At 64.9% G+C, this 57,671-nt stretch carries 51 protein-coding genes (1 of these 51 running past the window's edge); 25 read left to right on the top strand and 26 right to left on the bottom strand.

Features of this window, described 5'->3' with window-relative positions; genetic code table 11:
• From ABWO90_RS19160 to ABWO90_RS19150, 3 genes are all read right to left on the bottom strand, one after another.
• Positions 1 to 1,154: the 5' portion of a M61 family metallopeptidase gene (locus ABWO90_RS19160; RefSeq protein ID WP_353192813.1), read on the bottom strand. Its footprint begins 661 nt before the window's first position; only the first 1,154 of its 1,815 coding nucleotides appear in the window; it begins with the start codon at positions 1,152 to 1,154; its stop codon lies beyond the left edge, outside the window.
• A gap of 82 nt (positions 1,155 to 1,236) precedes the next feature.
• Positions 1,237 to 2,001: a DsbC family protein gene (locus ABWO90_RS19155; protein WP_353192812.1), complete on the bottom strand. Its 765-nt coding sequence runs from the start codon at positions 1,999 to 2,001 to the stop codon at positions 1,237 to 1,239.
• A gap of 85 nt (positions 2,002 to 2,086) precedes the next feature.
• Complete coding sequence (locus ABWO90_RS19150; RefSeq protein ID WP_353192811.1) at positions 2,087 to 3,274, bottom strand: UbiH/UbiF family hydroxylase; 1,188 nt, start codon at positions 3,272 to 3,274, stop codon at positions 2,087 to 2,089.
• 187 nt (positions 3,275 to 3,461) lie between these two features.
• Here ABWO90_RS19150 and ypfJ point away from each other — a divergent pair, with 187 nt between their 5' ends.
• Together ypfJ and ychF are read left to right on the top strand one after the other, a co-directional pair.
• Positions 3,462 to 4,331, top strand: a complete 870-nt coding sequence (gene ypfJ, locus ABWO90_RS19145) for a KPN_02809 family neutral zinc metallopeptidase (protein WP_353192810.1) — start codon at positions 3,462 to 3,464, stop codon at positions 4,329 to 4,331.
• Positions 4,332 to 4,468: 137 nt separating this feature from the next.
• Positions 4,469 to 5,563, top strand: a complete 1,095-nt coding sequence (ychF, locus tag ABWO90_RS19140) for a redox-regulated ATPase YchF (RefSeq protein ID WP_353192809.1) — start codon at positions 4,469 to 4,471, stop codon at positions 5,561 to 5,563.
• Between the two features lie 101 nt (positions 5,564 to 5,664).
• On the opposite strand, the gene ABWO90_RS19135 is transcribed toward ychF, so the two are convergent.
• Positions 5,665 to 6,087, bottom strand: coding sequence for a GNAT family N-acetyltransferase (locus ABWO90_RS19135; protein ID WP_353192808.1), 423 nt, complete (start codon positions 6,085 to 6,087; stop codon positions 5,665 to 5,667).
• An 11-nt stretch (positions 6,088 to 6,098) separates the two neighbouring features.
• Positions 6,099 to 6,755 (bottom strand): GntR family transcriptional regulator, encoded by a 657-nt coding sequence (locus ABWO90_RS19130; protein WP_353192807.1) that lies wholly within the window; start codon positions 6,753 to 6,755, stop codon positions 6,099 to 6,101.
• 70 nt (positions 6,756 to 6,825) lie between these two features.
• On the opposite strand from ABWO90_RS19130, the gene ABWO90_RS19125 reads away from it, so the two are divergent.
• The 4 genes from ABWO90_RS19125 (at position 6,826) to ABWO90_RS19110 (ending at position 14,009) form a co-directional block, all read left to right on the top strand.
• Positions 6,826 to 8,382, top strand: a complete 1,557-nt coding sequence (locus ABWO90_RS19125; protein ID WP_353192806.1) for an SLC13 family permease — start codon at positions 6,826 to 6,828, stop codon at positions 8,380 to 8,382.
• Between the two features lie 483 nt (positions 8,383 to 8,865).
• Positions 8,866 to 10,188 (top strand): glycosyltransferase family 87 protein, encoded by a 1,323-nt coding sequence (locus ABWO90_RS19120; RefSeq protein WP_353192805.1) that lies wholly within the window; start codon positions 8,866 to 8,868, stop codon positions 10,186 to 10,188.
• Between the two features lie 41 nt (positions 10,189 to 10,229).
• Positions 10,230 to 11,315, top strand: a complete 1,086-nt coding sequence (locus tag ABWO90_RS19115; protein ID WP_502922663.1) for a glycosyltransferase family 2 protein — start codon at positions 10,230 to 10,232, stop codon at positions 11,313 to 11,315.
• 258 nt (positions 11,316 to 11,573) lie between these two features.
• On the top strand, positions 11,574 to 14,009 hold the full coding sequence (locus ABWO90_RS19110; RefSeq protein ID WP_353192803.1) for a penicillin acylase family protein: 2,436 nt from the start codon (positions 11,574 to 11,576) through the stop codon (positions 14,007 to 14,009).
• 133 nt (positions 14,010 to 14,142) lie between these two features.
• Here the strand turns inward: ABWO90_RS19110 and ABWO90_RS19105 are convergent, their stop codons facing one another.
• On the bottom strand, positions 14,143 to 15,642 hold the full coding sequence (locus ABWO90_RS19105) for an MDR family MFS transporter (protein WP_353192802.1): 1,500 nt from the start codon (positions 15,640 to 15,642) through the stop codon (positions 14,143 to 14,145).
• Positions 15,643 to 15,916: 274 nt separating this feature from the next.
• Positions 15,917 to 16,171 carry a GlsB/YeaQ/YmgE family stress response membrane protein gene (locus tag ABWO90_RS19100; protein ID WP_353192801.1) on the bottom strand — a complete coding sequence of 85 codons (255 nt, stop codon included), beginning with the start codon at positions 16,169 to 16,171 and terminating at the stop codon, positions 15,917 to 15,919.
• 307 nt (positions 16,172 to 16,478) lie between these two features.
• Here ABWO90_RS19100 and hemA point away from each other — a divergent pair, with 307 nt between their 5' ends.
• The 5 genes from hemA (at position 16,479) to ABWO90_RS19075 (ending at position 20,718) form a co-directional block, all read left to right on the top strand.
• The gene (gene hemA, locus ABWO90_RS19095) at positions 16,479 to 17,759 is read left to right on the top strand and encodes a glutamyl-tRNA reductase (RefSeq protein ID WP_353192800.1); all 1,281 of its coding nucleotides are present in this window, start codon (positions 16,479 to 16,481) and stop codon (positions 17,757 to 17,759) included.
• A complete protein-coding gene (gene prfA, locus ABWO90_RS19090; RefSeq protein WP_353192799.1) occupies positions 17,760 to 18,842 on the top strand; it encodes a peptide chain release factor 1 in 1,083 nt (360 codons plus the stop codon). It abuts the gene before it with no gap.
• Complete coding sequence (gene prmC, locus ABWO90_RS19085; RefSeq protein ID WP_353192798.1) at positions 18,842 to 19,693, top strand: peptide chain release factor N(5)-glutamine methyltransferase; 852 nt, start codon at positions 18,842 to 18,844, stop codon at positions 19,691 to 19,693. The genes prfA and prmC overlap by 1 nt, the downstream gene beginning before the upstream one ends.
• A gap of 79 nt (positions 19,694 to 19,772) precedes the next feature.
• A complete protein-coding gene (grxD, locus tag ABWO90_RS19080) occupies positions 19,773 to 20,087 on the top strand; it encodes a Grx4 family monothiol glutaredoxin (protein ID WP_353192797.1) in 315 nt (104 codons plus the stop codon).
• A 10-nt stretch (positions 20,088 to 20,097) separates the two neighbouring features.
• Entirely contained in the window at positions 20,098 to 20,718 is a 621-nt protein-coding gene (locus tag ABWO90_RS19075; protein WP_353192796.1) for a UbiX family flavin prenyltransferase, read from the top strand.
• Between the two features lie 28 nt (positions 20,719 to 20,746).
• Here ABWO90_RS19075 and ABWO90_RS19070 read toward each other — a convergent pair whose 3' ends face one another.
• On the bottom strand, positions 20,747 to 21,271 hold the full coding sequence (locus tag ABWO90_RS19070) for a VOC family protein (protein WP_353192795.1): 525 nt from the start codon (positions 21,269 to 21,271) through the stop codon (positions 20,747 to 20,749).
• A gap of 218 nt (positions 21,272 to 21,489) precedes the next feature.
• On the opposite strand from ABWO90_RS19070, the gene ABWO90_RS19065 reads away from it, so the two are divergent.
• The 6 genes from ABWO90_RS19065 to ABWO90_RS19040 all read left to right on the top strand — a co-directional run bounded on the left by ABWO90_RS19065 (position 21,490) and on the right by ABWO90_RS19040 (position 28,264).
• Positions 21,490 to 21,783 carry a hypothetical protein gene (locus ABWO90_RS19065; RefSeq protein ID WP_353192794.1) on the top strand — a complete coding sequence of 98 codons (294 nt, stop codon included), beginning with the start codon at positions 21,490 to 21,492 and terminating at the stop codon, positions 21,781 to 21,783.
• 248 nt (positions 21,784 to 22,031) lie between these two features.
• Positions 22,032 to 22,346 (top strand): hypothetical protein, encoded by a 315-nt coding sequence (locus ABWO90_RS19060; RefSeq protein ID WP_353192793.1) that lies wholly within the window; start codon positions 22,032 to 22,034, stop codon positions 22,344 to 22,346.
• Between the two features lie 1,019 nt (positions 22,347 to 23,365).
• Positions 23,366 to 25,063, top strand: coding sequence for a methyl-accepting chemotaxis protein (locus tag ABWO90_RS19055; RefSeq protein WP_353192792.1), 1,698 nt, complete (start codon positions 23,366 to 23,368; stop codon positions 25,061 to 25,063).
• Positions 25,064 to 25,129: 66 nt separating this feature from the next.
• Positions 25,130 to 25,981 (top strand): CheR family methyltransferase, encoded by an 852-nt coding sequence (locus ABWO90_RS19050; protein WP_353192791.1) that lies wholly within the window; start codon positions 25,130 to 25,132, stop codon positions 25,979 to 25,981.
• Positions 25,965 to 26,492 (top strand): chemotaxis protein CheD, encoded by a 528-nt coding sequence (locus ABWO90_RS19045; protein ID WP_353192790.1) that lies wholly within the window; start codon positions 25,965 to 25,967, stop codon positions 26,490 to 26,492. Before ABWO90_RS19050 ends, ABWO90_RS19045 begins: the two co-directional genes overlap by 17 nt.
• Positions 26,489 to 28,264, top strand: coding sequence for a chemotaxis protein CheW (locus tag ABWO90_RS19040; protein WP_353192789.1), 1,776 nt, complete (start codon positions 26,489 to 26,491; stop codon positions 28,262 to 28,264). The genes ABWO90_RS19045 and ABWO90_RS19040 overlap by 4 nt, the downstream gene beginning before the upstream one ends.
• A gap of 157 nt (positions 28,265 to 28,421) precedes the next feature.
• On the opposite strand, the gene ABWO90_RS19035 is transcribed toward ABWO90_RS19040, so the two are convergent.
• The 4 genes from ABWO90_RS19035 to ABWO90_RS19020 all read right to left on the bottom strand — a co-directional run bounded on the left by ABWO90_RS19035 (position 28,422) and on the right by ABWO90_RS19020 (position 32,660).
• Positions 28,422 to 29,603: a DUF3734 domain-containing protein gene (locus tag ABWO90_RS19035; RefSeq protein WP_353192788.1), complete on the bottom strand. Its 1,182-nt coding sequence runs from the start codon at positions 29,601 to 29,603 to the stop codon at positions 28,422 to 28,424.
• Positions 29,604 to 29,689: 86 nt separating this feature from the next.
• The gene (locus ABWO90_RS19030) at positions 29,690 to 30,475 is read right to left on the bottom strand and encodes a 3-hydroxybutyrate dehydrogenase (protein ID WP_353192842.1); all 786 of its coding nucleotides are present in this window, start codon (positions 30,473 to 30,475) and stop codon (positions 29,690 to 29,692) included.
• Positions 30,476 to 30,645: 170 nt separating this feature from the next.
• Positions 30,646 to 32,313 (bottom strand): energy-dependent translational throttle protein EttA, encoded by a 1,668-nt coding sequence (gene ettA, locus ABWO90_RS19025; RefSeq protein ID WP_353192787.1) that lies wholly within the window; start codon positions 32,311 to 32,313, stop codon positions 30,646 to 30,648.
• Between the two features lie 65 nt (positions 32,314 to 32,378).
• Positions 32,379 to 32,660, bottom strand: coding sequence for a 2Fe-2S iron-sulfur cluster-binding protein (locus ABWO90_RS19020; protein WP_353192841.1), 282 nt, complete (start codon positions 32,658 to 32,660; stop codon positions 32,379 to 32,381).
• 273 nt (positions 32,661 to 32,933) lie between these two features.
• Here ABWO90_RS19020 and ABWO90_RS19015 point away from each other — a divergent pair, with 273 nt between their 5' ends.
• The 4 genes from ABWO90_RS19015 to ABWO90_RS19000 all read left to right on the top strand — a co-directional run bounded on the left by ABWO90_RS19015 (position 32,934) and on the right by ABWO90_RS19000 (position 35,477).
• Positions 32,934 to 33,323, top strand: a complete 390-nt coding sequence (locus tag ABWO90_RS19015) for a nucleotide pyrophosphohydrolase (RefSeq protein WP_353192786.1) — start codon at positions 32,934 to 32,936, stop codon at positions 33,321 to 33,323.
• 251 nt (positions 33,324 to 33,574) lie between these two features.
• Complete coding sequence (locus ABWO90_RS19010; RefSeq protein ID WP_353192840.1) at positions 33,575 to 34,687, top strand: metallophosphoesterase; 1,113 nt, start codon at positions 33,575 to 33,577, stop codon at positions 34,685 to 34,687.
• A 33-nt stretch (positions 34,688 to 34,720) separates the two neighbouring features.
• The gene (locus ABWO90_RS19005) at positions 34,721 to 35,017 is read left to right on the top strand and encodes an acylphosphatase (RefSeq protein ID WP_353192785.1); all 297 of its coding nucleotides are present in this window, start codon (positions 34,721 to 34,723) and stop codon (positions 35,015 to 35,017) included.
• A gap of 1 nt (position 35,018) precedes the next feature.
• A complete protein-coding gene (locus ABWO90_RS19000; protein WP_353192784.1) occupies positions 35,019 to 35,477 on the top strand; it encodes a GNAT family N-acetyltransferase in 459 nt (152 codons plus the stop codon).
• Here ABWO90_RS19000 and infA read toward each other — a convergent pair.
• Positions 35,474 to 35,695, bottom strand: a complete 222-nt coding sequence (gene infA / locus ABWO90_RS18995; RefSeq protein WP_039393473.1) for a translation initiation factor IF-1 — start codon at positions 35,693 to 35,695, stop codon at positions 35,474 to 35,476. The genes ABWO90_RS19000 and infA overlap by 4 nt on opposite strands.
• Before the next feature lie 627 nt (positions 35,696 to 36,322).
• Between infA and ABWO90_RS18990 the strand changes: the two genes are divergently transcribed.
• Both ABWO90_RS18990 and ABWO90_RS18985 read left to right on the top strand, forming a co-directional pair.
• Positions 36,323 to 36,799, top strand: a complete 477-nt coding sequence (locus ABWO90_RS18990) for a CBS domain-containing protein (protein WP_353192783.1) — start codon at positions 36,323 to 36,325, stop codon at positions 36,797 to 36,799.
• A gap of 314 nt (positions 36,800 to 37,113) precedes the next feature.
• On the top strand, positions 37,114 to 37,752 hold the full coding sequence (locus ABWO90_RS18985) for a hypothetical protein (RefSeq protein WP_353192782.1): 639 nt from the start codon (positions 37,114 to 37,116) through the stop codon (positions 37,750 to 37,752).
• Between the two features lie 115 nt (positions 37,753 to 37,867).
• Here the strand turns inward: ABWO90_RS18985 and ABWO90_RS18980 are convergent, their stop codons facing one another.
• Complete coding sequence (locus ABWO90_RS18980) at positions 37,868 to 39,343, bottom strand: MFS transporter (RefSeq protein WP_353192781.1); 1,476 nt, start codon at positions 39,341 to 39,343, stop codon at positions 37,868 to 37,870.
• 478 nt (positions 39,344 to 39,821) lie between these two features.
• Between ABWO90_RS18980 and ABWO90_RS18975 the strand changes: the two genes are divergently transcribed.
• Complete coding sequence (locus ABWO90_RS18975; RefSeq protein WP_353192780.1) at positions 39,822 to 40,334, top strand: outer membrane lipoprotein; 513 nt, start codon at positions 39,822 to 39,824, stop codon at positions 40,332 to 40,334.
• 122 nt (positions 40,335 to 40,456) lie between these two features.
• On the opposite strand, the gene ABWO90_RS18970 is transcribed toward ABWO90_RS18975, so the two are convergent.
• Entirely contained in the window at positions 40,457 to 40,960 is a 504-nt protein-coding gene (locus ABWO90_RS18970; protein WP_353192839.1) for a M48 metallopeptidase family protein, read from the bottom strand.
• A 121-nt stretch (positions 40,961 to 41,081) separates the two neighbouring features.
• Positions 41,082 to 41,306: a hypothetical protein gene (locus tag ABWO90_RS18965; protein WP_039393487.1), complete on the bottom strand. Its 225-nt coding sequence runs from the start codon at positions 41,304 to 41,306 to the stop codon at positions 41,082 to 41,084.
• Between the two features lie 326 nt (positions 41,307 to 41,632).
• Here ABWO90_RS18965 and ABWO90_RS18960 point away from each other — a divergent pair, with 326 nt between their 5' ends.
• Complete coding sequence (locus ABWO90_RS18960) at positions 41,633 to 42,628, top strand: DUF4434 domain-containing protein (RefSeq protein WP_353192779.1); 996 nt, start codon at positions 41,633 to 41,635, stop codon at positions 42,626 to 42,628.
• A gap of 72 nt (positions 42,629 to 42,700) precedes the next feature.
• On the opposite strand, the gene ABWO90_RS18955 is transcribed toward ABWO90_RS18960, so the two are convergent.
• The 10 genes from ABWO90_RS18955 to wecB all read right to left on the bottom strand — a co-directional run bounded on the left by ABWO90_RS18955 (position 42,701) and on the right by wecB (position 56,988).
• Entirely contained in the window at positions 42,701 to 43,381 is a 681-nt protein-coding gene (locus tag ABWO90_RS18955) for an alginate O-acetyltransferase AlgF (protein WP_353192778.1), read from the bottom strand.
• The gene (locus ABWO90_RS18950) at positions 43,378 to 44,865 is read right to left on the bottom strand and encodes an AMP-binding protein (protein WP_353192777.1); all 1,488 of its coding nucleotides are present in this window, start codon (positions 44,863 to 44,865) and stop codon (positions 43,378 to 43,380) included. Before ABWO90_RS18950 ends, ABWO90_RS18955 begins: the two co-directional genes overlap by 4 nt.
• 30 nt (positions 44,866 to 44,895) lie before the next feature.
• Positions 44,896 to 45,135, bottom strand: a complete 240-nt coding sequence (locus ABWO90_RS18945; protein ID WP_353192776.1) for an acyl carrier protein — start codon at positions 45,133 to 45,135, stop codon at positions 44,896 to 44,898.
• Between the two features lie 27 nt (positions 45,136 to 45,162).
• Entirely contained in the window at positions 45,163 to 46,740 is a 1,578-nt protein-coding gene (locus ABWO90_RS18940; RefSeq protein ID WP_353192775.1) for an MBOAT family O-acyltransferase, read from the bottom strand.
• Positions 46,741 to 46,814: 74 nt separating this feature from the next.
• On the bottom strand, positions 46,815 to 47,915 hold the full coding sequence (locus ABWO90_RS18935; RefSeq protein ID WP_353192774.1) for an alginate O-acetyltransferase AlgX-related protein: 1,101 nt from the start codon (positions 47,913 to 47,915) through the stop codon (positions 46,815 to 46,817).
• Between the two features lie 4 nt (positions 47,916 to 47,919).
• A complete protein-coding gene (locus tag ABWO90_RS18930) occupies positions 47,920 to 48,930 on the bottom strand; it encodes an alginate O-acetyltransferase AlgX-related protein (RefSeq protein ID WP_502922659.1) in 1,011 nt (336 codons plus the stop codon).
• A gap of 45 nt (positions 48,931 to 48,975) precedes the next feature.
• Complete coding sequence (locus tag ABWO90_RS18925) at positions 48,976 to 51,705, bottom strand: NfrA family protein (protein WP_353192773.1); 2,730 nt, start codon at positions 51,703 to 51,705, stop codon at positions 48,976 to 48,978.
• The gene (locus ABWO90_RS18920; RefSeq protein WP_353192772.1) at positions 51,702 to 53,426 is read right to left on the bottom strand and encodes a glycosyl transferase family protein; all 1,725 of its coding nucleotides are present in this window, start codon (positions 53,424 to 53,426) and stop codon (positions 51,702 to 51,704) included. The genes ABWO90_RS18925 and ABWO90_RS18920 overlap by 4 nt, the downstream gene beginning before the upstream one ends.
• Positions 53,427 to 53,445: 19 nt before the next feature.
• Positions 53,446 to 55,581, bottom strand: coding sequence for a hypothetical protein (locus ABWO90_RS18915; RefSeq protein WP_502922662.1), 2,136 nt, complete (start codon positions 55,579 to 55,581; stop codon positions 53,446 to 53,448).
• 246 nt (positions 55,582 to 55,827) lie between these two features.
• Positions 55,828 to 56,988, bottom strand: a complete 1,161-nt coding sequence (wecB, locus tag ABWO90_RS18910) for a non-hydrolyzing UDP-N-acetylglucosamine 2-epimerase (RefSeq protein ID WP_353192770.1) — start codon at positions 56,986 to 56,988, stop codon at positions 55,828 to 55,830.
• Positions 56,989 to 57,671: the final 683 nt, after the last annotated feature.

The raw sequence follows: 57,671 nt of genomic DNA, 5'->3' as shown, positions 1-57,671 counted from the left end.
TGACGGTAATACTTGGTCCACGCGTCGAACGAACTCTCGGCCACGGTCTGCTTGAGTCGACCGCTGCCGCGCATGACGTTCGCCACCGTCTTGGCGACCAGTTCGTAGTACGCCGACGATTCGATCACGCCGCTGCGCACGAGCATCAGATCGTCGTAGTACGACGTGAAGCCTTCGAACAGCCACAGCAAGCGCGTGTAGCTTTCCTGATCCAGCGTGTACGGCGCGAACACGGCCGGCTTGATCCGCTTGACGTTCCACGTGTGGAAGTATTCGTGACTCACGAGGCCGAGGAAGCCGCGATACGCGTCGCTCATGCGCGCCTGGCCCTGCACGGGCAGGTCGTTGCGGCTCGCCAGCAACGCGGTCGACGCGCGGTGCTCCAGACCGCCGTAGCCATCGCCCACCGTCATGAGCAGGAAGACGTAGCGCGACATCGGCACCCGCGAGCGCGAACTGGCGCCCGGCTCGAACAGGCGGATCTGCGACTCGCAGATCTTCTTCATGTCGCGCAGCAGACGATCGAGGTCGAGGTTCGGCACCGGCCCGGTGATCGCGACCTCATGCGTTACGCCGCACGCCTTGAACGTGCCGTGAACGAACGTACCCATTTCGACCGGCGAGTCGATCAGCTCGTCGTAGTCGACGGCCAGATAGCGCCCGAAGTCGAGCGCCGCCGTGCCTTCGGCCGGTTCCAGCGCGGTGGCGACGCGCCACGCCTTGAACGCAGCACCACGCGGACGCAGCACATCCACTTCGCACGGCGCGTGCGCCTGCCCTTCCACCTTCAGGAACACGCTCGTGCCGTTGAAGAAGCCGTGGGTGTCGTCGAGATGCGCGGCGCGCACCGACAGATCCCATGCGTACACCTCGTACGTCACGATCAGCGTTCCCTTGCACGGCGCAGCCTGCCACGTGTGCTTGTCGAGCTTGTCGAACGCGACCTTGCGGCCACGGCATGTCGCGCCGATGGTCACGATGTTGCGGGCGAACTCGCGCACCATGTAGCTGCCGGGAATCCAGGCCGGCAGCGTGAAGCGCTGACCTTCGGGGGCAGGGTTCGAGACCGTGACGGTCACTTCGAACAGGTGAGCGGCGGGAGATTTCGGAACGATCGCGTACCGAATGGCGGGAGCAGCGGACAGAGCTTTCATGACGTAGCGGCTTCTTGTTGTCGGGGGGAATGCCGGGCGCGGATGAGCGCGCCCGGACGCAGGTCGCGCGCGGGTCGGAGGGTCACTTGACCGTGGAGAGCGCCTTTTCCAGTTCTTCGGCAGGCACGGCGCCCGGCAGACGACGGCCGTCGGTCAGGATGATCGTGGGGGTGCCGGTGATGTTGAGCTGGTGACCCAGCACAACGTTCTGCTTGACGGCGCCGTCGTCGCACTTGGCGTTCGGTGCGGGCGGCTCCTTCTTGTCGAGCATCCAGTCATGCCAGGCCTTGAGCGGGTCCGGCGCGCACCAGATCGCCTTCGACTTGGTGTCCGAGTTCGGTCCGAGCACCGGATACAGGAAGGTGTAGACAGTGACGTTGTCGATCTTCGACGACTTCAGCGTCTCTTCGAAGCGCTTGCAGTATGGGCAGTTCGGATCGGAGAACACGGCGATCTTGCGGCTGCCGTTGCCCTTCACGTACTTGAAGGCACGGTCGAGCGGCAGCTTGGAGAAGTCGATCTTGTTGAGTTCCGATTGGCGCGCTTCGGTCAGGTTCTGACGCGTTTTGGTATCGACGAGGTTCCCGCCGAGGATCACGTATTGCGCCTTCTCGTCGGCATAGAGGATCTCACCGCCGATGGACACTTCGTAGAGCCCCGGGATCGGCGTGCGCGCCACCGACTTGATCGGCGCGTCGGCGCCGAGCGTCTTTTGCACGGCGGACTTCACACGATCGAGCGTCGCGTCGGCCTTGCCTTGCGCCAGCGCGGACGTCGTGAAAGTTGCGGCGCAGACTGCCGTCAGACCGAACGCTGCGAGCGCCGCGGCGCGAGTACGTTGCAACATCGAAAATCTCCAGAAGTGTGTCGAGCGAGAGCGCGTGCGGCGAAGGCCGAAACGTGCGCCCGATGGATCGGATGGGTCGGATGGGTCAGCCCAGGGCGCGGCCGATCAGGAATTTCTTCACGAACGGCAGCATGTTCACGCTGTCGAGACCGGCATTGCGCACGAACTTCGCGAGCGGGCTGCTCGTCGAGAACAGCTTGTGCAGGCCATCGGTCGTGAACGCCATGCTGCCGATGTCTTCCTTGCGCGCGCGCTCGTAACGGCGCAGCACGGCGGCGTCGCCGCAATCGCGGAACGACTCGCGCCCTGCGAGCGCGTCGCCGAGCGCCGCCACGTCGCGCAGCCCGAGATTCATGCCTTGCCCCGCAAGCGGATGCACCACGTGGGCCGCATCCCCGATCAATGCGACGCGCGGCGCAATCAGCCGCTTCGCCTGCGAAAGCACCAACGGGAAGCCCTGAGCGCGCACTGAGACCGGCGTCAGGCGGCCGAGTTCACTGTGAGAATACGTCTCGATGCGTTCGGCGAGCGCTTTGGGATCGAGCGCAAGCAGGTGATTCGCGTGATCGTCGGCGGCCGACCAGACCAGCGAGACATGTTGGTCGGGCAACGGCAGCAACGCGATGATCTCGCCGTCGTGGAACCATTGGAACGCCGTATCGCGATGCGGACGTTCCGCGCGGAAGTTGCACACCACGCCGAGTTGCTCGTAGGGACGCACGGAGCCGTCGAGACCCGCGGTGCGGCGCACCCACGAATGGGCGCCATCGGCACCGACCACGAGCGCGGCGCGCAGCGTCTTGCCATCCGACAGGCGCACGGATGCGGCGTCGGCGTCGACTTCAAGCGCATCGGCGCGGGCATCGAGCCATTGCACCTGCGGGGAGAAACGCAGGGCGGCATCGAGCGCGCGTTCCAGATTCGACGATTCGGCGATCCAGGCGAGTTGCGGCACGGCGGCCTGATACGCGGAAAAGTGCAGACTACCGCGTTCGTCGCCGAAGACTTCCATGTCGTAGACGGGATTCACGCGCGCGGGATCGACCGCCTGCCAGACACGCATGCGCTCGAACAGCGCTTGCGAGCTAGACGACAGCGAGTAGATGCGGGCGTCCCACATGTCGCCCGGGGCGGGCGCTGCGGCGGCCGGCTGGGCGAGCAGTGCGACGGACAGGCGTGCCTGCGAGAGCAGCAAGGCGGCGGCCTTGCCGACCAGACCGCCACCGACGACGACCACGTCGTGCGTTTGGCTGGAAGTGTGCGTTTGGGACATGCGGCGAATGCAGCGCCAGCGCATGAATCGCGCGAGCCGGCTGGTTCAGAAAACGAGATGGCGTATTGTCGCACGCCTTGTGCGGCAGCGATGGCCCGGCGCCCCGGCACGGCTGGGACACAGCGTCGCATGTCGAATCCCGGCGCTATACTGGCGCGCATAGTGAATATCGAAAGGGACTCCTGCCATGCGCCTCGACAACGAATCCGAAAGCCAGAACGTCGAAGATCGGCGGGGCGGCGGCTTTGGCGGACGCGCCACCATCGGCATCGGCACGATCGTCGTGGCGCTGGCCGCGTCCTACTTCTTCGGCATCGACCCGCGCGTCATCATTCAGGGCTCGCAGATGATCCAGGGGCAGACGCAGTCGCAGCCCCAGTCGAACCCGAATGCCGCCCCGGCCAACGACCCGCAGACCGTCTTCACGCGCAAGGTGCTCGGCAACATCGAGCGCACGTGGACAACCGTCTTCCCGCAGCAGTTGAACCGTCAATATGTGGCGCCGAAGCTCGTGCTGTTCAGTGGCGCAACCCCGACCGCGTGCGGCACCGGGCAGACGGCGATGGGCCCGTTCTACTGCCCGGGCGACAGCAAGGTCTACATCGATCTGGCCTTCTACGACGAACTGCGGCAGCGCTTCGGTGCAGGCGGCGACTTCGCGCAGGCTTACGTGATCGCTCATGAGGTCGGCCATCACGTCCAGAATCTGCTGGGTATCTCCGGGAAGTTCGACGAATTGCGCGGCCGCATGAGCGAAGCGCAGGCGAACGCCCTGTCGGTGCGGCTGGAGTTGCAGGCCGACTGCTTTGCCGGGGTCTGGGCGAACAATGCGGCCAAGGCCAACGACCAGTTGCTGGAGCCGGGCGACATCGAGCAGGGCCTGAAGACGGCGGCCGCGATCGGCGACGATCGTTTGCAGCAGCAGTCGCAGGGCCGCGTGGTGCCGGAATCGTTCACGCACGGCACGAGTGCGCAGCGCGTCTACTGGCTGCGTCAGGGCCTGCAATACGGCGATGTGCGCAAGTGCGACACGTTCTCGGCCAAACAGTTGAGCTGACGGCGCCGGCCAGCCGAAGTGGGCGGCGATGACGGCAGAACGGGTACAATAGCGGACTTTCCGCGACGCAATGACGGCGCGTTCACAGGCACCATCGCCGGCGCAATCGACGCCGCTTCGGATACACAGGATTTAGCATGAGCCTCAAATGCGGCATCGTCGGCTTGCCCAACGTCGGCAAATCGACCCTTTTCAACGCGCTGACCAAAGCCGGCATCGCTGCCGAGAACTATCCGTTCTGCACCATCGAGCCGAACGTCGGCGTGGTGGAAGTGCCGGATCCGCGTCTGGCCAAGCTGGCCGAGATCGTCAAGCCGGAGCGCATTCTGCCGGCAACGGTGGAGTTCGTGGACATCGCCGGCCTGGTCGCAGGCGCCTCGAAGGGTGAAGGGCTGGGCAACCAGTTCCTCGCGAACATCCGCGAAACCGACGCCATCACGCACGTGGTGCGCTGCTTCGAAGACGAAAACGTCATTCACGTCGCGGGCAAGGTGAATCCGATTTCGGACATCGAAGTCATCAACACCGAACTGGCGCTGGCCGATCTGGGCACCGTCGAGAAAGCGCTGCAGCGTTACACGAAGGCAGCCAGGTCGGGTAACGACAAGGAAGCGGCGAAGCTCGTGGCAGTGCTCGAGAAGGTCGTGCCAGTGCTCAACGAGGCACGTCCGGTGCGCTCGCTCAAGCTCTCGGAAGACGAACTGGCGCTGATCAAGCCGTTCTGCCTCATCACGGCCAAGCCGACGATGTATGTCGCCAACGTGAAGGACGACGGCTTCAAGAACAACCCCCATCTGGACGCCGTGCGCAAGTACGCCGAAGGCGAAAACGCACCGGTGGTCGCCGTGTGCGCGGCCATCGAAGCGGAAATCGCCGACATGGAAGACGCCGACAAAGCGGAATTCCTGGCCGACATGGGCATGGAAGAACCGGGCCTGGATCGCGTGATCCGCGCCGGCTTCAAGCTGCTGGGTCTGCAGACTTACTTCACGGCAGGTGTGAAGGAAGTGCGCGCCTGGACGATCCACGTGGGCGACACGGCCCCGCAGGCCGCCGGCGTGATTCACACGGACTTCGAGCGTGGCTTCATCCGCGCGCAAACCATCGCGTTCGATGACTACATCCAGTACAAGGGCGAACAAGGCGCGAAGGAAGCCGGCAAGATGCGCGCCGAAGGCAAGGAATACGTCGTGCACGACGGCGATGTGATGAACTTCCTGTTCAACGTCTGATATCGACGTTCGGCATCGGCAGTCGCCAGACAAGCCAACACCCCGGTCATCGTGCCGGGGTGTTTTGTTTTGGGGAGCCGGAGACGTGTGTGCAGCGATAACTATTTCACCGCCATTTCAACGAACTCGCCTTCGTCCGACACGCCATGCCCCGTCACGCAAAAGCCATGACGTTCGTAAAAGGCCCTGGCGCGCAGATTCCTGACCAGGCATTTGAGACGGTAGCTGTGTGTGGGCCAATCAGGCAGTGCTTCTAACAACCGCGTGCCCACACCTTGACCTTGCGCGCCCGGCTTCACATAGAGCATATGGATGAAACCGTCGGCGGACCAGACCGAGATGAAACCGAGGATGTCGCCGTCACGAGATTTCGCGACGCGCATTTCCTCCCCCGCAGAATGGGCCGCGAAATCGCTTTCCGCGAATGCCGACGCCGGGAGCCACGTCATCGTCGCGATGCGCACTTCATAGTAGATGTGCGCCAGCGTCGGCAAGTCTGCCGTCGTCGCCGCCTCGACCACCACGCCGGATGCCCTCACCCGTCCCACCCTTCCCGAATGATCCGCGCGATCCGCTCGCCGGTCTGGCGGTTGTGGGCCTCCACCAGCGCGACGGCCCCCGCGTCGTCACCCGCCTGACACAAGCGCAGCAACTCGCGGTGATCGGCATGTGAGCGTTCCGCGTTGCCCGCCGTCTGCCACGACAGGAACAGATAGCGGCCGAGATTCAGCCGCGCCGTTGCCACTTGTTGCTGAAAGTACGGACGCTCCGCCTTCGCGTACAGCATCGCGTGAAACGCCGCATTGCGTGCCACGATGTCCGCGAGTTCGGTCGCCGCCTCCAGCGCGTCGAGCGCCGCCGACGCGCGTGCGATATCCGCGCGAGACAGGTTCGGCATCGCGAGCGCCATCAGCCGTCCCTCCAGGACCGCCCGGAAGTCCGCCAACTCCAGGGCATCGCCCTCCGTCAGCGCCGTCACTACCGTGCCGCGATTGACCCGGCTTGTCGCCAGACCGTCGGCCGCCAGCATCGTCAACGCCTCCCGCACCGGCACATGACTCACGCCCAGCGCCGCCGCCAGATGGTCCTGACGCAACGCCTCGCCCGGCCGCAACTCGCCGCGACCGATCTGCTCGCGCAGCGCCTCGTACGCCCGCTCGACCGCCGTTCCCGTGCCCGATTCCTGAGGCATCGCCCATCCCTCTCGGTTAACTATATACAATCACGATAAATTATATATTATTTAACGACAGGCGACGCCCATGACCCGCCCCCCATCCGCAGCTTCCCGTCCCACGGCGTCGCATGTCGGCGTCGCCGTGGCAGCCGACGCACCACTCGCCGCATCTTCCGCCCGCCCTTCTGCTCCCCCATCTGCCCGCGAGACAGCGCCGCCCAATGCCGCGTCCGCCGACGCATTCGCGCCTCGCCATCTCTGGCGGCATGCCTTGCTCGGCAGCCTCGCAGCCATCGCCGCATTCGCGCTGTCCGCCATCGGGTTGCATGGCAATGTGCTCGCAGTGGCCGTCATCGTGTCGCTCTGCCTGAGCTACTGGGCGACCGGATGGCTGCCGGACTTCCTTGTCTCGCTGCTGTTGATGTTCCTGCTGGCAACCGGCACGTCGCTCGGTGCGAACGTCGTGTTCTCGGGCTTCACCTCCAGCGCATTCTGGCTCGTCTTCAGCGGGGCCGTCATCGGCATGGCGCTCAACGTGACCGGACTGGGCGAACGGGTCGCCTCTCGGCTGGCCGAACATTGCGGCCACGCCTACGGTGCCGCCCTCGCCGGCTTCGTCGCCATCGCCTTTCTGCTCGGCATCGCCATGCCGTCGACGCTCGGACGCATCGCCATCCTCACACCGATCGTCTTGAGCTTTTGCGACCGTGTCGGCCTCGCACCGGGTCGCCCGGGACGCACCGGTCTGCTGCTCGCCACCGCCCTTGCCAGTTGCGAACTCTCGACCGCGATCCTGCCCGCCAACCTGCCCAATCTCGTCATGGCCGGTACCGCCGAAACCGTGCTCGGTCTACGGCTCGGTTACGGTGAATACGCCATCGCCCTCGTGCCGACGCTCGCGCTCGTGCGCGGCGTCGTGCTGGTCGTTGTCGCGATGCGTCTCTTTCCCGATCAACTCAGTCCCGCCGCTCTCGCGAACGCCGACAATGCCGTCTCGCCGCCGATCAGCACGTCCCTGCATTCGAGCGAATGGCGTCTGCTCGCGGCGCTGGCTGCGATGCTCGGTCTCTGGTTGACGGAGCCGTGGCATCACGTGGCGGCAGGCTGGGTCGGGCTCGGCGTGGCGCTTGCCTGCCTCGGCCCACTGCGCCTGGTGAATCCGGACGCCTTCCTCAAGCAGGTCAAGCTCGCACCGCTGTGGTTCGTGGCCGCGATCATCGGATTGACGGCGGCCGTCGATCACGCCGGACTGGCCAACGTGTTGCAGCCCGCGCTGGCCCGGCTCGATCTCGCTCAGATGCCGACCCTGACGGCCTATCTGGTCCTCGTCGCGCTGTCGATTGCCCTGACGTTTCTCGTCACGTCGAACGCCGCCCCCGCGCTCTACACGCCGATGATCCCCATGCTCGCCGCCGGTGCGCCACTGGCCGTGAAGGCAATTCTGCTCACGCAGGCCGTCGGCATATCCACGATCGCACTGCCTTATCAGGCGCCGCCTCTGATCCTTGCGATGGCGCTGGCCGGCATCGGCATTCGCGACGCCACGAAATTCTGTGTCGCCACCGCGCTGTTCTCGCTCGTCACGGTCGTGCCGCTCACCGCACTCTGGTGGCATGGCATCGGCTTCGCCGCGATGTTCTGAGCACGATTTCGCATTTCGTATTTCGCAGATCCACCGCGCAGTCACCGATCCAGCCGCGCACGAATCAAGCGGCCACTCCATCCGCGCGAGGCGACGCAGGGCACACCGCGCCGCGCTGAGACTCGAGTTTTCCTTTCAAACGCCGGTTTGCCACAGCCGTCGCCCGAATCAATGCAAACGCGTCCGTCCCTCGCGCGATTTGATCTTTTCGCAGACCGACTCGTCTAATATGGAAGGCATCGGTCGCGCCGCAAACAAGACGGACAAGAACGTTCGACGTTCAACACAATGCGCGGCCTGCCAGACGGGCACATCTCCTTGCCATGCGCCATTCCGGGAATGCCCGGCTTGAGATGCGCACTCGCGTCCCGCGACAATCGCCGCAACGACAAGACGTCGCACACATCACGTCGCATCACGCCGCATCCATCGCAGTCACCGTAGTCGAGCAACGTCGTTTCATGCAGCCAGGGAGGTTCTTGCATGGCATCGAAGTCGTCGGCCGTTGTGGAATTGGCATCGCGCGAGCGTCGGCATTGGACCGACGATCGTGCCCGCATCCGCCTCTACAGCGGCACGGCGGTATTCGTCGCGCTCGCCCTGATCGGCGTGTGGCTCCATCACCGCTATCTCGTCACCCCACCGAATATCGGCCCCATCGGCCTCGACTTCCTGCCGTTCTGGGGCGCGTCGCATTTCGTCCTCCAGGGCCACGCGCTCGACGCCTACAACATCGAAGTCATGAACCGCGCGCAACTGGCAGCCGAGCCGTGGGCGAAGCAGATGGGCGGCGTCATGCCGTGGCTGTACCCGCCGATCATGATGCTGCTGCTCGCGCCCATCGCCCTGCTGCCGTTCTCATACGCCTACGCGGCCTACGCGCTCGTCGGCTTCGCCCTTTACTACACCGCGCTGCGCCGCACCGCCCCGTGGCGCGATGCGCGTCTGGCCATCGTGGGTTTCCCGGGCGTGCTGCTCGTGATCGTGGCGGGACAGATCGCGCTCTACACCACCGCCCTCGCCGGTTTTTCGCTGGCCTTGCTGCGCAAACGTCCGGTGCTGGCGGGTGTGATCGCCGGCCTGCTCTTCGTCAAACCGCACATCGCAGTGCTCTTTCCGCTCGCCTTCCTCTGCGCCCGCGCATGGCGCGCACTGGCCGCCTGCATCGTGACGGTCATCGCGACCACATTGCTGGCCGCCGCCGTCTTCGGCCTCGAGGTCTACCCGACGTTCCTTCACGCCACGACGTTCGCACGCCAGAGCATCGTCGACGGCACGGCGCAACTCTCGCGCGTGCCTACCGTCTTCGTCATGACCCGCATGCTCGGCGCCTCGCTCACCGTGGCCACGATCGCGCATGGCGCGATCGCGCTGGGTGCCGTGGCATTGATGATCGACTTCTGGCGGCGTGCGACAGCCTTTGCCTTGCGCGCGGCCATGCTCATGTGCGCGACGGTGCTCGTCAGCCCGTACCTCTACGACTACGATCTCGCCGTGCTGGCGCTCGTCGTCGCCTGGTATGTGCGCGACGGCATGGCGCGCGGCTGGCTGCGCGGCGAGCGCGAGTGGCTCGTGGTGGTGTGGCTCTCGCCGTCGTTCGGCCTGCTCGGCGTGCTGCACATCGGTTTCCAGTTCATGCCGTTCGTCCCGCTGATCACGCTCGCCATGCTGTGGCGGCGTCGGCGCCGTCTTGCGCAAGTGCCGGACGCGCCGGACGCGCCTAACGGTCCGCCCTCGCCCGACACCGTCGTCGCGCTGCGCCGCCGCGCCGGTGCGTCCGCCATCACGCCTGCGTTCATGAGGTAATCGCCATGCCCCGCGCCGCCGATGCCACCGATCGCCCCCCGCTGCCGTCCACGCTACGCACGTCGCTGATTTCGCTCGTGGTCCCTTGCCACAACGAAGCCCCGGCGCTTGCCCGGTTCCATCGCACGCTGACACAGGCCCTCGACACCGTGCCCGACGCGCGCTTCGAGATTGTCTTCGTGAACGACGGCAGCACCGACGACACCCTGAGCACACTGCTCGCGCTACGCCGGGCCGACGCACGCATTCGCATCATCGACTTCACGCGCAACTTCGGGAAGGAAGCCGCATTGAGCGCCGGTATCGACGAAGCCCGGGGCGAGGCCGTCATTCCCATCGACGCGGATCTGCAGGACCCGCCCGCGCTCATTCCCGTGATGATCGAGCGCTGGCGCAACGGTGCGGAAGTGGTGCTCGCCAAACGCACGAATCGCGCGAGCGACAGCTTCGCCAAACGCGTGGCCGCAGGTTTGTATTACCGCGTGCACAACCGTCTGTCGGAAGTGAAACTGCCGGAGAACGTCGGCGATTTCCGGTTGATGGACCGGCGTGTGGTGACGGCCTTGCGCCGTCTGCCCGAGCGCCGCCGCTTCATGAAGGGCCTGTTCGCGTGGGTCGGATTCCCTACCGAAGTCGTGGAATACGTGCGCGATCCGCGCGCCGCCGGCGAATCGAAATTCTCCGGCTGGCGGCTGTGGAATTTCGCGCTCGAAGGCATTACCAGTTTCAGTACCGTGCCGCTGCGGTGCTGGACATACATCGGCGTCTCGCTGGCCTTCCTCTCACTCGCCTACGGCAGCTACATCACACTGCGCACGATCATCCACGGTGTCGACGTGCCCGGCTATGCGTCGCTGCTCGTCGGCATCCTGTTCCTCGGTGGCATCCAGTTGGTCGGCATTGGTGTGATCGGCGAATACGTCGGCCGGATCTATTACGAAGCCAAGGGACGTCCGCTGTATCTCGTGCGTCGACGCTATCAATCGAGTGTCAAGGTCAGCCACTTGCCGGCGCGCGCGCCGCTGCATGCCAGCGACGTCAGACCGGCAACGCCGCGAAAGGCGCTGCGTTCGCACGCCTCCGGCCGGTCGCTCGCGTCGCGCACCCATCGGTTCATCATGCGGTGACGACGCCCGTTGCCATCGCCTTTGCGCGGGGTGAGCGGCAATCTCCGACACGTCATTTCCGGTTTATCTGACGATACCGACATCCGTGTGCCTGCACGCGATTTCGCGACTGCCTGCACCTCGTCGCGAGCCGCTTTGCGAAGATGTTAAGAAATTTCTTCCGCACCCCGGAATAGGGCTTGCATGCCTGCGTGATGCGTCTAGGATTGCGTGGTACTCCGCAACAACAAGACCCGCTACAACGACAGGAGGAAGACAATGCAACGCCCCAATGCCATCCACGCCGCGAGTGTCCTGGCCTTTGCCGTCACGACGTGGAGCGCGTCACTGCATGCCGCCGAGACGGCGGCCCCGCCGTCGCAGACGCTCACCGTCGCCGGTCTCTCGCAACCGGCCGACATTCTGATCGACCACAACGGCGTACCGCACATCTTCGCGGCGAACGAGCGCGACGGATTCTTCGTGCAGGGCTTCAACGCCGCGCGCGACCGGTTGTTCCAGATCGACCTCTGGCGCCGTCGCGGGCTCGGGCAGCTATCCGAAGTGTTCGGACGCGCCTACGTCGCGCAGGACGACGCCGCACGCCGCTTCGTCTACCGTGGCGACATGGCCACCGAGTGGCGCCGCTACGGCCCCGACGCACACCCCGCTGCCGAGGCGTTCGCCGCCGGGGTGAATGCCTTCATCGACTGGCTCGCCGCGCATCCCGATCAAATGCCGTACGAATTCCGCAAGGTCGGTTACTGGCCCGCGAAGTGGTCGGCCGAAGACATCGTGCGCATTCGCAGCCACGGCCTCACGCGCAACCTGAAGAGTGAAGTCGCCCGCGCGCGCGTGGTGTGCAAGGCATCGCTCGACGCCGACAGCGTGCGCGTCGGCCTGCAACCGGCGTGGAAGCCGCAAATGCCCGACGGCCTCGATCCGTGCCTGCCGGAAGATCTCCTGAAGGTCTTCGATCTCGCCACGCAGGGTGTGAAGATCACGCGCGATTCGCTGCAACGCGCCGACGCCGATGTCGTGCAGCTCGCGGAGAACGGCCCCTACGACGTGTCGACCGAGTCGGCCGAAGGCAGCAATAACTGGGTGATCTCGCCGCAGAAGTCGGCCACGGGCCGCGCCATCATGGCGAACGACCCGCACCGCGCCTACGCCGCCCCGAGCCTGCGCTACATCGTGCAAGTGAGCACGCCCACGCTCAACCTGATCGGCGCGGGCGAACCGGCGATCCCCGGCGTGGCCATCGGTCATAACGGCACGATCGCCTTCGGCCTCACGATCTTCAACATCGATCAGGAAGACCTCTACGTCTACGAGCTGAACCCCGCCAATCACGACCAGTACCGCTATCGCGGCAAATGGGTGCCGATGCGCACCGTTCACGAGACCATCGACGTGCGCGACGGGGCACCGGTACAGACCGACCTCAAGTTCACGAAGCACGGTCCGGTGATCTATGTTGACGACGCGAAGCATCGCGCCTATGCGGTGCGCACGGCATGGCTCGAGCCCGGCATGTCGCCGTACTTCGACGCCATGCGCTACATGCGCGCGAAGACCTACGCGCAGTTCCAGACCGCGCTCGACACCTGGGGCGCGCCGACCGTCAATCAGGTCTACGCCGACACGGCGGGCAACATCGGCTGGGTGCCGAGCGGCATGGCGCCGATCCGCCCGAACTGGGACGGCCTCATGTCCGTGCCCGGCGACGGCCGCTATGAGTGGGCCGGATTCTGGCGTCGCGATCAGTTGCCGTCGGCATACAACCCGTCGACCGGCTACTTCACCACGTCCAACGAAATGAACATGCCGGCGGGGTACCCGTATGCCGAACGCAAACTCGGCTTCGAGTGGACCAACGGTTCGCGGCACGCGCGCATCGACGAAGTGCTCAAGGCCAAGGACAAGGTCTCGCTCGAAGATTCGGAGCGTTTGCAGAACGACATCGTGTCGATTCCGGCGCGACGTCTGATGGCACTGCTCGCACCGCTCTCCAGCGACGACGCGAACACGGCCGCAGCACTGAAGCTGCTCAAGGGATGGGACGCCCACATGGGCGCAGACTCGGCTCAAGCGGCGCTCGAGGAAGTCTGGTTCAGCCGTCACCTGGGACGCGCGTACAAGAACGCCGTCCTGTCGAAGGACGCTGCCGCAAGCTTCGGCGCACCCGATCCGGCCGCCATGCTCGACGCGCTCGAACAACCTGCGGCCCGCTTCGGCGAGAACGCCGGTGCCAAACGCGACACGGTGCTGCTCTCGAGCCTGGGCGAGGCATGGGATGAGATGGTCAAGCTCCAGGGCGCCGATCCGGGGGCCTGGCAATGGGGCAAGCTCCAGACCAACCTGAACGCACACCCGCTGGCCGACGCCGTCGACGCCGACATGCGCGCAAAGCTCAACGTCGGCCCGCTGCCCAAGGGCGGCAGCCCCTTCACGCCGAACCAGTCGACGTATCGCGTAAGCGACTTCCGCCAGACCAACGGCCCGTCGTTCCGGATCGTGGTCGATGTGGGCAACTGGGACAACACGCGCGCGATGAATCTGCCGGGCGAATCGGGTAACCCCGACAGCCCGCACTATCGCGATCTGGCGCAGAAATGGCTCGACGGCGAGTACTTCAAGCTGCCGTACTCGCGTGCGGCCGTCGAAGCGGCGACGGAGTCGCGCCTGCATCTGGTGCCCGAGGCGTCGCGTTGATGAAACGGCGGACAGCTGTCCGCCAGTCGTCCGGGCGATGAAAGCCCGTCGCAAACAAAACAGCCGGTGAGGTGTCCCACCGGCTGTTTTGTTTTGCCATGTCGCGCTCGAAAGGCGTCAACGGGCGCGCCGATCAATGCCCGCCGGGCACGAACTCCGGCTTCTCGCGCCGGCCGTCACGCGAACGGTCGACGGCGTTCGTCGGCACGAGCAGGAACAGCAGCACCACGCCGATGGAAATAGCGAGGATCGACAGGAATGTCAGGTGCAGCGAGTGTTGCAGCACGGCGCGAATCGCCTGATCGGCCAGCGTCGCCACGCCGCGGTCCTCCAGCACGTGACGCAATTGGTCCGACGTCACCGGCCCCAGTCCGCTCGAATGCGTCAGGCCGAAGTTGAGCACGGCGCCGAAGAGCGTCGCGCCCAGCGTGCTGCCGAGATTGCGCGAAAAGATATTCGACGCCGTGGCACTGCCGCGCTGCGACGGATCGACCAGTTCCTGAATCAGCACGAGCGCACTCACGCTGCCGGTGCCCATCGAGAAGCCCATCAGCAACGAGCCGAAGCCGGCGAGCAGCGGCGAGCTGCTGGGCCCCAGCAATGCAAAGACGATGCCGCCGACCGGCATGAGCAGACTGCCCCCCACGAGAATGCGGCGCAGTCCGTAGCGCGTAAATGTCTTGGCGGCCACCGTCGAACCGATGGGCCAGCCGACCATGATCATGGTCAGCGCCATGCCTGCGACGACCGGCGTCTGGCGCAGCACCCCCTGCGCGTACATCGGCAGGAACGTGGTCAGCCCCATGAGCACCATGCCCGACAGCAGCGTGGCCGCATTGGCCGCCGCGATCGGACGGCGGCTCCACAGCGCGAACGAGATCATCGGGTCCTTCGCGCGGCGCTCCTGCCAGACGAACAGCAGCGAGGCCACCGCAGACACGAGCACACCGGCCCAGACGTGGGTATCGGTGAGGGCATTGGCGTCGGTGAGCGCGATCATGAGGGCCGCCACGGCCACGGTGAAGAACGCCGCGCCCAGCACGTCGATGCTCGGGCGCTGGCGCGGGGCCTCTTCATGCAGGTGGACGATGAAGCCCAGCGCCGCCAGCAACCCGATCGGAATGTTGATCCAGAAGATCCATGCCCACGACAGGTCGCGAATGATGATGCCGCCGAGCATCGGGCCGAGCACGGCCGAAATGGCCCACACGCTCGCCAGATAGCCCTGCACCTTGCCGCGCTCGCTGATCGGGTAGTAGTCGGCGATGATCGTCAGGCTGACCGGCTGGATACAGGCGGCGCCTACGCCCTGCAGCAGCCGGAAGGCGATCATGGCGGGCATCGACCACGCCAGCCCGCCCCCGATCGAGGCGATCAGGAAAACCGCGATGCCCACGAGAATGACCGGCTTGCGTCCGTAGAGATCGGCCAGCTTGCCGAACACTACGGTCATGGCCGTCTGCGCGAGCAGAAACGCGGAAAAGACCCAGCTATAAAGATTCAGGCCGCCGAGCTGGGCGACGATTTGCGGCATTGCCGTCGAGATGATCGTGGCCTCGATGGCGACCATGGACGTGGCCGCCATGACGGACGCCACGATGAACGGCCGCACGGAGTTGCGTGTCGCAGACATGTGATTTTTGATTTTGGGGGATCGGGCGAAACAACTTGCGAGGAGCGACGTCGCGCCCCTGTCAGGCGCAGCCGTCACGCCGAACGGCGGAAGACGGGGATCGAACGCAGCGGCAATATGCCGCACACGTCATCAAGACGACTTGGGCCAGGCGATGCCGACAAGCATAGCCGAATGCGGGATTACGCGTATGGCGTCGACGCGGCGTCCCGATTTCCGAACGTCCGATGCGGCCTATCGTCGCACCGGACGTCCCGAAAAAGTGCGCGCGACGTCAGGCGGTACGGCTGCGCTTGATGGCGCCGTAGATCACCAGCAGGACGATGGCACCGATGATCGAGGCGATCCAGCCGGCCGCCTGCCCTTCGGTGTAGATATGGAGGAACTGCCCGACATATCGGGCGAGCAGCGCGCCCGCAATGCCGAGGATGATGGTCATGATGATGCCCATGCTGTCCCGCCCGGGATGCAGGGCGCGTGCAATGAGGCCAACGATCAGACCGACGACGATAGTGCCGATGATGCCCATGACGTGACTCCAAAGACGGGAACCCGAACGCAGTATAGCCCTGAAATCCCGTCGCGCACCGGCGACATCCAAGCCGTGTCGCCAGCCGCCGACACCGGCGGCAACCCACTGATATATCAACAATTTCTCGCGACGGCCCATGCGGCAACCGGTGGGTGCTATGCCCGGTATAAGGGCCGCCCATTTGTCAAAAGCGGACGTCTGCGCGATGATGGGGCACGCTGTCCCAGTGCGCGCGTGCGGGATGCCGGCGAAACCGGCATCGCGTCGACGCGCTATAATCAGGGGCTATCAGATACCCCACACCATGCAACTGCTCGCTCTCGGCCTGAACCACCACACGGCGCCCGTCTCGCTGCGCGAACGGGTGGCGTTTCCGTTCGAGCGGATCGAGCCGGCGCTGGCAGGCCTCAAGGACCTGTGGACCGGGCGATCGAGTGTCCCCGAAGCGGCCATCCTGTCGACGTGCAACCGCACGGAAATCTACTGCGTGACCGACGACGCTGCCGCCCGCGAGCGCGCGGTGCACTGGCTCTCGCAGTTCCACAACATTCCCGCCGGCGATCTCGCACCGCACCTGTACGCCCTGCCCCAGTCCGACGCCGTGCGTCACGCGTTTCGCGTGGCCAGCGGCCTGGATTCGATGGTGCTCGGCGAGACGCAGATCCTCGGCCAGTTGAAGGACGCCGTGCGCACGGCCGCCGAAGCCGGCGCCCTGGGCACGTATCTGAACCAGCTTTTCCAGCGCACGTTCGCGGTGGCCAAGGAAGTTCGCGGCCAGACCGAGATCGGTGCGCATTCGGTATCGATGGCCGCAGCGGCGGTGCGTCTGGCCCAGCGCATTTTCGAGAGCATCAGCACGCAGAAAGTGCTGTTCATCGGCGCGGGCGAAATGATCGACCTGTGCGCAACACACTTCGCCGCGCAGAATCCGAAAGCGCTGTACATCGCCAACCGGACGGCCGAGCGCGGCGAGAAGCTCGCCGAGCGTCTGGGCGGCACGGCCATCCGCCTGTCGGAGTTGCCGCAACGCCTGCACGAGTTCGACATCGTCGTGTCCTGCACGGCGAGCACGCTGCCGCTGATCGGCCTGGGCGCCGTGGAGCGCGCGATCAAGGCACGCAAGCACAAGCCCATGTTCATGGTCGATCTGGCCGTGCCGCGCGACATCGAACCGGAAGTCGGCCGTCTCGCCGACGTTTTCCTGTACACGGTCGACGACCTCGGCGCCGTGGTACGCGAAGGCAATGCGCTGCGTCAGGCTGCGGTCGCGCAGGCCGAAGCGATCATCGACACGCGCGTACAACACTTCATGCAATGGCTCGACGCGCGCAGCGTCGTGCCGGTCATCCGCGACATCCACGGCAGCGCCGAGGCGATGCGCGTGGCCGAACTCGAGCGTGCCCAGCGCATGCTCGCGCGTGGCGACGATCCTGCCGCCGTGCTCGAAGCCCTGTCCCAGTCCCTCACCAAGAAATTCCTGCACGGCCCGACGCACGCGCTGAACACGGCGCGCGGCGATTCGCGCGAGCAAATCATTCACCTCATTCCCGAACTGTTCCGCACCTCGGGATCCGCCGACAAATAGATGAAAGCGAGCATGCAAGCCAAGCTCGACCAGTTGACGCAACGTCTGGTCGAGCTTGATGGCCTATTGAGCCAGGGCGACGTTACCCGCGATCTGGACAACTACCGCAAGCTCACGCGCGAACACGCCGAGCTGGCCCCGGTGGTCGAGCAATACCAGCATTACCGCCAGGCGCTGAACGACGTTGCGGCAGCGCAGGAAATGGCCGCCGACCCCGAGATGCGCGAATTCGCGGAAGACGAAGCCGCGAATGCCCGCGCTCGCATGGAGGATCTGGAAGCCACGCTGCAACGCATGCTGCTGCCGCGCGATCCGAACGACGACCGCAACATCTATCTGGAAATTCGCGCCGGTACCGGCGGCGACGAGTCGGCGCTCTTCGCAGGCGACCTGCTGCGCATGTACTCGCGCTATGCCGAACGCCAGCGCTGGCAGGTCGAGATCATGTCGGCGAGCGAATCGGACCTGGGCGGCTACAAGGAAGTGATCGTGCGCCTGATTGGCCAGGGGGCCTACTCGCGCCTGAAGTTCGAATCGGGCGGCCATCGCGTGCAGCGCGTGCCCGCCACCGAGACGCAGGGCCGTATCCACACGTCCGCCTGCACGGTCGCCGTCATGCCGGAGGCCGACGACGTGGCCGACGTCGAGATCAATCCGGCCGACATCCGGATCGACACGTTCCGCGCGTCGGGCGCTGGCGGCCAGCACGTGAACAAGACCGATTCGGCCGTGCGCATCACGCACTTGCCCACGGGCATCGTCGTCGAGTGTCAGGACGATCGCTCGCAGCACCGTAACAAGGACAAGGCGCTCAAGGTACTTGCCGCGCGCATCAAGGACGCGCAATTGCGTGCCCAGCAGGCGAAGGAAGCCGCCACCCGCAAGAGCCTGATCGGCTCGGGCGACCGCTCGGAGCGCATTCGCACGTACAACTTCCCGCAGGGGCGGATGACGGACCACCGCATCAACCTCACGCTCTACAAGCTCGAGTACATCATGGACGGCGATCTCGACGAGATGATCAACGCCCTCGTGACCGAGCACCAGGCCGAACTGCTGGCGTCGCTGGGCGAGGCTGCCTGATGACGCAGGGCGCCGAGGGCACGGCCGGCGCGACGGTGGCGTCGCTGCTGCGCGAGCCGGGGCTGCCGCCGATGGAATCGCGCATCCTGCTCTCGCACGTACTCGGCTGGAGCCGCACACAACTGATTACCCGCGACCGCGAGCCGCTCGCACCGGACACGGTCGCCGTCTACCGGACGCTGCATGCCCGTCGCGTGGCGGGCGAGCCCATCGCCTATCTGACCGGCACGCGCGAGTTCTTCGGCCTGACGCTCACCGTCAGTCCGTCGGTCCTCATCCCGCGTCCGGAAACGGAGTTGCTCGTCGAGCTGGCGCTCGCGCGCATCGAAGGGCGGCAATCGCCGCGTGTGCTCGACCTGGGGACCGGCAGCGGTGCGATTGCCCTGGCCATCGCCCATAGCCGGCCGGACGCACAGGTCACCGCCCTCGACCGCTCGACTGACGCACTGGCCGTCGCGCAGGCAAACGCCCGCCAGCTCGGGCTGGACGGCCGCGTGCAGTTCATCGAATCCGACTGGTATGACGCACTCCCGCCGCAAACGCCGCCGTTCGATCTCATCGTCTCCAATCCGCCGTACATCGTGTCGGGCGACGAGCATCTCTCGCAGGGCGACCTGCGTTTCGAGCCCGTCGACGCCCTGACCGACCACGCCGACGGCCTCGCCGCCCTGCGTGTCATCGTGGCCGGTGCGCCGTCGCGCTTGCTCACCGACAGCTGGCTGCTCTGCGAGCACGGCTACCATCAGGCGGCCGACGTGCGCGCGCTGTGCGTGGCGGCGGGCCTCGCCGACGTGTTCTCCGAGCGCGATCTGGCGGACATCGAGCGCACCACGGGTGGCCGACGGGTCTGAGCGCGCCGACGGCCCCGCCGGAAAACCGCTAAAATGCCGGATACGCCGACTTTCCGGCAATCTCCACAGGCTTTTCACCATGACCACCCAACAGCGCATCCAGCAAATCGTCACCGATCATCCCGTCGTCCTGTTCATGAAGGGCAACGCGCAATTCCCGATGTGCGGCTTCTCGGGCCGCGCGATTCAGATCCTGAAGGCCTGCGGCGTCGATAACCTGTTCACGGTGGATGTGCTGCAAGACGAAGAGATTCGTCAGGGCGTCAAGGAATTCGCCAACTGGCCGACGATTCCGCAGCTCTACATCAAGGGCGAATTCATCGGCGGCTCGGACATCATGATGGAGATGTATCAGAGCGGCGAACTCAAGCAAGTGCTCGCCGAACTGGCCTAAGCGCATCTCGATGGTCGTGCCGACAGGCGTCTCGCGCGCTGACACCGGGCCGGCGCGGCTGGTCGTGGCGATTACGGGCGCGACCGGCGCCGTCTATGGCGTGCGGCTGCTCGAGCGCCTGCGCGCGATGGGCGGCGTCGAGACCCATTTGCTGGTCTCGAGTGCGGGTTGGCTGACGGTGCGTCACGAACTCGGCATGGAACGCACCGAAGTGCAGGCGCTGGCCGATCACTACCACAGCGTGCGGGAGATCGGCGCCAACATCGCCAGCGGTTCCTTTGCCACCGCCGGCATGGTCGTGGCGCCGTGCTCGATGAAGACGCTCGCGAGCGTGGCGCACGGGCTGTCGGACAATCTGATCGCACGCGCGGCCGACGTCACGCTCAAGGAGCGGCGCCGGCTCGTGCTGATGGTTCGGGAAACGCCGTTCAATCTCGCGCATCTGCGCAACATGACGGCCGTCACGGAAATGGGCGGGATCGTCTATCCGCCGCTGCCCGCCTTCTACAATCGCCCCGCGTCGCTCGACGCGCTGGTCGACGACACGGTCGGCCGGGTGATCGACCTGTTCGGTATCGCAGCACCCGTCTCGTCCAGTTGGGACGGTCTCGGAAAGGACGCCGAAGCCTGACGCGCTGCCCCGATGGCAACCGCATGCATTAGCGCACGCCGTCGACCCAGCGTTGCAGCGCATCGAGCGCGCCCGGCCGCTGACCGGCCGCCGATTCCGGTGTCTGCACACACAACTCCAGCATGATTTCGTTCGGATCGAGCAGGTAGAGATGCTCGCCGTCGCCATGTCGTTCGACCGCGAACGGCACGTCGTGCGAGGTGAGACGAGACTTCCACCGCTCCAACCCGTCGCGGTCGCTCACGCGCAGCGCGACATGATGAATCTGGGTGGCGGGCGAATCGGGATGCGCAGTGGGCGCGAGGCCGTCGCAGTTGAAGAAGGCCAGGGCCTGACCGGGCGCGACCTCATAGCTCACGAGCAGGTAGGGCTTGCCCCACAGGCGGCTCATGCCACTTTGCGCGCCCGCGAGTGTGAAACCCATGACATCGACGTAGAATCGGTGCGTGAGCGTCGCGTCGTAGCTCGGGTAAGCGACGTGATCGATGGCCACAGGGGTGACGGATGCCGCGGATTCGACGGCAGGACTCGGGTCTAGCACGGCCTGGTTCATCACGATCCCCCGGGCAACGGAATGGCGCAAACGCCAGCGAGGCCGCCGCGCAACGTGGCGACGGCATTCGGGAAACTGCGTCTGTAGTGTAGTCCTGCAACCCGCGCGGCAGCAACCGAGCGTCGCCCCGAGCCGCATGGACTATAGTGAAAACGCCACACTTTGCGCGCCAGGCCGCATTCCCCCGTGGTGTGACATGTTCGTGACCGGAGTTTGTCATGGAGACTACCCTCTCACCAGTCGTCGTCTACACCGTCGTGACGCTCGTGTTCGTCATGCTCGTCCTGGTCGTGCCTGCGGGTGCGCGCTGGCGTCACGTGGCGTGGCCCGCATCGGTGCCACCGCTCTCGCCACATCGCCCGGGTGACCTGCTCGGCACACCACGCACGCCCTACTGGCGCTCGCCGCACGAGACGCAGGATCTGCGCCGCCCGTCCTACTTCGCCACCTCGGCACGACGCGGTCGCCGCCCCGCCAGCTTTCTCGCCCCGAGAGACCACGAGCGGCGCTAAACGCTGCGGCGGGCACAAGCCCTGTGCCGTGCCGATTGATTGGCTAGCCTAACGATCCAGGATCGAGCCCCCCATATCGCCACGATTCGGGGGATGCGCCGCCACCTTTACGCCTTGTTACATCTGTAGTGCCGCCGTATCACCGGCGTCTGCGTGTCGTCCGTAAAATCGTGCTCACGGATCGCACGCCGGAACGCATCGACACGATGCCATGCACCGCCGGCTAGCGCAGATGACAAGGAGAACAGATGCAAGGAAAATTCTGGATCACGATGGCGGCCGCAACGGGAGTGGCCGCAGCGGTTGTTTCGGGCAGCGCATTCGCGCGCACCGACGTTTCGGTCAACATCGGCATTCCCGGGCCGGCCATCATCGCTCCGGCGCCGGTCTATGCACCGCCGCCGGTCTATGCTGCCCCGGCGCCGATGGTGGTGGCACCGCCCCCGCCCGTCTACTATGGACCGCCCCCGCGTTATTGGCGCGGCCCGCCGCCGGGCCACTGGCGCCACGACCGCGGCTGGGATCGCCGACACGACCGTCGCGGCTGGGACCATCACCGATAAGCCCGGCAGGATAAAAAGCCCCGCAGATTCGATTCTGCGGGGCTTTTTTCATCCATGGCCGATCACTTGTCGGCGCGGCGCATGATGCCGTGCATGAATGCGCATTAACGAATATGAATTCTCTTCTCCCCTCCCTTCCCATTCTTCGGCCTTCATCGGTGTTTCCTGAAGCGAAACAATGAAAATTCATTAAACGCTTCGACGGCCTATTCACCCCGTATCGGATGAAGTATTAATACCGATAGCAGCAAGAGTGCCCGTAATACCCTCCGTAATACGGGCGGGCCGGAACAACGACGCAACCGGCAAGAGTAATGGCAAGCAATGCGGCGACGACTAACTTCATGATCTGACTCCTGAGGAAGGGAACGTAAATTCGTTCGCTTTCTTTATATCGTCCGCCCTGCGCGAAGCCCATCACGCGTCTGTAAGCCGTGTAAGCGAAGGTTGCCAAAACGGGAATGTGTCGCACTTTGTTACGTAACATGCACCGACACGGCCCGTAACATCGCACCCCGGCGACATCTACAAAGGTAACAACGGTGCGGGTTTTCAGCGAATGGATTGTCTGGCACGCAGTTTGCATGATCAGAAGCGTCGCCCTTTCAATTGCCCCGAAGAGTGCGACTTTGAGTCTCCGCCTCCTCCCGTTTCAGACGCGGGAGGAGGTCTTTTTTCGCCGAATCCGCCCCCGCATCGCGATGCGTTCCTGCACCGGTACCGTGCAGGCGATCACGCATACCCCATTTCATTTGCGCGTTTGAAATGTATCGACGCTATAACACCGTCGACACAAAACGAGTTTCATTTCTATTTAAAGCCTTATTCCACGGGCATTAGCACGCGTTTTTACTGTTCACCGTAAAAACAACATGCGGGTAGGCACCAATCTAAAGTTGACTTCCGCGCTGTCGTAATCGCGTCTATAGAGGACTGCGTTGGGGGAAGGTAATGCGCGCAGATTCCCTTTCGTGACGGCCGCACGACACGCGCCGGGGCAAGCGTATCAGGAGAAGGTCATGGAAATCGCCACGCCTGAATTCCAGATGGAACAACAGGAACTACAGGCCGTCAGCGCCGCGCTCAATCGCGTGCAGGCCGTCATCGAATTCGATTTGCAGGGGCGAATCCTGCACGCCAACGAGAATTTCCTCAAGACCGTGGGTTACCGGCTCGACGAGATTCAAGGGCAACATCACCGCATGTTCTGCGAACCCGCCTACTCTGGCTCGCCGGCCTATCTCGATTTCTGGGCCAAGCTCGGGCGCGGCGAGTACGACAGCGGCGAGTACAAGCGCATCGGCAAGGGCGGGCGCGAAGTCTGGATCCGCGCCTCGTACAACCCGGTGTTCGACCCGAACGGCGTGGCGTACAAGGTCATCAAGTTCGCCACCGACGTGACCGCCGATCGCCAGCGTCAGGCCGAGTTCGAGGGCAAGGTGCAGGCGATGGACCTGGCACAGGCCGTCATCGAATTCCATCTCGACGGCACGGTCATCACGGCAAACGACAACTTTCTCAAGACCCTCGGCTACACGATCGACGATATTCGCGGCAAGCACCATCGCCTGTTCTGCGACCCGACCTACATCGCGAGCACGGCCTACCAGGAGTTCTGGGCGAAGCTCAACCGGGGCGAGTTCGATGCCGGGCGCTACAAGCGTGTCGGGCGTGGCGGTCGTGAAGTCTGGATCCAGGCGACGTACAACCCGATCCTCGATGCCAACGGGCGCCCGTACAAGATCGTGAAGTTTGCGACCGACATCACGCAACAGGTCGAACTCGAGGCGAGCGTGAAACGCCGTGCGGAAGAGGATCAGCGCAAGGTGGCGTTGCTGCTCGACACCGTGAACCGCGCCGCCGCCGGCGACCTGACGGGCGAGATCGCCGTCGCAGGGGCCGATCCCATCGACCAGTTGGCCGACGGCATCCGCCACATGATGGACGACCTGCGCAGCGTGATCGGCAAGGTCGTCAAGTCGGCCGGCGAATTCTCCGGTGCGTCGCGCGACATTGCCGATCGGGCGAATTCCGTGGCCACCGGCGCGCAGGCGCTCGGGGCGACGGTTGAAGAGATGAACGCATCCATCGAGGAGCTCACGGCATCGATCAACTCGATTGCGGACAACACGAAGGGCGCCGACCAGCTCGCCAAATCGACGCAGCAGGAAGCCGAGACCGGTGCGCGCGCCATTGCCCGGTCGGTCGAAGCGATGGAACTCATCAACAAGTCGTCGGAAGACATCAGCGAGATCGTGAAAGTGATCGGGGAAATCGCCGGGCAGACCAATCTGCTCGCCTTCAACGCCGCCATCGAGGCCGCCCGCGCGGGCGAGCACGGCCTCGGCTTCTCGGTCGTGGCCGACGAGGTGCGCAAGCTCGCCGAGCGCTCGTCGCAAGCCACCAAGGAAATCTCCAAGCTCATCAACGAATCGACCAAGCGAGTGGCGCAAGGCAGCGAGGTGTCGCGTCAGGCGGGCGAGGCGTTCGAGAAGATCGTGGGCGGCGTGTCCCGCACCACGCAGGCGATCTCCGAGATCTCATGCGCCGCCGACGAGCAGCTCGTGGCGGCGCGCGAGGTGAGCCTGGCAATCCAGCACGTCGCGGAAGAAACGGAAAAATCCGCCGCCGCGTGCGAGACCATTGCACAGGCGACGACCGGCCTCAATCAGGGCGCGCAAGATCTCGACCAGACGGTATCGCGCTTCAAGGTGTAAGCCGCACCCCGAGGGCTGCCCGAGCGAGGGCGGCCCTCCACTCAACGTCCGCCAAGAGGGCCCGATATGGCCAATACGGAAATCGACGCCGACGCCGATCCCGGTACGCAGCAAGCGCTTTTGCGCGCGGTGCACCGACACACCGGCATCTCGATGAACGAGAAGAAGTGGACGATGTTGCAGGGCCGTCTGCGCCCGCGCCTGCGTACCCTGTCACTGCGTTGCTATCGCGACTATCTCGCGTTGCTCGAGAACACGCCCGACGAAGTGCGCAACTTCGTGAACCTGGTCACGACCAACGAGACCACTTTCTTTCGCACGCCGCGTGTCTGGGACTACTTCGCCCAGCATTACCTGCCGCGCTGGCAAGCCGCGAATCCCGGGCGGACATTCCGCATGTGGTCGGCGGCCGCTTCTTCCGGCGAGGAACCGTATTCCGCCGCCATGATCTGCGAGGAATTCCGCGCGCGTCACACGAGTTTCCAATACCAGATCCACGCGACGGACATCTCAAGTCAGGTGCTGGCCGTGGCGATGGCAGGCAACTACGCCGGACGCAGCATCGATGGTCTGCGCCAACAGCGTCCGGCCATGCTTGCGAAGTATTTCGTTGCGAACTCGGGTGGGTTCTCGGTCGTACCCGCCTTGCGCAATCACATCACGTTTGCCGAGCACAACCTGTATCAACGCATGGCACGACGCGAGGCGTTCGATCTCGTGATGCTGCGCAACGTGCTGATCTATTTCGAGACGACCGATCAGGAACGCGTTCTCGAGAACGTGCGCCGAACGATCGCCCCCGAGGGCGTGCTGATCGTCGGCGAGTCGGAATCGCTCGCCCGGCTGTCCACCGGCTATCAGTTCGAGCAGCCACTCATCTACCGGAATCAGGGGGCCGCGAATGGGGTCGTCGCATGACATTCAGGTGTTGATGGGCGAGGTGCGGATCGGGCGCGGCGAAGACGTGCTGCGTGCGACGCTCGGCTCTTGCGTCGGCATCGGCCTGATGTGGCGCGCCCGCGGTTTGTACGCGCTCGCACACTGCCTGCTGCCCGAGGCCCCGAACCCCACGCTCGCCATCGGCGCGAAGTACGTGACGCAGGCAGTGCCGTCGCTGCTCGCGCTGATGAAAGCCGAGAACGCACGACGCGGCGAGATCGAAGCCGTGATCGCAGGCGGCGGCAACATGATGCCGCACCAGCCACCGGCCCGGCACGGCCTGATCGGCGTAGCCAACGCCAAGATGGCGCAGGCGCTGATCGCCGAGACGGGCATTCCGATCGTCCATGTCGAGGTCGGCGGCGAGGTGGGACGGCAATTGACCATCGACTGCGCGCATCATGCCTTCGCCGTGCGCGTGATCGGCACCAACGGCGGGGCGGCCGTACCGCGCCGCCCCGCTCTCCGACTCGTGGGACGCGAATCATGAACGCACGCACACCCGGCTTTCCGTTTCTGCATCGCGAGGCCATCACCGGCGCGAATGTCCTGCCGCCGACGGTCTCGCCGTATCAAGGCTACCAAGGCTACGGCGGCTATCGTGGCACCTACCCGGCGACGAGCACGGCAGTGACGGCGCCGATCGAGCCGGTACCGGCCGCCACGACTGACACGACTGCCGCGACAGCCACTGTACCCGCATCGAGCGCACTGGCACCGCGTTCGCCGGCACCGGACGACATCGAAGTGTTCGGCTCGTTTCTCCTCGGCGACGTGGAATTCGCACTGCCGATTGCCGCATTGCAGGAAGTGGTGAACTACCCCGAACGCGTCACCCCGGTGCCGCTCTCGCCGCCGTTTCTGCTTGGCCTGTTCAATCTGCGCGGCACGCTCATTCCCATCGTCGACCTGAAACCGTTGCTCGCGATGACCGCTGCAGGGCGGACAAGCGCCGCCGCCGTCGCGGAGAAGATCGCAATCGTGGACGTGGACGGCGTGCGCGTCGGTCTGCTGTTCGACGCGACGAGCGAGATCCTGCGTGTGCGAGGATCTCAGCGCACGGGCTTCGAATACGACCCGTCGCATGCGCACCCGCAGGTCGTCTCGGGCGCGATCAAGCTCGACGGCGGCGACCGCATTCTGCAGATCCTCGCGCCGGCCGCGCTCGTGCACATCGAGAACATGCCGCAGTTGCTCGCGCGTCAGGCGCTGAGCGCACCGCAGCGGCGGGCCCAGCGTCAGCGCCTGCAATGCGTATCGTTCACGGTCGAGCACTCGCGTCTCGCACTGCCGATGAGCGCGATCCGCGAGATCATCCGCATTCCCGAATTGCAGAACTCGGCGCTCGCCAGTGTGTTTTGCGTAGGCATGCTCAACCTTCGCGGCACTGTCGTGCCGGTGATCGACTTCGCGCACTTTCTGGGGCTTCAGGCCAGCCGCCCGGAAGCCGGGGTTGCCGGCACGCCGTCGGACCCGCGCCGCATCCTGATCGTCAAGCAGGAAGACGTGCATTTCGGCCTGCTGGTGGACGCAGTGGACAGCATCGTGACGTACTACGCCGACGAATTGCTCGCGATGCCGTCGTTCAGTGCGTCTCATGCGCAGCTCTTTTCGGGCTGCATCACCCGCGAGCAGGCCGACGACATCGTGCTGCTCAACGCTGACGAACTCTTTACCCATGCGCAGGTGATCGATCTCACCCGCGGCCATCGCGAGCTGTACCGCGAAGCGGACGGTGCGCAACGCGCCGGATCGGGCGACGCGACCGGCCGGGTTGGCAGGTCGTCGCGCGGCACGCGGCACGCCTACGTGTCGTTCCGTCTGCAACACATGCTGGCGGTGCGTCTCGATCAGTTGCGCGAGATCATCCATGACTCGCCAGACGTCATGCCCGCGCCGGGTGCGCCGCCGTTCGTACGCGGCATGCTCAATCTGCGCCGCGAGATCGTGACCATCGTCGATCTGCGCGCGCTCTACGGCATGCCGCCGCAAGACGACGCGCAGGCACGCAAGATCCTCGTCATCGAACACGGCCACGACAAGTTCGGATTGCTCGTCGACGCCATCGAGAACATCGTCACCATCGACGAGGCCGACAAGCTGCCCGTGCCCGCCATGCTGCTCGGGCGCGCCACCCACGAGATGCGCAACGACATGCGCGAGGCCGTGGAATTGCCCACCACCGATGGCGCGGCGCGCACAGCCATGCTGCTCGATCTGCAACCGTTGAAGATGCGGCTGGAGACAGCGCTGGCGCAGTAGGGGGCACCACGGGAGCGACTACATCGACTCAAGGGAGAGCCGGCGGATCGCGAGCGCCGGTCGCAGGACCCTGCGGCGTGTCGGGGGGCATGCCGCAGGGGTGGTACGGGGAATAGGGAGATAGGGAGATAGGTTGGCGTCGGAGGCGGTGTCGTCGTCAGACGACTTCGTGACGGTGGATGTCGTGTGTGATGAAGCCACGCGAGTCGCTGGGCATGGCCAGCCAGTCGGGATTCGCCAGCGTGCGGCGCACGTCGTCCAGACCGCTCGCCCAGTGATCGAGCATGGCAGCGAGTCCGAACTGGTAGTCCTTGTAGTGCCCTTCGTACTCTTTGTTGCGGTAAATGAGCTGAATCACGTTGTAGCGCTTGCTGCACGCGATCTCCTCGGCGGTGTGACACCACGGATCGCGTGCGCGCACGTCGGCCGGCACGCGATCGAGCACTTCGCGCAGCACGCGGCGATAGTGCTGCGCGCGCTGGAGGTTGTCCGTCACCAGACGCGTGCGGCTTGAAAACTGAATGTCCTTCTGCCGGTCCGCGACGTCGTTCAGATTGTCGGGCAACGGGCCGCGCGCACTCCACAAGTCGACCTGAAACGCGAGGGTGTCGCGCCGCGGCGAGGTGCCCAGCACTTCCGAGAGCGGCGTGTTCGATACCAGGCCGCCGTCCCAGAAGAATTGGCCGTCGATCTCCACGGCGGGAAATCCCGGCGGCAACGCGCCGGAGGCCATGAAGTGCTCCGGACGCAGCACTTCTCGCGTGTTGTCGAAGTAGACGAAATTCCCCGTGTGCACGTTGACGGCGCCCACGGACACGCGGATCTCGCGCGAATTGATACGGTCGAAATCGGCGAAGCGCTCCAGCGTGCCACGCAGTGCGGTGGTGTCGTAGTAGCTCGCGTGCGCCGGGTCGCCCATTGCGGTCGGCAGCGGCTGCGGCCAGCGCGGCGTGAAGAATCCCTTCTGCCCCTCGATCAGCGCGCGCCACGCTTGCCACGCGCTGTAGGCGACACGCCCGGACTCCGGACCATTGAGGATCGCCGCTTCCAGCGGCGCCGGCAATGGCGGGAACACGCCCGGCTCGCAGATCGTGCGCCAGAACGCCTCGAGTTGCGCCACGCGGCGCTCGGGCGCATTGCCCGCGATGATGGCCGTGTTCAGCGCGCCGATGGAGATGCCCGCGATCCAGTTCGGCGCGATGCCGGCCTCCGACAGCCCGGCGTACACGCCCGCCTGATAGGCCCCGAGCGCGCCCCCGCCTTGCAAGACGAGCGCGACCGTCTCGTAGGGCGGCAAATCGATGGCACGGGGGGGGACGTTGGGCGGGTTGGCCGTCATGACCGTTCTCCTGTCACGCGTTGATGCTGACGATGAAAACCACGCCGGCACGCGGCCGGCGCGTCGCTACGCTGCGCGCTTGCGCGTTACTGCATGAACCAGCCGTGGCTGACCACGAACGACTGGCCCGTGAACGCCGCGCTCGGGAACGTGCAGAGAAAGAGTGCGGTCTGCGCCACGTCGTCGACCGTGGTGAACACGCCATCGACGGTGCCGCCGAGCATGACCTTCTTGATGACGTCGTCTTCCGAGATACCAAGCTCCTTGGCCTGCTCCGGAATCTGCTTGTCGACGAGCGGCGTGCGCACGAAGCCCGGACAGATGACGTGCGAGCGCACGTTATGCTTCGCGCCTTCCTTGGCGAGCACGCGTGCCAGCCCCAGCAGCGCGTGCTTGGCGGCGACATACGCCGACTTCAGCGGCGAAGCTTCGTGCGAGTGCACCGAGCCCATGTAGATGACGATGCCACCGCGGTCGTCCTTGTACATGTGCTTGAGCGCCGCCTTGGTCGTGAGGAACGCGCCATCCACGTGAATGGCCTGCATCTTCTTCCAGTCGGAGAACGCGTAGTTCTCGATCGGATTGACGATCTGGATGCCCGCGTTCGAGATCAGGATGTCGATCGAGCCGAAGGCCTGCGCCACCTTGTCGATACCGCTGTTCACGGCTTCTTCGCTGGTCACGTCCATCGCCACGCCCATCGCACGCCCGCCGGCGGCCTTGATCTCTTCGGCCACCGCGTCGGCGCCCTGCTGGTTCAGATCGGCGATCGCCACGGCGGCGCCCGCCCGCGCGAGCGTCAACGCAATTTCCTTGCCGATGCCGCTGGCGGCCCCCGTCACCACGGCGACTTTCCCATTCAACTGATTCACTGACTGGCTCATTTGCACACTCCTGATTCGTCAAATTGGCGGGTCATGCGATGCACGGCATCGACATGGCACGTCGAACACTGGCTATCCGGCAGCCGACGACGCATTGCGAATGACACATCCGGCGGCCGTTCAAACAGAAAAGGCGCCTTGCGGCGCCTTTTCCTGCATTACCGCGCGATCGGCTTGTAGCGGATACGCTTCGGTTTTGCTGCCTCCTCGCCGAGGCGCTTCTTCTTGTCGGCCTCGTACTCCTGATAGTTGCCCGGGAAGAACTCGACGTGCGAGTCGCCTTCGAAGGCCAGGATGTGCGTGGCGATACGGTCGAGGAACCAGCGATCGTGCGAGATGACCATCACACAACCGGCGAACTCGAGGAGCGCATCCTCGAGTGCACGCAGGGTTTCGACGTCCAGATCGTTCGACGGTTCATCGAGCAGCAGCACGTTGCCGCCGGAGATGAGCGTCTTGGCCATGTGCAGACGACCGCGCTCGCCACCGGAGAGCGAACCGACCTGCTTCTGCTGGTCCGAGCCCTTGAAGTTGAAGCGGCCGATGTAGGCGCGCGACGGCGTTTCGTACTTGCCCACCGTCAGCACGTCGGCACCGCCCGAGATCTCTTCGAACACCGTCTTGGTGCCGTCGAGCGCGTCGCGGCTCTGGTCGACGTAGGCCATCTTGACCGTCGGCCCGATCTTGATCTCGCCGCTGTCCGGCTGCTCGCGGCCCGTGAGCATCTTGAAGAACGTCGACTTACCGGCGCCGTTCGGGCCGATGATGCCGACGATCGCGCCCGGGGGCACCTGGAAGCTCAGATCGTCGATCAGCAAGCGATCGCCGAAGGCCTTCGACACGTTCTTGAACTCGACGACCTCGTTACCCAGGCGCTCACCCACCGGGATGAAGATTTCCTGGGTTTCGTTGCGCTTCTGGTATTCCTGGCTGTTCAGTTCGTCGAAACGGGCAAGACGCGCCTTCGACTTCGCCTGACGACCCTTCGGGTTCTGACGCACCCACTCCAGTTCCTTCTTGAGCGCCTTCTGACGGGCCGACTCGCTCGACTCTTCCTGCTTCAGGCGTTGCTCCTTCTGGTCGAGCCACGAGCTGTAGTTGCCCTTCCAGGGAATGCCGTGACCGCGGTCGAGTTCGAGAATCCACTCGGCGGCGTTGTCGAGGAAGTAGCGATCGTGGGTGACGGCCACCACAGTGCCGGGGAAGCGCGTGAGGAACTGCTCGAGCCAGTCGACGGATTCGGCGTCGAGGTGGTTGGTCGGTTCGTCGAGCAGCAGCATGTCCGGCTTCGAGAGCAGCAGACGCGCCAGCGCCACGCGACGCTTTTCACCGCCGGAGAGCACGCCGATCTTGGCGTCCCATGCCGGCAGACGCAGCGCGTCGGCGGCCACTTCCAGCGTTTGCTCGATGTTGTTGCCGTCGCTCGCGGCGAGGATCGCTTCGTACTTGGCCTGTTCTGCGGCCAGGGCGTCGAAGTCGGCATCCGGCTCGGCGTAGGCGGCGTAGATCTCGTCGAGCTTCGTGCGGGCTTCCATCACTTCGCCCATGCCGCCTTCCACGGCCTCACGCACCGTCTGCTCGGGATCGAGTTGCGGCTCCTGCGGCAGGTAACCGATGTTCAGGTTCGCCATCGGGATCGCTTCGCCTTCGATCTCCTTGTCCACGCCCGCCATGATCTTGAGCAGGGTCGACTTGCCCGAGCCGTTCAGGCCCAGCACGCCGATCTTGGCGCCCGGGAAGAACGACAGGGAGATGTCCTTGAGGATATGGCGCTTGGGCGGCACGATCTTGCCCACGCGGTTCATGCTGAAAACGTACTGTGCCATTCGGCTTTCCTGATCCTGAAACGGTTATGACGCTCTGGCGCGAGCGTCAGATAGCGGCAAGTTTATCAAAGCGCGACACGCGCGGCATCGGACGCATCGATCACGAGCTCGCCGCGGGCGTAAGCGCAGCACGGCAGCAGCCAGCCTTCGGCCTTCTCGTCGCGCGACAGGCCCGGCCAGTCGATGCGATAAGCCACCGGCGCGGGCGCACCGCCCGTTTGCGCCTGACACAGGCAGGCGCGGCAGGTGCCGTTGCGGCACAGGCTCGGCAGCTTGATGCCCGCAGCCTGCGCGGCAAGCAGCACCGGCGTGTCGGCGGGAGCGTCGAACTGCCATCCCGACGGCATGAGCGTCACGCGATACGTGTCTGTCCCGGCAAGGGCGCCGGGCGGTGGGAAATCTGACGGAATGCGGGTCAAGGCAACGGGCGTCGAAAAGGTTCGGGAAGCACCGGTGTGCATCTTCGCGGTGCACGGCGCGTCTTGCGCCAACGCGCTACCATAACCCGTTCCTGCGACTTCATGTCGCGTCTCCGAATTCCTGCGGTACGGGTTCCGTCGGGGCGCCATTGCACCCGCCCCGGGCGACCTGTCGCTGCGCCACCTTTGCCCTTGCGCCCCATGTCTGCAGCCCCCGAGAATCGCGTCGCTCAGGGCGACGCCAACGCCCCCCATGCTGCCCCTGCCCGCCTGATCGATACCCACGGGCTGGAAGCGGCGCTGCACGCGTTCGCCGACGCGCGCGACTGGCACCGATTCCACACCCCGAAGAACCTCGCGATGGCGTTGTCCGTCGAAGTGGCGGAGCTCGTCGAGATCTTCCAGTGGCAAACCGACGCCGAAGCCGGCGCCGTCATGCAATCGAGCGAAGCCCGCCACGTGGAACAGGAGCTGGCGGACATCGCCATGTACCTCGTACGGCTGTCGTCGGTGCTCGGCGTGGACCTGAATCGCGCCGTGACGGAGAAACTCGTCATGAACGCGCAGAAATATCCGGCGCCGCCGGCGTGAGCCTTTCTGCCTGCGTCGACGTCCCCGCCGAGCGTGCCGCCCTGTATTGGGCCTCGGTATTTGACCCCTGTATTTAGCCCTTGTATTTGGTCGACGCGCCCACATAACGGCCACGTCGCCCCGAATTCCTACCGGACTTCACCATGTCGCAACCGTCTCACGCTTCTGATACTTCGCACCCACCCCCGGGTGCGGCGCATACGCACGGCAAGTCCTCGCGACGCACGTTGCCCGCGCGCCCGCGCTGGGTCATGCTCGCCCTCATCGCGTTGTTGCACGCATATATCGGCTGGCGTCTGCTCACCCCGCTGCCTGTCGCCATCGGCTGGAAGGTGCTCGGTGCCTTGTGGCTCGTGGCGTCGACCGTATTGATTCCCCTTGGCCTGATGAGCCGCGCGATCCAGCGCGAGCCGCTGGCGACGTTGCTGACCTGGAGCGGCATGACCGCCATCGGCATCTTCTCGTCGCTCTTCGTGCTGACACTTTTGCGCGACGTGGTGCTCGGCGTGGCGATGGCGTTCTCCGTACTCGATCCGCAATTGATCGTGCGCTCGGCGGTCATCGTGCTGGCGCTCACTGCGGTGGCCACGATACTGGGCTTCTACAACGCACGGCGTCTGGCGCGCGTCGTCGACGTCGACGTGCCGATCGCCGGGTTGCCCGCCGAGCTCAGGGGCTTCACCATCGTGCAATTGAGCGATATTCACGTCAGCTCGACGATCCGCCGTCGGTATATCGAAGCGATTGTCGAGGCGTCGAACGACCTCAAGCCCGATCTGGTGGCCATCACCGGCGACCTGGTGGATGGCGGTGTGCCGGCGCTGCGCGAACACATCGCGCCGCTCGCCCGGCTGACGTCGCGCCACGGCACCTACGTCTGCACGGGCAATCACGAGTATTACTCCGGCGCGCCCGCCTGGGTCGACGAGCTACGGCGCATCGGTCTGACGGTGCTGGAGAATGAACACGTGGTGCTCGACCACGAGGGCGCGTCGCTCACCGTGGCAGGCGTGACGGACTTCACCGCCCACCACTTCGACCCGGAAAAGCGCAGCGACCCGATGGCGGCCGTGGCGGGTGCCCCCATGGGTGTGCCGCGCGTGCTGCTGGCCCACCAGCCGCGCAGCGCGCCGGCGGCGCAGGAAGCGGGCTTCGATCTGCAACTCTCAGGTCATACTCACGGCGGACAATTCTGGCCGTGGATGTACTTCGTGCCGCTGCAACAACCGTATGTCCATGGGCTGCACCGCCTCGGCCGTCTGGCGATCTATGTCAGCCGGGGCACGGGCTATTGGGGGCCGCCCAAGCGCTTCGGCGCGCCGTCGGAGATCACGCGGCTGCGACTCGTGCCTGCGAAGGCTTAGAATGGCCGTCCCTGTTTTTCCTCGTTTGCTGCCATGAAGTCAATTTCGTCCAGTGCCTCGCTCGAAACCGTTGCCGTGCGTCTGCGCGGCAACATCACGGGCGTGGGTTACCGTCAGGCCGCCGTGCGCGAGGGGCATCTGATCGGCGTTCGCGGCTGGGTTCAGGCATTGCCCGAGGGCGACATTCTCGCGGTGGTGCAAGGCACGCCCGATCAGGTCGACAAGATGCTCGAATGGATGCGACACGGCCCGCCCGGGGCGCGCGTGACAGATTTCGAGAGTGAAGTGGAATACACCAACCGCCGTTTCGATCGCTTCCAACAGCTCTGACATGCCGATGCCTGCGCCCAGCACCCGCCTTGCCACCGACGACGACGCGCCACGCATCGTCACGCTGCTGCAGCAACTGGGCTACGAGACTCCGCTTGAGATCGTCCGCCGCAACATCACGCTGTCATCGGCCAATGGCGACGACGCGGCCTTCGTCGCGCTGGACGAAACCGGGCAAATCGTGGGATGCATCGGATTACACGCGCTCACCTTGTTCCATCTGGCGGGGCGTCTGGGGCGCATTACGGCGCTGGTGGTGGAGGAGAATGTGCGAGGCTCGGGCGTCGGGCACGCGCTGATGGCGGCCGCACACGCGTGGTTCAACGAGCGGGGATGTGTGAAATTCGAAGTGACGAGCAGCGACCACCGGGTCGCCGCGCATCGCTTCTATGCGCGCCATGGCTATGCCCGTGACGGGCAACGCCTTGCGCGCAAAAGCCAGACGTCTTCGCTGACTTAATTCTTGTGACGGTAGTTGATGCGGCCCTTGCTCAAATCGTAGGGCGACATTTCCAGCGTCACGCGGTCACCCGCGAGAATGCGGATGCGGTTCTTCTGCATGCGGCCGCTCGCATATGCCACCACTTCCACGCCGTTCTCGAGCGTCACGCGAAAGCGGTTATCCGGCAGCACATCCGAAACGTGTCCGCTGAATTCGATCAGTTCTTCCTTGGCCAATATCGTGTCCTCTTGTGGGTGCCGCTCGCGAGGCGCAGCACCGGTGTTACTGTAAGTTCGTTCGCCAATACCGCCCCCGCACCCTGAAAACTAGCGGGGGTGCACATCGAACGCCAAAAGGAGCCTACCCGGTCGACCGGCCATACAGGCAAACGGTGCACCGAAAGCGGCGATGGTTCGAAGGAGCAAGGCACATTGCGGCAGTGCCGCAATGACGAGCAGTGCGTGTCGGGAGGGCGAAGACCGAAGGGGTCCGCGTCATCGGCACAGCGAGTGATCCGGCTCGCAGGACATGGCTGTCAGCGGCGCCGATAAAGCATTTCGCGATCGTCAGGCGATGATCGGCGAATTTTCGCCGATCCCGCTAGGATACGCCTTTCTCCGACGCCCGTGTTGGAAAAATGCCCCATACCGGCCACTTTGGCGGCTTTTGACACCGAATTGTGGCGCAATGCACCAATCGCACTACGGCGAGCCGAAACACCCGGGTGCGCGCACCGGTTTCCCCCAACGCCGTGCGCCATTGGTCTTGCCGCGTCCCGCCCCCTCCGGGACAATGCGAGCATGACGCTTCGCGAGCACTCATCTATTCTGTAAGTATCCGCAGCCGTCCCAGGAGGAATGACCATGACAACAGTCGCTCAGATCCTGAAGTCCAAGTCGGTCGAATCCGTCTACAAAGTGCGCCCGTCCGATTCGGTACTCGATGCGTTGACCCTGATGGCCGAAGCCCGTATCGGCGCGGTGCTGGTGAGCGAAGACGACCGCTCGATCGTCGGCATCTTCACCGAGCGCGATTACGCCCGCAAGGTCGCACTCATGGGGCGAACGTCCGTCAACACACCGGTAAGAGACGTGATGACCTCCGCCGTGCGCTATGTGAGCCCGGAACAGACCAACGAAGAATGCATGACGTTGATGACGAAGCACCGTATTCGTCACCTGCCGGTCATGAAAGACGGCGAGCTCGTGGGGCTCGTTTCCATCGGCGACCTGGTCAAGGCCATCATCACGGAACAGCAGTTCACGATCGATCAACTGGAAAACTACATCATGGGCGGAGGCGCTGCGCTCGCGGGGAGTACGCCGTCCCGGCCGAGCTAGCCGAGCCGAGCCGCGCGACGGCGGCATCCGAATCACATCGACGACGCAACCAGAGCACGGCGCTTCCTTCGAAGCGCCGTTTTTCATGGGGGATGTCCCAGTCTCTCGGGCTGCCCTGCCCGGCATCGGTGCGTGTGCCAGAATGCGATACCCCATCTGGTTGCACACAACGCCTGTGCCTGCCCTTGTCACCTCCATCGATCCCGTCTCTCGAGCCACGCTTCGCGGGTTCACTGCCATCGTTCGATACGCGTGCGTTCGTTCCAACGCGTGACGGTGGCGTTACACGCCGAACCCTCTGGATTGCGCTGGCCGTGCTGGCGCTGCATGGTCTCGCTTGGCTAACGCTGCCCGTGACGCTACCCGACTTGCGTGGCACGTCGGCGCAACGCCCCGCCATGCAAGCGATGATCCTGCCCCCGCCGGTGCAAGCGTCGCCTGCCGTGCCAACGACATCGGCGCTGACACCGCATCGCGATACAACGACACGAGGGAGACCATCACCTACGCCGGCCACTCGCACGACACGCTCGGCCGCCGCGCCCGCGCAATCGGACACGTCGGTAACCCGCGCACCGCCCGCGTTACAACCCCCTACCCTCGACTGGCGTGCCGACGTCGCACGCGAGGCCGGTGCGCTGCCGGGATCGAAAGCCTCGCCTCCCGCCGCAAGTGCCGAGCGCGCCATCACCGATCAGTCGCACCGCGCACCGCCATCAGCCATCGCCCCCGCGCCAGGCGACGCCACTCGCCGGGCCTTCGAGCGCGAGTTCGGCACGGGTCACGCTGCCGTCAGCGGCCCCAACGCCACCCGCGAAGGCGAGAACGCGATGGGAACGACCGAATGCATCGAGATGAACGGGAAGCGAACCTGCTCTCGGCAGCGCAATCGGGCGAGTGACATCGATCCGTTCATGAAACGCGAGCGCGTCTTCTCGCCGATCATGCGCTGATTCCGCACGCACTTGCGTACCCAATGAAAAACGGCCGCCCCGATCATCGGTTGGCGGCCGTCTCTTTCCGGCGCGTCGCCGCGGTCTTACCGCGCGACGCCTACCTCAACGCCCCTCAAAAGTCCTCGGCGTCGACATCATAGTTCGACGGTTCCCAGCGAATCGCCAGCAGCGCCGCCAGACCGATGGCCGGGGCAACCGCGATGACCCAGAACACCTTCGTCGACAGCGCGGCCGCCAGCACAGGGAACAGGAACAGCGAGACGGTCGAACTGGCGCGCATGAGCGTCTGGTTGAAGCCGACACCCACCCCGCGCAGCGACGTCGGATAGCTCAACGATGCGAACGTCATCGAGTGCGCGCCGGGCCCGAAGCCCTGCCCCAGCAGGAACAATGCGAGGAAGCCCAACGCCCATGCCACCTGCACGCCGCCCTCGGGCTTGCCCACCAGTGCGAGGCCAACCAGTGCCGTCAACTGGAACGCGTAGCCGACGACCGTCAACTTCCACGCACCGACCTTCGGCACGAGACGCACGCCGAGCAGGCCGCCGGTGAACGCGAACAGCAGGTTCAGGGCGAGCGACATCAGGATCGTCGTCAGCATCGACTGCGCGAGGAAACTGGCGATGATCACGGGCAGCCCGAAAGCCACCGCGTTATAGGCAAACGACGACGCGACCGCAATGATCGTCGCCAGCGTCGTTCGACGCAGGTACACGCCCTTGAGCAGCGCACCGTAGTTGCTCCACGCGGCCGGGCGCTTCGGCGCGGCACGCTCTGCATCGGCAGCCACGACGGCGTCGATGCCGTAAGAACGCTTCAGAATCTTCGCGGCGCCTTCGAGGTCGCCCTGATTCGCCGCCCACACGGGCGATTCGCTCATGTAGCGGCTGCGCACGGCAATGATCGCCAGCGCCGGGATCGCACCGAAACCGAGAATGATCCGCCACAGCAGCGCGCTGTGCGACGACGGCAGCACCGAATAGCACAGCAGCACCAGCAGATACGATGCGCAGATCGCCGCATACCAGGTCGGGCACCACATCGCCACGCGCGCGGCCTTGTTCCCGCGTCCCTTGAGCTTTGAGAACTCCGCGAGGAATGCCATCGCCACCGGCAAGTCGATCCCCACGCCGAGCCCCATCACGAAGCGCGCACCTGCCAGCACGTATTCGTTCGGCGCCAGGGCGCAGGCGATGGCCGCGATCACGAAGCAAAGCATGTCCGCCATGAACACGCGATAGCGACCGATGCGGTCGGTCAGGAAACCACCGAGAAACGCCCCGACGATCGCGCCGAACGTGATGGCCGATGCCACCATCCCGGTACCCGCGGGCGTGAGGTTGAATTCGCGTGCCACATCCTTCAGGCCGAAGGCGAGCGCACCGAGGTCGTAGGCATCGAGGAACACACCGCCAAGCGCGATCGCCACGATCCAGCGGGCATTGGATACGCGTGCACCGCCTTCGTTGACGAGTTGTGCAACGTCGGCAGCAGACCGAATGACGGCAGCGCCGCCGCTACGCGCGACCGAGGCCGCAGGGCTCGCGTGGGCAGACGCGGCGGGAGACAGAGAAACGTCGACAGACATGAGGCTGAACCTGGGGAAACGTCGGAGAGGGCGGCGGGCTCAAGCCCGGCACCAAAGGTCGCGATGTTACCGCTTGGTACCGTTACGACCAAGTGCTTTCTGGTTATATGCTTAGACGATTCCCGCGTTAGATCGCGAATTTCCGTTGCATATCGTCATATTCACGCCTAAATATTGGCAAATATGAGGACATTCCACTTTGCGATTAAGCATTCGCAGAGTATGACCCCACGTCTCACGCAATGGGAATATGATCGAGAAACGCTTCGAACCGCGTCGCGAACGGCCAACCCGCGTGACCCCGGCTCGCCGCGCGCGGGCCCGCCATTACAAACGCTTACCTTTTCTTACAGCAGAAAGATCTGCGGAACCCTACATTCCGCGTCGTGGTCGCAATAGATGTGCCACATTGTGCGCAACGTCACCCACCCTTCGCAGTGACGCCGCCTTTACCTCACGCTCACGAGGAAGATCCAAAATGAACATCAAAGCACTTACGGGAATCAGCGCGGCACTGGCCGCCGTCATGTTGGCCGGTTGCGTGGCGCCGGGCCAGCAGTATGGATATCAACAGCCGGGTTACCAACAAGGCTACCAACAACCCGGTGGCTATCAGCAGGGCTTCCAGCAACCGCCGCAGCAACAGCAGCAAGGTGCGCTTTACGGTGTCGTGCAGTCGATCGAACAGCTGAACGGCCCGAATAACAGCCCGAACATTCTCGGTACGGTGCTCGGCGGAGCTGCGGGCGGTCTGCTCGGCAACACGATGGGCGGCGGACGCGGACGCACCGCCACGACCATCGCCGGTGCCGTGGTCGGCGGTATCGCGGGTAACCGCATCGAGAACAGCATGGGTCAACCGAACGTGCTTTATCGCATTACCGTGCGCCTGGACGACGGCCGTGTCGCCACCGTCACGCAAGCGCCGCCGCTGCGCGTGCAGCAGGGCCAGCGCGCGGCCGTTGCGAACGATACGGTATATCCGCAGTAATCGCTTCGCGGCGGTGGCGCATCGCTGCGTCACCGCGCAAAACACAACGCCCGCCGGTGTCATGCCGGCGGGCGTTGTGTTTTGTTGCGTAGGTCATGGCGTCACGCCATCACGACGAAGGCTCAGTCGGTCTCCGGAGACGGCGTTTCGACCTCGCGCCGAACCAGAAACAGCCGCGTGTCGAACTCGAGCTGATGGTAAGCGGGCTCCATGAACTCACACAGGCGGTAGAACGCCTTGTTGTGATCGCTTTCCTTCAGGTGCGCCAGCTCGTGCACGACGATCATCCGCAAAAACTCCGGCGGCGCCTCGCGAAAAAGCGACGCAACGCGAATTTCCTTCTTTGCCTTGAGCTTGCTGCCTTGCACGCGCGAGATGGCGGTATGCAGGCCAAGGGCGTGGTGCACGACATCGATCTTCGCGTCGTAAGCGACCTTGTGAATCGGCGGTGCGCTGCGAAGGAATTCCTGTTTGATGTCCGACGTGAACTCGTACAAGGCACGGTCGGTCTGCACGGTATGGCGAGACGGATAGCGTTTGTCGAGATGCGCACCGAGACGTCCCGCATCGATCAGTTCGCGCACCTGCGCGAGCACGCCCGCCGGATACGCGGCGATGAAGCGCATCGGGTCCTTGGGCACGGGTCGCCACGTTGCCGGCACGGTCGTCACCGCACGCCTCCCTCAACCCAGGGGGACGCGCCGGGGACGCACGCCGGGCACCATGCGCACACAAGCACTGTGCCGCTCAATGATGGTGATGGTGGTGATGCGACCACAGCGGGTCCATCGAGTCGACGAACGACGCGACGGCATCCTTGTCGCCCGTGGCGTGACGCATCAACTGACCGCACTTGCACCAGCCCTGATACGGGGTGATGTGCGAGCACGCCGTTGTCTTTTGCAGATACAACGTGACCGGCTTGGCGCACTTGGTGCACTTGAACTTGAGAGTGAGGGCGGGTTTGCTCATGGGAATTTCACGACGGCGCACGCGAGAGAGGAAATGCGTGGCGCGCACCGGGCGCCATATCGCGTGCAAAGGCGATATTGTACCGGCATCCGTTCCGGCCAGTTGGCGGCCGGTTGGCGGCCAGTCGGCGGCTGGTCGGCGGCCCGATGCGGCGCGAATCGCGCGTCGTGGCCCCGACGATGCCACCTCGTTCCCGCGCCGTCCCGCAGCACTTCCGTCACGCCACTGCGATAAGATGCCTGCCTGCGTGCACACGCCAATGTGCACCGTCGAAACACACGCGCCATAGACCTCGCCGCTTCCCTCAACCACTGGCCCGCCTAACGATGTTTCTGCCATTTGCCGGACCTTTCTCCCCGACGCGTCGCCGCCTCCTGCAGGCCGCAGCGCTCGCCGCCTGCCTGCCGCTCGCGGCGTGTACGCCGCCCCCGGAAATCGGCGGCAGCTTCGTGCAGCTTTGGCGCGACCACCTCGAATGGACGCCACAACAATGGCGCGAGCGTCTCACCGTCACGCGATTGCTCGGGTGCAAGGAGATCTTCGTGCAGTGGGTCGGCATCGACGGCGAGCCGGACAAGACATGGATTGCGAGCGACAAGCTCGTTCGCATCCTGCTCGACGAGTGCGCGGCGCTCGACATGGGCGTGCACCTGGGCACCCCCTACGACGAACGCTGGTGGACAGCCATCGGCACGCCGGACGACGCCGCACTCGACAACTTCCTCAGGCACACGGGCAAGCGCGGCATCGCCTACATGCAAAGCGCCGCCTGGCCGAAGCACAAGGCATTTCGCGGCTGGTACATCCCCTACGAGCTGGAGCAATACGACTGGGCGCGGCCTGCCCGACGCGACAAGCTTGCGAACTGGCTGGCCGGATTCTCGACGGCGGCCGTCGACACCAGCGGCAAGGCCCCCACGATTTCCACCTACTATAGCCGCTTGCCAACGACGGGCACGCTCGCCGGCATGTGGAGCATGCTGCTCGATCGCACCGCACTCCACCCCATGATCCAGGACGGCGTGGGCGTGGCGGGCATGGGCAACTACGATTCGCTCGCGCCGTTACGCGACATGCTCGTGGCCCGTGGTGCGCCATTCGATCTCATTCTGGAATTGTTCGAGGAGTTGCCCTCACAGAAGGACGACGGCACCGAATTCAATGCGAAGGCGGCCAGCTTCAGCCGCGTGAAGCGCCAGTGGGAAAAGGCGAAGGATTACGGTGCGACGCGTATCGTCGCCTTCGCCATCGATCCGTGGGCGCTCGACGACACGCCCGAGTCCAAGGCGCTGCTGCGCCAATGGAAGGCCGCACTGGCCTGACGCCGCAGCGACCGTGCTGCGAGTCAAACCATCAGCGCGACCCGCCCGCGCCGCCGCGCGGGCGGCCTGGCATCATTCCGGACGCTGATACGTATCCGTCGCGCTCAACTGTCCACGCAGCACAGGCGCTGCGGCAGTACCGACGAGGAACAGGCTGAAGTGATCGCCCGGTTCCAGCGCGGGCAGCGCCAGCGTCTTCGACGCCACACTACCGCACGCCGACACCAGCGATGCCTTCACCGGGTTGATGGCCCGCGCCGCCGAGGCGCCGGGCGCCACGTTGTTGAACAATGCAGGCCCCGACGGGCTCACGCTCAACTGTCCGCCGGCACAATCGGCGCTCAGGTTGTAGAAGCGCAGTTCTGCCTTCAGGCCGTCCTGCGTGCCCCCTGCATCCGTGAGCACGGTGAACACGACCTTGCCGCCTTCTTTGCGCGGCACCAGCGTGTTGAACGTGTCGGGCGCCACTTGCAGCGTACCGGCGGCCTTGCCGTCGATCACGATCGGAAACGCCGTATTGCCCTTGACGATCGCATACGTACTCGCAATCTTTTCGCCCGAGAGCGTCTGCGCCGGTCCGCCGGCGATTTGCGCGCGCATGGCTGCCGTGCCCGGATTCGCGATCCGCACGAACGACGACCCTACCGGCGGGCGCGCCGCGTAAAGCCGCGAGAAGATGCCCTCGGCCGACGCGATGCCGACCCCGGTGCTCGCCAGCACCCATGCCAACGTTAAGTGACGCAGCGTCTTCATTCCTGTGACTCCGGTTTTGCTGAATTCCCCGGGCGCGCGCGCGCCTCGAGATACATCTTTTCCAATTGCTTGCGATCCGCCTTGTCGCTATTCGTCGTCGGAAAACCGTGACAGACGAGCAACTCCGACGGAATCATGTAGGGCGGCAGGCGGCGGCCGAGCAGCGTCTTCCATTCCGACAGCGCGCTGGGCAGCGCATGCAGGCCCGCAGGCCCGCTCGTTTCCGGTTCGACGAACCCGATCATGCGCACGATCACGCCATCCGGACGGCGCAGTGCCACGGCCGCCCCGGCGCGAATGCCCGGCAGCGTGGCGAGCGAGGCATCGACTTCCGCCAGTTCGATCCGATAGCCGTGCATCTTGATCTGGTCGTCGCGACGGCCGCGGAATGTCACGAGCCCTTGCGCATCGATCTCGCCAAGGTCGCCACTGCGATAAGCGCGCTTGCCGTTGTGCATGAACAGACGCGTCTCGTTCAGATCCGGCCGGTTCAGGTAACCGCGCATGACGTGGTCGCCTGCCATGCAGATTTCGCCATCGTCGATGAACACCTCGGCATAGGGCTTGGCCCGGCCGATCGGGAACGGCAACGGCGCGGCGGCGCGCAATGCCGGATCGATTTCCACCCACGTCGTCGAGCACGTCGCTTCGGTCGGGCCATACGAGTTCACGATGCGCACATCGGGAAAGCGCTGCCACAACGCCTCGGCCACCGTGGGCGTGAGCGATTCGGCACCGAACACGAACATGCGAAGGTCCGGCAGATGCGCGTGATCGAACTCGGGATTGAGCAACTGCTGGCGCACGAACGAAGGCGTAGATGCCCACACGTTCACATGCGTCTTTGCGAGATAGGCGGCAAACGCATCGCGATCCGCAATGATTTCGCGCGGACACAGCACGCAGCAGCCACCCGTGGCCAACGCGCCGGCCCAGTTGAACAGCGAGAAATCGAAGCTGAACAGCATCTGGTCCATGAACGCCGGCGCCGGGCCGGGCTTCACGTCATCGCGCACCCAGCCGGCGAACAGCGCCACGCTCTCGCGGCCGATCTGCACCCCCTTCGGGTCGCCCGTGCTGCCGGAGGTGAACATGATGTAGGCCAACCCGCGCTCGGCGAGCACGGCCCCTGTCACGCCGGTCGGCACGAACGTGTCGGCCTGGGCATCGAAGCGCAACCCCGCCTGCACCAGCTCGCCGATACGGGCGATGCGTTGCGCGGGGTTGATGACGTCGACCGGCACGAAGGGAACGCCCAGGCGCAGACACCCCAGGATGGCGGCGAGGAACGCCGACTCCTTGTGGCCGGAGATCACCAGCGGCACGTCGGGCGACGCCCCGGCGGCGGTGGCGCGCGCCATCCATTGCTCGGTGGCGTGACGCAACTCGCCCCACGTCAACGTGCCCTGCGCATCGGTGACTGCGGGCGTTTCGGGCAGCACTGCGCCGTCGACGAAATCCATCCGCTCGAAATCAAAACGCATTGTTGCCCCCTTCGGCAAAGACAACGGAAATCAGAGGCCCTTCTGCTCGGCGATGAACGCCGCGAGCGTATGCACCGACTGGAGATAGACGTCGATCTCCGAGGGCGGAATCTTGCAGCCGAACTCGCGTTCGACGGCGAGCACGACATCCACCGCCGAGAGTGAATCGACCAGGCCCGAGTCGATCAGCAGCGTGTCCGGCTCGACTTTCGTGAGGACGATATCGCCGATGATGTCGGCGACTTTGCTTTCGATGTCATTGATATTCATGTAACGACTCCCGCAGACGAACCGCGATCAGAATTGGAAATAAAGGAAACGCGTTTCCTTGTGAAGATTCACCAGGCAGAGGAACAGCAACGCCAGCGTCACCGACATCCATGCCGTGTTCGGCCGCCAGCGCATGAACTCGCGCGCCGCTTCCTGCACCTTGAACAGTGCGGGCGAGTACTTGCCGAGAATCTGGTGCGCATTCGGGGTGAACCACACGATGGCCAGCAGCACCACGACATAGGCCAGTTGCAGATGATGCCCGATCAGCAAACGCCACCCGTCGCCGAAGCTCGCGCCGTCGAGATACGCCAGCGACGGCCACGCCTCGAAGCCGCGCAGGCCGATCATGCCCGAGAGCAGCGACATGGCATCGTGCACCCCTTCGGCGCGGAAAAAGGCTTGCGCGACGAGCACCGCCACGAACGTCAGTGCCACCGAAGCGATATGCGCCGGCCAGTTGATCTTGCGCGACGCCGGCTTGCGACCGATGACGAAAATGCGCCACGCGTGATTGATCGACAGATAGGCAGCATGCAACAGGCCGAACACCAGAAACTGGAAGCCTGCGCCGTGCCACACGCCCGCGAGCCCCATCGTGAAGAGCGTCGGCACGACGATCGTGCTGGCGAAGCCGCCCGGCGTGCGTGCGCCTTCCGAGCCGACCGGCAGGCCGCGCTCGGTACGGCGGCGCGAGATCGCCATCGCCACCGGATAGTACAGGTACGAGGTGAGATAGCGGGTCAGCGTGATGTGCCAGCGCGCCCAGAAATCGATGACGCTGGTGGCCTTGTAAGGCGAATTGAAGTTCAGCGGGAAACGAATGCCGAACATCTTCGCCAGCCCCAGCGCCATGTCGGAGTAGCCCGAGAAGTCGAAATAGACTTGCAGCGCGTAGCACAGGCTCGTGCCCCACGACGCCCAGAACTGGAGATCGCCCGGCGACGCGAAACCCGCGTCGGCGTAGGGCGCAATCGCGTCGGCGAGCAACACCTTCTTGGCCAGACCGATCACGAAGAGAATGCCGCCGATCGACAGGTTTTCGGCCTTGAAGCGGTAGTTCTCGCGCTGCGCGAACTGCGGCATCATTTCCTTGTGATGCAGGATCGGGCCTGCAATCAGGTGCGGGAAGAACGTGACGAACAACACGTAGCTCAGCAGGCTGCGCTCCTTCACCAGACCCGCGCGGCAGTCGAGCAGATAGCCGATCTGGGTGAACGTGAAGAACGAAATGCCCAGCGGCAGGATCAGCGTGTCGACCGACGCGTGCGTGAGGCCGAGGTCGTGGAAAAAGTTGAACAGCGCCGCGAAATACTTGTAGTGGAACAGTACCGCCAGATCGACGGCCACCCCCAGCGTGACGATGGCGCTTTGCAAGCGCGCGCGTCCGCTGTTACGCAGGATCCCCTGACTCACGGCGTAGTTGAACGCGATGGAGATTGCGAGCAGCGCCACGAACTGCGGGTTCCACCAGCCGTAGAACACGAACGACGTCAGGCAAAGCCAGAACGCCGCGAGACGCAGGTTGATCGCCCCGCTGATGTAGTGTCCCGCCAGCGCCACCGGCAGGAACAGCAACAGAAATAGGTAGGAGTTGAACAGCATCGGTTATCGCGTTTCGTGTGCTTCGGACCGTGTCGGAACGTTCTCGACGTTCCCGACGTTTTGACCATTTGCGGTTAAGGCAACCTGGCCAGCGCGGACTTCTCGTCGTCGCTAAGCGGCAGCGACAGCGAGTTCTCCGAGAACTCCCAGATGACCAGTTTCAGACTCTTGGGCCACGTGGCGCGCTGCTTGAGGGCCGCGGTCAGGGCACCGGCGAAGTCGCCGCCATCCATGCTCACGTTCCACACTTCGCGCCCCATATCGACGCCGAGCCATTCGGCGAAATTGCTCCGGCGGCCATGCGAGCTACCCGCGAGCATGACCTCGACGGGTGGCGTATCGTCGAGCAACCCGCCACTGCGCACCGGCGCGATATGCTGCGCCTGCGCCATGTCGGGACGCGGGCGCCAGCCGTCGCGCGCATGCGCCAGCCCGGACAGCGTGAGCAGGTCGCCAACACGCGCCGCGGCCGCCGCCGGGGTACCGACGTCGAAGGACTGATCGCCCTTGCCCGAAAGCAGCGCCAGTCCGGCCTGCGCCACAGCACCGGCCGCCGCCTTCGCGCCCACCGCGTTCATATGAACGTCGGTACGGAAGAACATCGGTTGCGGGGCATCGGCGAGCGTCGGACGCAGGTCGACGAACGGCACGCCTTCGCGTTGCAGCATCGACTTCACGGTGTCCATGCGCGCGAGCATGGCAGCCGACACCGGTTGACCGCACAGATGGGCGGACTCGATGCGAGCCTTGTCCGGCACGGCCACGACGAGTACCTTCACGCCCTGCGACCGCACGTTCGTGAGCCAGTCATTCATCAACCGCAAACGGTCCTGGAACACCACGTCATGCGTGCCGGGCTTCGGGCGCAGACCGTCGCGATAGAACATCCACTGCGGGCAGCCCATCGCGACCTGATCGCCCACGTCGCCCAGCAGGCGATAGCGCACTGCCGCGTTCCACGTCTCGACCGTTGCCTGCCCGGGCAGACGCAGCGACTTGTTCAGGGCCGCACCCGCATGGCCGTCGAGCCACGCACGCATGCCGAGCTGGTCACGATCTAGCCGCGCGGTGGCGAGTGTCCAGATGCCCCAGGCCAGACCGGCCGCGAGCAGCACGGCCATGACGATGGCCGTGGGTCGATGCGACGGCGCTTGGGGGGTTTCGTTCTCAGCCACGTCGTCAGCTTCCCAGTGCGGCCTTCAGGCGCTTGCGCCACGCATCCGGCGACATGATCGAGGCGTTGTCCCACAGGCCTGCAGCATCCGGGCCCTGCGAATAGGCGGGCTCGAAGATCTGCCAGACCAGCACCTGCGGCTTGGTCTGCTTGAACGCGGGCGACTCCACGTACTCGAGCAGCATGACCCATTGGCCGACGTTACCCGGCTTCCAGTTGACCGAGACCGGACGGTCGAGCACGTTCGACAGCTTCTGCGGGAAGCCGAAGTACGGCTGCATCATGCTGTGGCCCGTAATGTGTACCGGCGCGGGGGCATCGTCGAGCAGCGCCTGCCCTTCCGACGGACGGCGCACCGTGAAGACCTCGCGGCCCACCTGCTTGCGCTGATCGGGGGTGAGGAACAGTTCGGCCAGATCGCCGAAGCGACGATCGTTGACCATCGCCCCCAGCGGCATGCCGGTGCCGGCTTCGCCCGTCAGGTTCGGCACGTCCTTGCGAATCATCACGGCGGTCGCCTCGGCCGTGGCGTCGGCGGCAACCTGCGTCCAGTGCTGGTCGGTACGGTAGTAAACGTCCTGACCGCCTTCCTTGATGCGACGCAGGATCACTTCGTCGTCGAAGGTCGTGATGCCGGCTTCCTGCAACTTGCCGAGAATCGTCTTGTAGCGCGCCTTGACCTCGGGGCTCATGACCTTCCCGTCCGGGAGCTTGTCCTGATAGAAGAGCGACTTGTCCGGCAGCAGCAGCACTTCGAGCTTGATGCCGCGGGCGGCCAGCGCGTCGCGCGCCTCGCGCACCAGCGCCGTGTTGGCATCGATGCCCTTCGTGTCGACTTGCGTCAGACTGCCCCAGCCCGGAAACAGCCAGTTGTCCTTGCCGCGCAGCACCAGCGTCGAGGCGTCCTGCGCCTGCGCCGCGCCGAAGGCCAGCGTGAGTGCGCATGCCGTCAGGCAGCGCAGCATGCCGGCACTGAGGCGGCGTCGCACGTTGGGTTGGGAAACATAGGGGGTCATGTTGCAACTCCTCGACATCGTTGAATTCGGTGGCGCCTCGGCATCTCAATACGAGAGCGTGAACGTCATGAACAGGCCCTTGGCCCGGTCGGCTTGCCCGCCGCCCACGTTGAAGCGGTACTGTGTTGCGAAATCGACATAGGACCGGGCGGCGTTGTAGTGATCCGACCGGAAGAAGTAGCGAATGTTGAAGCCCACACCGGCGCCCATCGACCACGACGACGCATTGCCCAGCAGGTCGTAGCTGTTCACACCGTTGATCGGCAGACCTTCCACGGAGTCGGCGTTGCGGATCCAGTCGCCGCCGAACACGGCGTAGGGATAGAGCACGAGATGCTCGTCGATCGAGTCCATCCGGAAGCTCTGGCCGGCACGCACTTCCCACGCCGCGAAGTACTGACGACGCTTGACCGTGCCCGACGTGTTCGTCACGGGAGCGCCCGTGGTGTTATCGGTCGTCCACAACTGCGACGGCAGATCCTGCCACGAGTAGCCCGCCTGCACGTAGCTCTCCAGCGTGAACCAGCTCGGCTGGTCCATGCGGAGCGCCGTGCCGATGTAGTACCCGTAGGTGGCATACGCCTGCCACCCGCCGGTGCCGGCGTTGGCGTGGTAGTTGGCTGTCTGGTTGGCCGTATTCAGCGCGCACTGCAAGTCCTGGCGCATCGGCTGGAACGTGCCCGAGCGCGTTGCCGAGCCGAGCAGGAACTGGCGCTCCAGGCCGAGGGTCAGGCCGAAGTCGGTCGACGGCGTGAAGCGCACGCCGAGAATGCCGACCGTGGTCGGAAAGCCCGAGCGGCCGCCGTTGGACGTCGGATCGATATTCAGCGGCGCGCCCGTACACGGATCGACACCGGACTGCGCAACCGTCCGGCCGCCTGCGTCGAACAGCGTGTTGCTCAACTGTCCGTAGACTTCGAAAGCGCGGTCGTTCGAGTTCAGCCAGCCGCGCGGACGCCAGAACACTTCCGCCGTGCTGAACACCGCCGTGCCCGGCACCGAGATGGCTGCGCCACCCAGGGCGCCGCCCGCCGGACGCGCCCCACGATAGCCGATCGACACTGTCGCGCCCCACTGACGCGAGACATCCGCGATGGCGCTGCGCGTGTCGTAGAGTTGCTCCGGCGTGAGGGCGAGTTTCTTCGCGTCGTACTGATCGATGGCGCTGCGGAACGTCTCTTCCGCCGCCGCCTTGTCACCGGCTGCCGACAGCGCATAACCCTCGTCGATGATCAGCGCCGGCGGCGCCTTGCCGGTCGCGCGCGCGGCGCGGAAATCGTCGACGGCGAGCGCCGGTTCGTTGATACGCTGACGCAGATAACCGCGCTGGATCAGCAGATCCGGATCGCCCGGCTTCTCGGCCAGCGCCTGTTCGATGCGCTCACCGGCTTCCTTCGTCTGCGACGAGTCCCCGGCAGCGAGCGTGCTCGTCAGCAGGTTCTGGTAGATCGGGCTCTTCGGATCCTGCGCGACGGCCTTGCGTGCCTGCCGGATCGCTTCCTGATAATCCTCGCGATCGTAGGCCGCGTACGCCTGCGCCGACGGACCGCCATACCCCACGGCGTCGTACGGCAGCAGTTCATACACCGTGCCGTAAGGCGTTTCGCGCGGGTCCTGGATCGGCGGCGGGAAATTGGTCTGCGTCAGTTGCGCGGGCGCACGCTTGCCCGAATGCGCCAGCTTGAGGCGCTTCTTGACCGACTCGTCCTTCGGGTCGAGCGGTGCGAGCAACGCCAGCGCACGCGCGTGGTCGCCTGCCGCCAACGCGGCATCGGTCGCGATCAGGCGAACGTTGCGCTGCTGCCCCTCGTCCAGCCAGTCCTGCTTGAGCGCTTCGTCGAAATCGGCATCGGCCCCGGCCTTCTTCCCGGCGAGTTGGCGCAGATAAGCGCGCATCTCCAGCGCTACCGTGTTCTCGTCGTTCTGCTTGAGTGCATCGCTGGCGGCGGCTTCGGCGGCGTCCAGCTGATTGTCGAGCATGTAGGCCGACATCAGCAGCAACCGGTAGCTGTCGTCGTCGGGCGCGAGCTTCACCGCTTCGAGCGCGAACGGGATCGCGTCGCCCGGCTTGTTGTCGATGATCGACTGATACCCGCTCGACGCAGGCTCCACGGCCATACGCGCACGCAGCGCCTGCATCCGCGCCTTCAGGTCGACCGTATTGGGGGCGCCGAGCGTGAGCGCCGTATCTGCCGCATCGACGCCCGCCTGGAATTTCTCCTGCGCTTCGAGCGCACCGATCCACAGCAGCGCCCAGGCGCCTTGCGTCGGATCGATGCGGAACGCCTGCTCGGCGTGCGTGGCCGATTCGACGTACTGCTGCGCGTTGTACTCGGTGTACGCCTGCGTCGCGATGGGGAAACCGCGGCGGTAAGCCTCCGTCGGCGGCGGACCTGCGGCTTGCGTCGAGCGCAGGTTGGTGCTCGCGTCGCGCAACGCCTGCGAATCGAAGCCGTACTTCAGTGCGTCGTCCACGGCCTTCACAGCCTCGTCGAGCTTGCCCGCGCGCTGCAGCGAGTACACGAGCAGGAGGCGAAGACGCAGCACGTCCGGGCGCAGACGCACGGCGGTCGCGGCGGCGGCGGCGGCCTGCGCGAAACGTCCGGCCTGATAACTCTTGTACGCCTGATCGGCGGACTTCCACGCCTGCCCGGTGAGGGGCGCTTCGGCGGTGGCCTTGCTCGCGCGTGCCGACGATTGGGCCGTGGCCGGTCCGGCGGACCAGCAGCAGGCCATCGCCGTGACGAGAAGGAGCGTTCGGAAAGGCGGCATCATGTTGCAGCGGAGGGAGATTCGTTTGACGGCACGGGCGGCGTGGGCGGCGTGGACGACTCGGGCGGCGTCACCGCGCCCTGCTGGAACGAGATGGCTTCGTGAAGCGTCGCTTCGTCGAGCCAGCCCAACTCCATGAGAATCTCGCCAAGCGGGCGCTTCTCGCGCGCCTGCATCTCAAGCGCCGCCGACAGCTTGGTTTCGTCGATGGCCTGCCACGACAACAGCAACTCGCCCAGACGCTGACGCTGCTGCGTGAGCTGATCGGTCGACGGGAAATCGTGCATCGTCTTGTCCCACACGAGGCGCTTGCCCGTCACCAGATGGACGATGAACAGGCGCCACGCGCGTGCGGCGGCCATTGCGTTGATGAAGTTGCCGATCACCATGCGGGGCGCGGCGAGCAACGCATGCTCCCAGCCGTACATGTGGAGGACGAAGAAGCTGCGCTGGAACACACGCAGCGCCAGCGCCACCGCGTTGATCCCCATGAGGGTGACCAGCCAGCCACCCGGCGGGAACACCGACGGATAGTAGATCGTCCACCAGCCCAACTTGTCGGCGACCAGGAAGATCAGGAAGTTCAGCAACAGCACGTAGGCAAGAATGGCGATGAACGACGTCGCGAGCCCCTTGCGATCGCGGAACAGCAGATACTTCGTGGCGAGCGATCCCTGCCATCCGACCTGCGCCCAACCCTGCAGACCGATGCCCAGCGTCCAGCGTGCCTTCTGCCGATACGCTGTCTTGAACGTGTTGGGGAAGTACTCGCGAATGCCCAGCGGCATGCGAATCGTGGAGACCTTTTCCTTGCCGAAACCGAACAGTCCGGCGCGCTTGACCACGTACTCGACCGGGAACTTGCCGAAGATCTGCTTCATCCCCTTGCGCGCCAGGCGCGCGCCGATGTCGTAGTCCTCGGTCAGCGTGTCGGTATTGAACGGCTGGTTGTTCGTCTCGGCGGCCAGTTCTTCGAGCGCCTTGCGCGAGAAGCACGTGCCCACGCCGGCGGACGGCACCATCTTCGACAGGCTCTCGCGTACCACCAGATCCTTGGTGTGCCATTCGGCGAACTCGTCCATGTACGTGCCCGCGACGAGTTCGTACCACTCGCGCTCGAGCGACGTCACCGGCAACTGGATGAAGTCGATGCGCGGCAGCAAATAGTTGTAATACTTCAGCTCCAACGGGTGGAGCACGTCTTCGCTGTCATGCAGGATCACGCCCGCAAACGGTTCGGGCTGCGACTGGTTCTGCTTGAAGATCGCCTGCACGATCCAGTTCAGACAGTCTGCCTTGCAGGTCGGACCGTCGTGCGGCACCTGCACGTGCACGAGCTGGCGATAACGTCGGCGCATGCGCTCGACTTCGTTCTTCGTCTTGGCGTCGTTCGCATAGGTGCCGACGAAGATCATGTAGTTCTTGTACTCGAGCGTGCCCACCATGCTCTCGAGCATGGCGGCAATCACGTCGTACTCGAGCCACGCCGGCACCATGATCGCGAGCGGCTGCTCGCGCGCCTCGCGCAGTTGCGACGCCTGCAACGGCGTATAGCGACGCTTGATGAACAGCGAGCGGTAAATCTGGCGTCCCCAGTACCAGGCATCGACGAACAGGTCGTCGATGCTCGAGAGCAGGATGACGATACCGACCACCGCGCTGGCAATTTCCAGCGCGTGGTAGTAGTCGGCGACCAGATAGGGCCAATAGAGCGAGGAGATCACGGTGACGTGTCTCTACCGATCAATGGCTGTTGGGTTTCTTGCGGCCCGCACGCAGTGCCAGCACAAGAATCAGCAGCATGACCAGCAACGCGATGGCGATGCCCGGCACACCCCACGAAACATAACGACGCCATTCGTAGAACGCGCTCTCGCCGGCACCCGGCGGCTCGCTGGCGTCCGGGTTGCTCGTGTCGATCCAGGCCACCGGACCGGCCGGTCCGATGATCGCCAGGTTGCCGCGATTGAGCAGGAACGGTACCCCCACGTCGGCCTTGGTCTCACCGATGGCATACCAGAGCAGACCGTCCTGACCGCCGCCGCGCACGACTTCCGCCGTCGACAGGCGTTGCAGGCCCGTGATGTCGAGCCACTTGGCGTCCTTGCCGCCGATCTCCAGACGCTGGCGATCGGTCACGACTGCCGAAGGCTTCGCGCCGTCGACCGCGACTTCCATCGCCACGAACGGCTTGCTCGGCTTCACGCTCTTGTCGGCAGCCGCGACCGTCAGTTCGGCGCGCGACGGCGACAGACCGCTGGCGGCGGCAATACCGATCACGCGACGAATGTTATCCGGCGCCGATTGCAGATAGCGCTCCGGCACGATCAGTTGCGGGTTGCCCGCCATGAGCGGCAGCAAGCCGACGAACGTGCCGTCCGGTTCGGCCTTGCCCGGGCGCACATAGCTTGCGGCGGGCAACACATTGACCGGATAGGCCTGCGGAATCTCGTGGCAGTCGGCCGAGTACGGCTGACGCTGCACCGACACGCGCAGCGTGTTGTTCACGCCGAGCGCATAACCCGGCACGCGTGCCTTGAGTTGCTCCGGACGGCCATTGGCATCCAGTTGCTTGGCTGCGAGCAGAATGCCGTTCCAGAACACGGTCGCCACCGGCTTGGAAGCCGCCGGTCCGGGCGCCGCCGACAGATACAGCGAGATTTCGCCCGGCATGCGTCCGCCCGATGCCACGGTGGAGAGCGGGAAGCTCACGGTCCAGTCACCGCGTGCAAGCACATCGAAGCTGTCGGACGAGCCGCCCAGGCTCGACAGACGCACCACTTGCTTGTCTTCGATGTCCGGCGTGTGCGCGATCGGCGCGGTCACGTTGTTGGTCAGCAGGATACGGCGCAGCGAGTCGTCGAACAGACCTGCGGCCTGGGCGCCGGCATCGCCCGCAATGGCGATGACCGACTGCGCGCCCATCGACACGAGGCGGACCTGTTTCGCGCCCAGCGTTTCCGTGGCCAGTGCGGCACGTTGCGCGCGCCACGTCTTGAACGCCTCGGCAGCGTCGCTGTCGTTGGCCAGTTGCGCTTGCAGCGCGTCGAAAGCGGCGGCCAGACGCGTACGCAGCGCGGCGTCGGCCACGGCGACTTCACCGCTCACGGCCGGTGCGCCAACGGCGAGCAGCGCACCCAGTTCGGCGTCGTTTGCCAGCTTGTGGGCCGCGTTGTTGTCCTTGATCGCAGCGAACGCGGGCACCCCGGCCAGCGCCGCGGGCACGACCACGTCGCGCGTGTCGACCGTGTCGCCGACGGCAGGCAGTGCGCGCACCACCACGCGCTTGCCGTTACGCTCGAGCGCAACGCCGATACGCCAGGCGCTGTCGAAGGCTTCCTTCGTGAGCGTCTTCGACGCAACGAGCAGCGCGGGCGCACCCGGCAGCGTGCTCCATGCATCATCGAGACTGCTCACCGATTTCTGGTCGACGCGATACGTCAGGCGCGTCTGCGGCGTGATCGTCACCGAGTTGGCCAGCGACTGGTCCGGCTCGCAGCGGTTGGTGCCGGTGCGCGAATGCCAGTTCACACCCAGACGCACGAAGCCGTTCTCGCGCGGACGCGACGACACGGCGAGCGTGCGCTGGAGCGGGCCGTCACCGTCGGGCATCGATTGCGAGGTCATCGGCTGTCCGTCGATGGACAGCACGAACGACGCCGGGCCCTTTTCGCCCTTCAGATAGCGGCCGTCGAACGAGATCGACGCATCGGCCAGCGGCAGGCCCTTGGGCACCGGCAGGTAGAAGTCCTGATTGGCGTCGCCCGAGAGCACCACCGGCGCGGTAATGCCCAGGTCGGCCAGCGCGATGCTGCGCGTGAGGTTCGCGCCCGTGCCCAGCGACCGGATACCGTCGCCCAATGCACTTGCGTTCGCCATGCCGGGCAGCCACGCGCCGGCGGCAAGCACGCCGCACAGCAGGGTCGAAGTCGCCCGGCTCACGGTGCGCAAGGCACGCGATGGCTGGCGGGAGGGAACACTCTGGAGGGTCATCGGGTTGGACAACGGCATGGCTCTTCCGTGGATAGGCGTGACGTCGCGCAACCGCGACATCACGGAGTGGAACGGCGCCGGCGCTACCGGCGAATTCGCGTGCAGGGGTTTGGACACTGTCGGCGCTCGTGTTCAACGGGCGCGCGACGCACCCGCCTGGCCGGGATCGAACTCCACGACCGGGCGCCCGCACAGCGCGTCGACGATGCGTCCGGCCGCGTGGCCGTCGCCGTAAGGATTGAGTCGTCGCGAGAACGACGCGTGGTACGCCAGGTCATCGAGCAGGCGTGTGACGCCCGCCACGATGCGCTCGCGATGGGCGCCGACGAGTGCCACCGTCCCGGCTTCCACCGCTTCGGGGCGCTCGGTGACGTCGCGCATCACCAGCACCGGCTTGCCCAGGAACGGCGCTTCTTCCTGAACTCCACCGGAGTCCGTAAGAATCACGTAGGCCCGTTGCATGAACCAGACGAAATCCACGTAATCGAGCGGATCGATGAGGTGCACGTTGTCGAACCCGGCCAGTTCCGTCATCACGACATCGCGAACGGCCGGGTTGAGGTGCACCGGGTAGACGATCTGCAAGTCCTTGCGCCGTGCCAGATCGGCCAGCGCCGCGCAGATGTTGCGGAAACCGTCACCAAAACTCTCGCGACGATGTCCCGTCACGAGCAGCAGGCGGCGATCGGCGTCGATCCAGGGATAGCGCGCGGCGACTTCCTTCGCGAGCGGCGAATCGTCGCGTAGCCGCGACGTCAGCGTGGCGAGCGCATCGATCACCGTGTTGCCGGTGACCGCGATGCGGCCCTGCAGGTTTTCGCGCAGCAGATTGGCTTTTGAGGTGGCGGTCGGCGCGAACAGCCAGTTGCCGATGGCGTCGACCACACGACGGTTCATTTCTTCCGGGAACGGCTTGGCCAGATCGCCCGTGCGAAGCCCTGCCTCGACGTGACCGATGGGAATGCGGCGATGAAACGCGGCCAGCGCGCAGGCCGATGCCGTGCTCGTATCGCCATGCACCAGTACATAGTCGGGCTTCTCGGCTTCGAGTACGGCATCGACGCGTTCGATGGCGCGCGCGAACAGACCGTTGAGCGTCTGATTCGGCACCATGACTTCGAGGTCGTACTTCGCACTCAGGTCGAACAACGACATGACCTGATCGAGCATCTGACGATGCTGCCCCGTAACACACACGACGCTATCGATACTCGCTTCCCGATCCAGTGCGGTCACGAGGGGCGCCATCTTGATTGCTTCGGGGCGCGTTCCGAAGATAGACAGGACTTTCATAGAATTGCATCTGGTGTCGGAGCCTGTACCCATCGCGGCGCACAGTGCTCGTCAGCCCGGGATAACACCGGCCGGGCCAGTTTCTGACATGAGGTCGGAACACATCGAAAGCGCCGGAGATTGCAAAAGACTTTTACGTTGGCGTCCGACGTATATTCAGCGAATATCAGCGCGGTGACGAATGGTAGCCAACTTCAGTCACAGCGTGTCAAGGTTGATGACCTTCCCCCCACCACGGCATTGATGCTCGTCAGACTGATCCCCGCTGTACCGAGCACCTTGCACCAAGGTTGGGCGCGATAGTAGCGCGCCACCGTCCCCATACGGTCCCCCCCGGGCCGCTGCAGAGGCGTGACAAGCCCGTTTCTGGCGAAAAACCGGCCCTTTTGTCGGATTTGCACCACACGCGGTTGCCACCGGCACGCATTCATCACGATGTCACCGTCAGCAGACTCGCGCCTGCGGCCTGCGAGAGAGCCCGCACCATGGTGCGTTGACAATCGACGCCACGATTGCGACGCGCAAAAAGCAAAAGGCCGGATGTCGTAAGACATCCGGCCTTGTATGCAATTTGCCGAATCCGACGCCGGCGGGCTTCGATGTGCCAATGTCACACCGCTGCCTTTGGATGGCGTCCCCTAGGGGATTCGAACCCCTGTACTCACCGTGAAAGGGTGATGTCC

This window comes from Pandoraea pnomenusa, from assembly GCF_040391475.1.
Classification (GTDB): domain Bacteria; phylum Pseudomonadota; class Gammaproteobacteria; order Burkholderiales; family Burkholderiaceae; genus Pandoraea; species Pandoraea pnomenusa_C.
The sequence above is the reverse complement of the archived record's forward strand: the minus strand, read 5'-3'. Positions and strand labels throughout refer to the sequence as shown.

Coding starts and splice junctions, on each gene's coding strand:
- ABWO90_RS19155 (WP_353192812.1), bottom strand. CDS start 2,001: ATGTTGCAACGTACTCGCGCCGCGGCGCTCGCAGCGTTCGGTCTGACG.
- ABWO90_RS19150 (WP_353192811.1), bottom strand. CDS start 3,274: ATGTCCCAAACGCACACTTCCAGCCAAACGCACGACGTGGTCGTCGTC.
- ypfJ (WP_353192810.1), top strand. CDS start 3,462: ATGCGCCTCGACAACGAATCCGAAAGCCAGAACGTCGAAGATCGGCGG.
- ychF (WP_353192809.1), top strand. CDS start 4,469: ATGAGCCTCAAATGCGGCATCGTCGGCTTGCCCAACGTCGGCAAATCG.
- ABWO90_RS19130 (WP_353192807.1), bottom strand. CDS start 6,755: ATGCCTCAGGAATCGGGCACGGGAACGGCGGTCGAGCGGGCGTACGAG.
- ABWO90_RS19125 (WP_353192806.1), top strand. CDS start 6,826: ATGACCCGCCCCCCATCCGCAGCTTCCCGTCCCACGGCGTCGCATGTC.
- ABWO90_RS19120 (WP_353192805.1), top strand. CDS start 8,866: ATGGCATCGAAGTCGTCGGCCGTTGTGGAATTGGCATCGCGCGAGCGT.
- ABWO90_RS19110 (WP_353192803.1), top strand. CDS start 11,574: ATGCAACGCCCCAATGCCATCCACGCCGCGAGTGTCCTGGCCTTTGCC.
- ABWO90_RS19105 (WP_353192802.1), bottom strand. CDS start 15,642: ATGTCTGCGACACGCAACTCCGTGCGGCCGTTCATCGTGGCGTCCGTC.
- ABWO90_RS19100 (WP_353192801.1), bottom strand. CDS start 16,171: ATGGGCATCATCGGCACTATCGTCGTCGGTCTGATCGTTGGCCTCATT.
- hemA (WP_353192800.1), top strand. CDS start 16,479: ATGCAACTGCTCGCTCTCGGCCTGAACCACCACACGGCGCCCGTCTCG.
- prfA (WP_353192799.1), top strand. CDS start 17,760: ATGAAAGCGAGCATGCAAGCCAAGCTCGACCAGTTGACGCAACGTCTG.
- prmC (WP_353192798.1), top strand. CDS start 18,842: ATGACGCAGGGCGCCGAGGGCACGGCCGGCGCGACGGTGGCGTCGCTG.
- grxD (WP_353192797.1), top strand. CDS start 19,773: ATGACCACCCAACAGCGCATCCAGCAAATCGTCACCGATCATCCCGTC.
- ABWO90_RS19075 (WP_353192796.1), top strand. CDS start 20,098: ATGGTCGTGCCGACAGGCGTCTCGCGCGCTGACACCGGGCCGGCGCGG.
- ABWO90_RS19070 (WP_353192795.1), bottom strand. CDS start 21,271: ATGAACCAGGCCGTGCTAGACCCGAGTCCTGCCGTCGAATCCGCGGCA.
- ABWO90_RS19065 (WP_353192794.1), top strand. CDS start 21,490: ATGGAGACTACCCTCTCACCAGTCGTCGTCTACACCGTCGTGACGCTC.
- ABWO90_RS19060 (WP_353192793.1), top strand. CDS start 22,032: ATGCAAGGAAAATTCTGGATCACGATGGCGGCCGCAACGGGAGTGGCC.
- ABWO90_RS19055 (WP_353192792.1), top strand. CDS start 23,366: ATGGAAATCGCCACGCCTGAATTCCAGATGGAACAACAGGAACTACAG.
- ABWO90_RS19050 (WP_353192791.1), top strand. CDS start 25,130: ATGGCCAATACGGAAATCGACGCCGACGCCGATCCCGGTACGCAGCAA.
- ABWO90_RS19045 (WP_353192790.1), top strand. CDS start 25,965: ATGGGGTCGTCGCATGACATTCAGGTGTTGATGGGCGAGGTGCGGATC.
- ABWO90_RS19040 (WP_353192789.1), top strand. CDS start 26,489: ATGAACGCACGCACACCCGGCTTTCCGTTTCTGCATCGCGAGGCCATC.
- ABWO90_RS19035 (WP_353192788.1), bottom strand. CDS start 29,603: ATGACGGCCAACCCGCCCAACGTCCCCCCCCGTGCCATCGATTTGCCG.
- ettA (WP_353192787.1), bottom strand. CDS start 32,313: ATGGCACAGTACGTTTTCAGCATGAACCGCGTGGGCAAGATCGTGCCG.
- ABWO90_RS19020 (WP_353192841.1), bottom strand. CDS start 32,660: ATGCCGTCGGGATGGCAGTTCGACGCTCCCGCCGACACGCCGGTGCTG.
- ABWO90_RS19015 (WP_353192786.1), top strand. CDS start 32,934: ATGTCTGCAGCCCCCGAGAATCGCGTCGCTCAGGGCGACGCCAACGCC.
- ABWO90_RS19010 (WP_353192840.1), top strand. CDS start 33,575: ATGCTCGCCCTCATCGCGTTGTTGCACGCATATATCGGCTGGCGTCTG.
- ABWO90_RS19005 (WP_353192785.1), top strand. CDS start 34,721: ATGAAGTCAATTTCGTCCAGTGCCTCGCTCGAAACCGTTGCCGTGCGT.
- ABWO90_RS19000 (WP_353192784.1), top strand. CDS start 35,019: ATGCCGATGCCTGCGCCCAGCACCCGCCTTGCCACCGACGACGACGCG.
- ABWO90_RS18990 (WP_353192783.1), top strand. CDS start 36,323: ATGACAACAGTCGCTCAGATCCTGAAGTCCAAGTCGGTCGAATCCGTC.
- ABWO90_RS18980 (WP_353192781.1), bottom strand. CDS start 39,343: ATGTCTGTCGACGTTTCTCTGTCTCCCGCCGCGTCTGCCCACGCGAGC.
- ABWO90_RS18975 (WP_353192780.1), top strand. CDS start 39,822: ATGAACATCAAAGCACTTACGGGAATCAGCGCGGCACTGGCCGCCGTC.
- ABWO90_RS18970 (WP_353192839.1), bottom strand. CDS start 40,960: ATGCGCTTCATCGCCGCGTATCCGGCGGGCGTGCTCGCGCAGGTGCGC.
- ABWO90_RS18965 (WP_039393487.1), bottom strand. CDS start 41,306: ATGAGCAAACCCGCCCTCACTCTCAAGTTCAAGTGCACCAAGTGCGCC.
- ABWO90_RS18960 (WP_353192779.1), top strand. CDS start 41,633: ATGTTTCTGCCATTTGCCGGACCTTTCTCCCCGACGCGTCGCCGCCTC.
- ABWO90_RS18955 (WP_353192778.1), bottom strand. CDS start 43,381: ATGAAGACGCTGCGTCACTTAACGTTGGCATGGGTGCTGGCGAGCACC.
- ABWO90_RS18950 (WP_353192777.1), bottom strand. CDS start 44,865: ATGCGTTTTGATTTCGAGCGGATGGATTTCGTCGACGGCGCAGTGCTG.
- ABWO90_RS18945 (WP_353192776.1), bottom strand. CDS start 45,135: ATGAATATCAATGACATCGAAAGCAAAGTCGCCGACATCATCGGCGAT.
- ABWO90_RS18940 (WP_353192775.1), bottom strand. CDS start 46,740: ATGCTGTTCAACTCCTACCTATTTCTGTTGCTGTTCCTGCCGGTGGCG.
- ABWO90_RS18930 (WP_502922659.1), bottom strand. CDS start 48,930: ATGACCCCCTATGTTTCCCAACCCAACGTGCGACGCCGCCTCAGTGCC.
- ABWO90_RS18925 (WP_353192773.1), bottom strand. CDS start 51,705: ATGATGCCGCCTTTCCGAACGCTCCTTCTCGTCACGGCGATGGCCTGC.
- ABWO90_RS18915 (WP_502922662.1), bottom strand. CDS start 55,581: ATGGCGAACGCAAGTGCATTGGGCGACGGTATCCGGTCGCTGGGCACG.
- wecB (WP_353192770.1), bottom strand. CDS start 56,988: ATGAAAGTCCTGTCTATCTTCGGAACGCGCCCCGAAGCAATCAAGATG.